Genomic DNA, 56,711 nt, shown 5'->3' with positions numbered 1-56,711 from the left:
GAAAATAATGAATGGTTAAATAACTTAATGTAAGCAGTACTCCGGCAGCTGTAATTGGGAGTCCCGAAAAATATCCATTGTTTTCACTGATGTTAAATCGTGCCAAACGAAACGCACCGCATCCAATATATAAAATGGTGAAAAATGAACCGGGAGCGCCAAATTCGTGCAACAAACTTTGATATATCAATAGTGCTGGAGCCACACCAAATGATATAATATCACTCATTGAGTCCAATTGTTTGCCGAGTTCTGATTCAATATTTAATTTTCTTGCGACTGTTCCATCAAATCGATCGGCTAAGGCAGCTAAAAAGATGAGTAGTAAACTGACATTGAACTGCCCTTTCATCGTAAATAAAACAGAAAAACCGCCTAGGCAAAGGTTGGCTAATGTCAATACGTTTGCTGTATGTGCCTTTAACTTTTTCAGTGTATGATCGAGATAGTCTGATAAAAACATTTCTCCTCACTCCTTTTTCGCACTAAACGCGACAAAAAAATCTACTTCAATTATAATCATTTTATTTATAATATGAAAAGTAGTAAAGATGACTTGAGACATAAATTGGAGGGAACTTGTTTGTTAAAATGGTTGTATCGCTTTATGATTGAATTAACGAATCACTCATTTTCTTCAAAAATGATCGCCTTTTTTACGAAATCGCGGTTAAGTGCCATTCTCATTCCATCTTATGCTAAAATTTATCAAATTAACCAAGAAGAGATGGAAAAAAGTTTACACCATTATGAAACACTGCAGCAATTATTTATTCGCAAACTAAAGGCTGGGGCAAGGCCAATTGATCAAACAGCCAACAGCATTATTAGCCCTGTTGATGCAGTCATTGAAGATATCGGTACAGTTAGCGAAAACAAAGAAATCATCGTGAAAGGAAAAACGTACTCCATTCAAGAAATGCTTGGAAGCGACAGCGCTGCTGAAAAATATTTAAATGGATTGTTTATTATTTTGTATTTAAGCCCAAGTCATTATCACCGAATTCATAGCCCAATATCTGGAGTCGTTACGCGGCAGTGGTCGCTTGGTCATAAATCCTATCCTGTCAATCAGCTTGGGTTAAAGTATGGAAAAAAGCCATTATCTAAAAATTATCGAATGATTACGGAAGTGAATGCCAGAGGAAGGAATATAGCCATCGTGAAAATTGGAGCGATGTTTGTTAACAGCATCGAATTAACCCATCCGAATGACCACCTTGTTAAAGGAGAAGAAATGGCGTATTTTTCGTTTGGTTCTACAGTCGTATTGTTATTTGAAAAAGATAGTATGGAGCTTGATTCAAGAATCACGGCTCCGATGGCTATTAAGGTTGGGGAACGAATCGGCTATTTAAAATAAATAAAAAAAGAGCCCTGTGGCTCGAATTTGTATCTTATGAGGAAAGTCTGATTCTATGTCCTAATGAACGTCGGAGAATTTCTCTTTTAATCAATTCGATAAATTCAGGGCTTAACTTGAGCTCTTTTGCTTTATAGTACGATTCAATTAGCAACTCATCCGATAAATTTTTCATGCCGAGAAACCTCCTTTAACGATGGAATAGAATTTGAAATCAATACATATAATGGTAAGTTACCTTTAATGTAACACGTTTAAACATGTAGAACAATCGTTCTGTTATCCACAGTGCTTAGTGGATAACATGTGGAAAATGTGTTTATAAAACACAGGAAAGTAGATATAGTATGTGTGAATAATGTGGGTAAACTTATCCACAGTTTGTGAAAAAGAAGAAGTTTGTCGAAAAATTTTTTAGTCTTGTATATATTTGTAAAACTTTGTTTTGAAACGATATAAAAAATTATGTATGATGGTTAAAGGCTGAATGTGAAAAAAGAAAGGTGAAGAGGGCGTGCTCAACTATTTTTTACCTAGTCAATATGCGAAGAGCGTTTTTGATATTACTCCAGAAATGCTAAAAGAAAAAGGAGTTAAAGGGATTATTACCGATTTGGATAATACGCTTGTTGAATGGGATCGTCCGTCGGCTACACCGGAGCTTACGCAATGGTTTCAAAGTATGAAAAATGCGGGCATTAAGGTGATTATCGTATCAAATAATAACAAAAACCGCGTCCAATCATTTGCTGAACCGCTCGGTATCCCGTTTATATTTGAAGCAAGAAAACCGCTCACTCGCGGGTTTCAAAAGGCATTATATATGATGGATTTGCGAAAAGAGGAAGTTGTTGTCATTGGAGATCAACTGTTAACTGATGTGCTTGGAGGAAACCGTCTTGGTTTGCATACGATTTTAGTAGTGCCAGTTGCCCAAACTGACGGGCTATGGACGCGGTTGAACCGAAAAGTGGAACGGAAAATTTTAAATATAATGCGACGAAAAGGCATGATTTACTGGGAGGAATGATGGTGGAACAAGAAGTAATTCGCTGTATTGGTTGTGGAGTACAAATTCAAACAGAAGACGAAACAAAAGTGGGATATGCTCCTCCAGCTGCTTTGGAAAAAGAGGAAGTCATTTGTCAACGTTGTTTTCGTTTAAAACATTATAATGAGATTCAAGATGTCTCTTTAACCGATGACGATTTTTTAAAAATTTTACATGGAATCGGTCAAACAGATGCTCTTATTGTCAAAATCGTAGATATTTTTGATTTCAACGGAAGCTGGCTGCCGGGATTGCATCGTTTTGCTGGCAACAATCCGATTTTGCTTGTTGGCAACAAAGTTGACTTGCTTCCTAAATCAGTGAAATATCCGAAATTGATTAATTGGATGAGAAAATCCGCGAAGGATTTGGGATTAAAACCGGTTGATGTTTGTTTAATTAGTGCAGTCAAAGGAATTGGGATGCGTCAAGTGATGGAGATGATTGACCACTACCGCTCGGGCAAAGATGTGTATGTGGTCGGCTGCACGAACGTCGGAAAATCGACGTTTATTAACCGGATCATTCAAGAAGTGACTGGTGAAGGAAACGTGATTACAACGTCGTATTTTCCAGGAACGACGCTTGATGTTATCGAAATTCCGTTAGACGATGGTGCGGCCATTTATGATACACCAGGGATTATTAATCACCATCAAATGGCGCATTTTGTGGATAAAAAAGATTTAAAAGTGATTACTCCAAAGCGAGAAATTCATCCGAAAGTATATCAGCTTAATGAACAACAAACATTATTTTTCGGTGGACTTGCGCGGTTAGACTATATAAAAGGAGGACGCCGCTCGCTCGTTTGTTATTTTTCCAACGAGTTATTGATTCATCGAACAAAGCTAGAAAAGGCCGATGAACTTTATGCCAAACAGCGGGGAGAGCTATTGCAGCCGCCGCGCGCAGACTATATGGATGAGCTTCCGCCGCTAGTTGCCCATTCTTTTACGATTAAAGAAGCAAAAACAGATATTGTCTTTTCTGGACTTGGATGGGTGACTTGTAATGAGCCGGGAGCACAAGTGAAGGCGTATGTTCCAAAAGGAGTTAGTGTATTCATGAGAAAATCGCTTATTTAAAGCAAAGTACGTGTTGGGGGAAGAGGAGAATGAGAAAGCTATACGCGTTAATTGGGTGCCCTGTGCAACATTCGCTCTCACCGCTTATGCATAACGATGCGTTTCACCAGCTAGGAATAGAGGCATACTATCATGCATTCCATGTCGAGAGAGAGCAGTTAGAAGAAGCGGTAAAAGGAATAAAGGCGCTCGGCATTTCGGGAATAAACGTTACCATCCCACATAAAACTGCGGTTATTCCGTTCTTAGATGAGGTAGATGAAACGGCGCGACGTATCGGAGCGGTCAACACGATTGTGAATGAAAATGGCCGACTAATCGGTTATAATACAGACGGTCCCGGTTTTGTGCGCGCATTGCAGGAAGAAGTAAAAGTAGAAGTGGCAGGAAAACGTATTTTGCTCATTGGGGCAGGTGGAGCAGCAAGAGGAATTTATTTTACGCTTGTTCACTGCGGGGCAGAGCGGATTGACATTTGCAATCGTACTGTTTCTAAAGCCCAGGAACTGATTGCTGAATCCGATGTTGCGATTGCTTCCGCCGCTTACTCGTTGCAGGAAGCTGAGGAGCGCTTGGGAGATTATGATATACTCATTAACACAACATCAGTCGGGCTGTATCCGCACGTGGATGAGATGCCGATTTCGCTTGCGAATATGAAGGAAGGGACGGTCGTGAGCGATATTATTTATAATCCATTAGAAACGAAATGGCTTCAAGAAGCGCGCACGAGAAAGGCGATTGTACAAAATGGAGTCGGAATGTTTGTATATCAAGGAGCGTTAGCTTTTGAAAAATGGACAGGGATTTTTCCAAATGTTCAACGGATGAAACAAATTGTTATTCAACACTTGGAGGGAAACAATGTTAACAGGTAAGCAAAAACGTTTTTTACGAGCAAAAGCTCATCACTTGAAGCCGATTTTTCAAGTAGGAAAAGGCGGAGTTAATGAGAACATGATCAAGCAAATTGTTGATGCGTTAGAAGCGCGTGAACTCATTAAAGTGAGTGTGCTGCAAAATTGCGAAGATGATCGAAATGTTGTGGCTGAACAGCTTGCTGCTGGTGCTAGCGCGGAGCTCGTCCAAACGATCGGCAATACGATCGTCTTGTATAAAGAATCAAAGGAGAACAAACAAATCATCTTACCGAAATAAACGAACAGTTGGCTGACAAGGGGAGGGAACAAATGAAGAAAATCGGAATTTTCGGGGGGACGTTTGATCCGCCGCATTACGGTCATTTATTAATGGCAAATGAGGTGTTACACGCCTTGCACTTATCGGAAATTTGGTTTATGCCAAACCATATCCCTCCTCATAAGCAGCATGAACAAGTGACATGCAGCGAAGACCGATTGCATATGCTTCAACTGGCGATTGCTGATCATCCGCAGTTTAAAATCGAAACGATCGAGTTGCAACGGGAAGGACCTTCTTATACGTATGACACGATGCGTCAATTAAAAGCCATTTACCCCAATAACGAGTTTTATTTTATCATCGGTGCAGATATGGTGGAATATTTGCCGAATTGGTATTATATTGATCGACTCGTTGAATTAGTCACGTTTGTTGGAGTGAAACGCCCCGGCTTTTCACTGAAAACATCATATCCGCTTATTGAAGTGGAAATCCCTGAATTTGCTGTTTCATCATCGCTCATTCGTGAGCGAATGAAACATGGAAGAAGCATTCGTTATTTAGTACCGGAACAAGTGAGATTGTATATTGAGGAGAAGAAGCTCTATGGAACGTCATGAAGCGTTAGCTATTGTAAAACAACAATTAACAGAACATCGTTACCAACATACGCTTGGTGTGATGGAAACAGCGATACAGCTAGCCAAACGGTATGGTGCCGATGTAAAAAAAGCGGAATTAGCCGCGATTTTTCACGATTATGCGAAGTTTCGTCCGAAAGAGGAAATGAAACGAATCATTTTAGAGCAAAATATGCCAAACGATTTACTTTATTATAATACAGAGCTTTGGCATGCTCCGGTTGGAGCTTACTTAGTCAAAACGGAAGCCGGTATTCAAGACGAAGAGATTTTAAATGCGATTCGCTACCATACGTCTGGCCGTGCGAATATGACGTTGCTTGAAAAAATTGTGTATGTTGCTGATTATATCGAACCGGGGCGCATTTTTCCGGGGGTAGATGAAGTGCGCGAATTGGCACAACAAGATTTAGATAAAGCGCTTATAAAAGCATTGCAAAACACGATTCAGTTTTTGTTGAAAAAGAATCAATTGATTTACCCGGATACGATCCATACGTACAATTCACTGATCATGACTATAAAGGGGGAACCACGTGAATGACGGAACGAGATATTTTACGTGTCGCTGTTCGAGCTGCAGATGAAAAAAAGGCAGAGGATATCGTTGCGCTGAACATGAAAGGCATCTCGCTTGTGGCGGATTATTTTATGATTTGTCACGGGAATTCAGAAAAGCAAGTACAAGCTATTGCGCGGGAAATTAAAGAGAAAGCAGAAGAAAACGACATTCCTGTCAAACGTTTGGAAGGATTTGACGAGGCGAAGTGGATTTTAGTCGATTTAGGAGACGTAGTCGCTCATGTCTTTCATAAAGATGAGCGCAGCTATTACAACCTAGAGCGTCTGTGGGGAGATGCACCGCTTGAGGATGTAGCGAGTGATTTACAACAATGACCTATGAATCATTTGCCTATTGGTACGATGAGTTAATGAAAGAGGCACCGTATGACTCGTGGCAAGCGTTTGTAAAGAGCAAAATTAAAATGTATGGACGAACAAAAACAAAGCGCTTGCTTGATGTTGGATGTGGAACTGGAGAGTTAGCGATTCGTCTAGCGAAGGACGGATTCGATGTTACTGGTGTAGATCTATCAGAAAACATGCTCGCTGTTGCGCAAGCAAAAGCGGAGAAACAGCATATATCAGTGCAATTTTTTCAGCAAAATATGACGGAATTAGAAGGATTTTCACCGTTTGATTGTGCGATGATTTTTTGTGATTCACTGAACTATTTACAACATGAAATGGAAGTGCAGCAAACCTTTTCGCGCATTTACGAGCTGTTACATGAAGGTGGGTTATTATTATTTGACGTTCACTCCACTTATAAAATGGATCACATTTTTCAAGATGCAACATTTACAAGCAACGATGAGGAGATTAGTTATATTTGGACATGCTATCCTCTTGAAGAGGAACATAGCGTCGAGCATGAATTAACGTTTTTCGTTCGTGAAAAAAACGGAAAATATGAGCGGTACGATGAAGTGCATGTTCAGCGTACATATGACGTTGAACAATATAAACAATGGCTTGTCTCTGCTGGGTTTACAGTGCTTGAAGTAACAGCCGATTTTACGGACGAACCGCCAAGCGATATGGCGGAGAGAATTTTCTTTGTTGCCAAAAAATAAGCTGTCCGAATGTCTGAACGAATCCGTGTCCGCATGACACGGATTCGTTCAAAATCCGGATAACTTTTTTATTTAAGCAGGATTTTTCATTTTTTTAGCGAATTTCATGATTAAATTGCTGTTGGATTTTCGCTACTTCTTCGTGAAATTTTGCGTGCGTTTTTTCAAACACATGTTCAAACAGTTCCCCAAGTTCGGCTTCTAATACCGCAATTCCTTCACCGGTAATTCCGCCTTTCACGCATACTTTTTCCTGTAGTGTCGAAAGCGTATATACGTTCTTTTTCAATAATTCCCCTAAGCCAATAATCATGTCGCTTGCGAGCATTGTTGCTTGCTCCCTTGTAATCGCTGTTTTTTGTACAGCTGCTTCGATAAAACGCTGAAGCAAGTAGCTAAAAAAAGCAGGACCGCAGCTGGCAATATCCGAAGCTATTCGTGTAATTTTATCATCAATATAGGAAGGTGTAGAAATGCGTTGAAATAAACGCTCAATATATGCTCGATAATGAGCCGCACAACGGTTTCCAAATGTAATCATTGAACTCCCGGAAAGTGCTCGGTTGGTAATGCTAGGAATGACACGTGCAACATGACATGGAACGACCGACTCAAGTTGCTGAACGGTAATCGGGCTTGTGATCGAAACGATACAATGCTTTTCGGTCCAATACGAAGATAATCGTTCTAAAAGGGGGTGAATGTCCAATGGCTTCACGCATAGAAACACAATGGTTGCCTGTTGCACTAGCTCCTCAGTGTTCGGAGTGACTTGTATTTTTTGGAATTTACGCTGGATCTCGAGAGCTTTTTCGATTGTACGGTTCGTAATCAAAAGGTCTTCTTCTGCTACTGCTTTCGACTCCAAAAACGCTTCAATTAAAATCCTTCCCATATTTCCCGTACCAATCATTCCGATTTTCACGTTTTGCTCCCCCCTCCTTTATTGTGATGACCGATATCCCTCTCTTAAACGATATGTATGAAGAATTGCCAAGGTTTATGACATATTTTGAAAGGATGGTTGCTGATGTGGCAAACGATAAAAAAATATGACAAACGGTGGTTGCTTGTGATGGCAGTTATGCTTGTTGCGATCGTTATTTTGATGAGGAGCAACGAGCAGAAACAAGATCAAGCATTTTCTCATGTAATAGATGCACCAGAGGAAGCAACATATGAAGAAAATAAAGAAAAACAAAAAGAGACGAGCATCGTATTTGTCGATGTGAAAGGAGCGGTTGTCCGCCCGGGAGTATATGAAGTGACAGGAACTGCTCGTATAAAAGATGTCATTGCGATGGCGGGAGGATTTACAAAAGAAGCCGACCAAGCAAAAGTGAATTTAGCAGCGAAAATTCATGATGAAATGATGATCTATGTTCCAACGCGCGGGGAAGAAAATGTGTCAATGGCGGCAGCAGTGAATGCGTCAGCGTCCTCAGAAACGACGAAAATAGACATTAATACAGCTTCGCTTGAAGAAATTCAACAGCTCCAAGGGATCGGGCCGACAAAAGCGGCAGCGATTATCGCGTACCGTGAAGAGCATGGACCTTTTCGAAAAATCGAAGACTTGTTGAAGGTAACAGGAATTGGTGAGAAATCACTTGAAAAAATGAAAGAGCAAATCATCATTCGGTGACGGCGTTGACGCGCTGAGAGCATGTCATTAAACTAAGGTTGTATACGTAATGATAATGGGGGAGAAGCACGATGGAACGAATTACATGGGATCAATATTTTATGGCACAAAGTCATTTACTCGCATTGCGCAGCACGTGCACGCGATTAGCGGTCGGGGCGACGATCGTCCGCGATAAACGGATTATTGCTGGAGGATATAATGGCTCTATTGCTGGCGGCGCTCATTGTATTGATGAAGGCTGTTATGTCATTGATAATCATTGTGTCCGCACGATTCATGCGGAAATGAATGCGATTATTCAGTGTGCAAAATTCGGAGTGCCGACAGAAGGGGCAGAAATATATGTTACTCATTTTCCATGTTTGCACTGCTGTAAAGCGATTATTCAAAGTGGTATTCGCGCCGTATATTACGCTCAAGATTATAAAAATCATCCGTATGCTCTTGAACTTTTTCAACAAGCGAATGTGCGTGTCGAGCAAGTACCATTTAATGCTGAAATATTATCACTTCTACAAAAATGAAGAAACAAGGGCCCCTACTTGTCTATTTATTGGCAGAAAAGTAGGGGCAATAAAAGGAGATTGAAAAGCGATGAAAGACAATCTCATTTACATGGCTGTGGCTGCCATAGGAGGCATTGCACTGGGATATAGTCAGCCAAGTCTGTTTAGTTTCTTGCTTTTGTCCGTTTATAGTTTTTTTCTTTTTGTTCGGAAGAGACAGCTCTTTTTTCTATGCGCGATAACAACGGTTGGCTTTTATTTATATATGATATATACAGATAGTCACAATCGTACGATTCTTTCCGAAAAAATGAATGATTTTTCTATTCGTCTTATCGCACCGATTACGATTGATGGTGACCGATTAAAAACGATTGTCAAAACGAAGCAGCACGAAAACGTGCAGCTTATTTACGTGATTAAAACTGAACAAGAAAAGAAGCAGCTTTCCATGTTAACGCTTGGCATGGTATGCTCGGTGAAAGGAACGTTGGAACGTCCTCAGCGGTCACGAAATCCGTATGCGTTTGATTATCAGCAATATTTACGATTTCAGCATATTCACTGGTTACTAAAGCCTCACTCGTTTTCTCCTCATCATTGCCGCAATACACCACGCACGTGGTATGAAACATTGCTTTCGATTAGGCAAAAAGGACTTGATGATATCAAACAATATTTTCCCGCGTCAACGGTCGGAATTGTGCAAGCACTTGTGTATGGTGAACGGTCTCAAATGGATGATTCGCTTCTTGAAGGGTATCAACAGCTTGGCTTAGTACATTTATTAGCTATTTCTGGGTCACATGTCACCTTGCTTGTTGGAGCGTGCTTTTATTTCCTCATTCGCTTTACGACAAGGGAAACAGCAACGATTCTTCTCCTTATCCTTCTTCCCGTTTATACAGTTATGACCGGGGCATCACCTTCTGTTATTCGCGCTTCATTCATGGCGATGATTGTCTTATTTGCTGCTTACAAAAAAATAGCGATATCTCCTCTTGATGTGCTCTGTTTGACATGTATGGCCATGCTTATCTTACAACCGTATGCGTTATTTCAAGCAGGATTTCAATTGTCATTCATTGTTTCGTTTGCGTTAATTGTATCTTTGCCCTGCATTTTACAGTTTTCTGCCTCCTTAGCACGTCTTATTGTCACGACCCTCATTGCTCAAGTGAGCGCACTTCCTTTTCTGTTATATCACTTTTTTGAATTTTCCCTTTTCAGTTTTCCGCTCAATATCGCGTTTGTTCCACTTTATTCCTTTATTATCTTACCTCTTTCTCTGTTGTCTTTGGGTGTACATTACGTATACGCGCCAGCTAGTTCGCCGTTTGTATGGGCGTTAGAACGAGTGATTACGATTTCCAACGATTGTGTGACGTTTTTCTCCTCTCATGCCCCGCTCTCGATAGTTCTTGGAAGACCATCTCCGTTTTTGCTTGTTTGCTATGGTATCGCAATTGTATTAGCTTTTATACGTCTGGAAAACAAGCGATATGATGGATTTTTATATGTGTTAATCGCTATTTTCTGTCACGCTGTATCTCCATACATTGATCGTTATGGGGAAGTGGTGATCGTAGACGTTGGACAAGGAGATTGCATATATATAGAGCTGCCGCATCGAAAAGGTGTGTATCTGATCGATACAGGAGGAATGCTTTCATTTTCAAAAGAGCAGTGGCAAATGCGTCAACACGAATGGGAAGTAGGAAAAGATGTCGTCATTCCGTTTTTAAAAGGGAACGGTGTTCGTCATATCGATAAATTGCTCATTACTCACGGAGATTATGACCATATGGGAGCAGCCAAGAGCATAATGAATGATGTACCAGTAAAACAACTGGTCATTGGAAAAGGGGGAACGAGAAATTCACTGCAAGCGGAGCTTGTTGATGTTGCGAAGGAGAAACATATCGCGGTGAAAGAAGTAGAAAGGGGAGATAGTTGGTATGTGAACGACTTCCGATTTTATATATTAAATCCGTCCACACAATCGCAAGAAACCGATGATAATAACAACTCCATTGTTTTATATACAAAACTTGGGGGGCTATCATGGTTGTTCACAGGAGATTTAGAGGAAAAAGGAGAGGAACAACTGATGGAAGCGTTCCCGCAATTGCGCGTCAACGTTTTAAAAGTAGGACATCACGGGAGCGATACTTCAACAAAAGAACCATTGTTACAAGCCATTCAACCGGACATCGCTCTCATCTCTGTTGGAAAACAAAACCGTTATCACCATCCTCATCCGGATGTTATCAAGCGGTTGCAGGCACACGGCATAACGATATGGCGGACCGACCAAAATGGCGCGATTCGGTTTTTATATACGAAAAAAAGAGGAACCTTTACAGTTATGCTGCCATAGCATAATATCAAGAGTGATGAAAAAGAGACTGCGCTTCCGCAATCCCTTTTACTTCGTGCGTATGTAGCCGATTACGAACCGAAAAATTTAACTAATGTAGCGATAATAAACATTGTTGCAAAAAAGCCGAATGAAACCATAAAACCGACCGCAGAGTCAACAGCATCGTTGCGTTTACTTTGCACGTCTTTTTCGAATTCGTTCATTTGTTACCCCTCCTCATGCAATCATTTTTAGTATAAGCGAAAAAGAAAAAAAAATCTATATCACATTGCTCATTTCCTACGTTGACAACAGTTAACACAAATACTTTGTTACGGGCGGGAAAATATAAAAATAACCGTTGACAAATAAGGTCCTAGGACTTATTTGTCAGCGTTTATATAAAGGGGGATCGGTTTCTTTCGTTAACCGATTCCCTTGTAAAAATGCAGAAAACGTTGTATCTTTTCATCATGAACGGTTGAAAAAAAGAAACGGAGCAGAGAAACATGGTGGTTGACTTTTGGGGAAAAATAAACAAACAACATTTATCTTCCCTCTACTTATTATATGGAACAGAGTCGTTTTTATTAAATGAAACATATGAACGAATCATTCGCATCGTTTTAAGTGAGGAAGAACGAGAATTTAATTTATCCATCTATGATTGCGAAGAAACGCCGGTAGAAGCAGCGATAGAAGATGCCGAAACGCTTCCGTTTTTTGGAGAAAAGCGGGTAGTACTAATAAAAAATCCTTATTTTTTAACAGCTGAAAAAGGAAAAGAAAAAATTGAGCATAATCTCAAAAAAATAGAAGCGTACATAGCTTCTCCATCACCTTTTTCTGTCGTGATTTTTGCCGGCTTGTACGAAAAATTAGATGAGAGAAAAAAACTAACAAAGCTGTTGTTGAACAATGCAGAAGTGTTTGTTGCCTCCTCATTGAATGAAAACGAGTTGCGTGAATGGATGAGGGAGCGACTGCAAAATCATGGAGTAGTCATGGATGAAGAAGCTATGGAGACATTGCTGCAACTGGCAGGAACGAATGTGATGTCGCTGGCAAATGAGCTTGACAAACTAGCGTTGTTTGTTGGACAAGGGGGAACAGTGACAAAAGAGACGGTGGAGATACTTGTTTCCCGCACGCTTGAACAAAACGTGTTTGCGTTAGTGGAAAAAGTCATCCAGCGCGATATGGCTGATGCGCTGCGAGTTTTTTACGATTTGCTTGAACTCAACGAAGAACCAATCAAAATTTTAGCGTTGCTTGCAAGCCAGTTTCGCCTTTTATATCAAGTAAAAGATCTCGCCGCAAAAGGGTACGGGCAGCAGCATATCGCTTCTTTGTTAAAAGTTCATCCGTTTCGTGTCAAACTGGCGATGAGTCAAGCCTCTTTATTTTCCGAACAAGAACTCATGCGGATGATTCACGATATTGCTGAGGCGGATTATCAGATGAAAAGCGGGGGAATGGATAAACGTTTAATCATCGAACTATTATTGATCAAATGGGGCAAAGAGCGTAAGTAAAAGCTCTTTGCTTTTTTATGTTGAACCAAAAAGAAAACGACCCTAAAAAAGGTCGTTTGTTTGAAGAAGGTGGTTATACAAGCCACCTCATTTTTCTTGTTACGCCGTGATGCTGTTTAATTTTTTCGCTAGGCGAGATTTTTGACGGCTTGCTGTGTTTTTATGAATAAGCCCTTTGCTTGCCGCTTTGTCTAGCTTTTTCGAAGCGATAATAAATGCTTCTTGTGCTTTTTCAACATCTTTTAGCTCAACAAGCGCTTCGAATTTTTTGATCGCCGTGCGCATTGCAGATTTCATAGAAGCGTTATGAGCGCGGCGTTTGTTGCTTGTTTTCACACGCTTAATCGCTGATTTAATATTTGCCAATGTCTTTCACCTCCGTAAAGCTGTCCATATACATCATTGTCTTGCCATTTCAATGAATAGAGACATATCAAGAACAAATGATATTCTATCAAACAGAGTACAATTATGCAAGACTATTCAAGCAAAAATACTTTACTTAAACGAATGGACAGACGTGAGGAATGAAATGGTAAAAAAACGGTGACAATAGATGATAAATGATTTGGTGTGAAAGGAAGGAGTATATGGATCGTTCAGTCGACTTAAGCATGTATTCAGTACGAACCGATTTGGCAATTGAAGCGCACGAAATAGCCATTGAGGAACGATTGCAACAAAAAAGAGAAGCATCATCCCATATTGAAGGGGTGAGAATTCAGGATCGTGAGCTGGATGGCATTAAGTTATCCTATGTTGAAGTCACAGACGAAGGTTCGAAATCCATCGGCAAAAAAGCAGGAAAATATTTAACGATTGAAGCACAAGGGATTCGCGAACATGATACGGAGTTGCAAAAAAAGGTACAAGATGTGTTTGCAAAAGAATTTCATGCTTTTTTACAAAAATTGAACATTAATAAAGATGCAAGCTGTCTTGTTGTCGGCCTTGGCAATGACAACGTTACCCCGGATGCGCTTGGTCCGCTTGCCGTTGAAAATTTACTCATTACAAGACATTTATTTCATCTTCAACCAGAGAGCGTCGAAGAGGGATTTCGTCCTGTCAGCGCGATAGCTCCCGGTGTCATGGGAACGACGGGGATTGAGACAAGCGACATTATTCGAGGCGTTGTAGAAAAAACAAAGCCGGATTTTGTCATTGTCATAGATGCATTAGCGGCGCGTTCTATTGAGCGTGTCAACGCCACCATTCAAATTTCTGATACGGGCATTCATCCGGGATCCGGAGTGGGAAATAAACGAAAAGAATTGAGCCAAGAAACATTAGGAATCCCGGTCATTTCTATTGGCATACCGACCGTGGTAGATGCCGTCTCTATTACCAGTGATACGATTGATTTTATCTTAAAGCACTTCGGGAGGGAAATGCGCGAAGGTCATCGTCCATCTAGTGCCCTTGCGCCGGCGGGATGGACGTTTGGAAAGAGAAAAACGTTGACTGAGGAGGATATGCCATCAGAAGCGCAGCGCTCTACGTTCTTAGGAATGATTGGGACGCTAAGCGATGAAGAAAAGCGGAAGCTGATTCACGAAGTGCTCGCGCCGCTTGGCCATAATTTAATGGTTACTCCAAAAGAAGTCGATATGTTTATTGAAGATATGGCTAATTTGCTAGCAAGCGGTCTCAATGCTGCGCTGCATGAGCAAATTGACCAAGGTAATACCGGCGCTTATACACATTAGAAAAAAGTTGTTCTATCTTTTCCGGCTTGGCCATACGTTAAATTAGTAGACAAGCTTGGAAAGGGTGAGAACATGAAAAGATTTCGTTCTCAGCAAATGATTGTAACTGTTCATGGGACGAGCTTAAAAAAAATGATGGTATTAGCGGTTTTAGGATGTATGATGATGTTTATTTTGATCGGATTAATGACTTCGTTAAAGCCGGAATACCGAATTTCTTCTTCTTCCGTCAACAATGTAACGAACCATTTTCCAGAAGAAATGTTCGTTCATGTACTTAGTTTTGAAAATCATTATTTTTCACAAGGGTTACCAAAAGAACAGCAAAAAACAAATTATTCATCTGTATTGTTTCGCATGGCAACAAGTATTAATCCAGACGACCCTCGCAGTTTACTCGGAGGGGAATTGCCGGGATTTGCGCTCTATGATAGCAAAATTATTGTCGCTGGGGAGGGAACGGATTATACGAACATGCCGTACGAATCGGCACCGCCGCTTGAAGTAATGCTTGCGGAACGGGAAGCTTCACTTGAAAGCTTACATCAGGCAGATAAAGACAATGAGGAAAAACCAGTGCCGCCACCAAAAATGACAACCGGCGGAAAAAAGGTAGTGTACATTTATCAGACACATACATATGAATCCTATTTGCCTGCTTTGAAGGGAGTAACCGATCCCGATTTAGCATTCCACCGTACCGTTAACGTCACAAAAGTAGGACAAAAGCTAGCGGAAGAAATGGAAAAGCGCGGTATCGGGGCGGAAGAGAGCAATGTCGATATTCAGAAAAAATTAGCGGAAAAAGGAATGAAATATTATCAATCCTATGATATGTCGAGAGAAACGGTAGTCGAAGCAATGGCACATAACCGCGATTTACAATATTTCATCGATATTCATCGTGACTCACGAAGACGAAAATACACGACCGTAACGATTAACGGAGTCGATTATGCCCGCATTGCTTTTATTATTGGTGGGGAAAATGCGAAATACGAGAAAAACTTGCAGTTAGCAACGGAACTCCATCGTTTATTACAGAAAAAGTATCCTGGTCTTAGCCGGGGAGTTATTGAGAAAAAAGGAGCAGGAACGAACGGGAAATTTAATCAAGATTTATCAGAAAATGCGATTCTTGTTGAGATTGGCGGTGTCGACAACACATTTCAGGAATTATTCCGTACCGCCACCGCTTTAGCAGATGTATTCAGCGAATATTATTGGCAAGCAGAAAAAGTTCAAGCACCTGCACCGTCTCAAAAACAGTAAGGAGCGGAATTGTCATGGTGAAATTTACAATTCAGTTTTTCGCTGCTGTTGCTCTTCTGTTTTTTGGTGTTTTACTGGGAATGCAGCAAGCGAGTGAAGGATTACAAAAAATGAAAGGATACAACGATCCGTCGTTGCCGACGGTGTTTCACTTTTCTGAAGGTGGACAAGGAGAATTAGAAGCCTCGATTATGGGGAATAAAGTCAAAGTAGAAACGTTTGATGAAAAAAAAGAAAAACTCAACCATATAAAGACATTAAATGTATTTTCCGAGCTTGGCAAACGATTAGCAGACGCTGTCCACTCCTCTATTGAACAGTTTCTTTCTTTGGTAAATCAGCTGCTTGGAAAATAAGGTCGGGCAAGTCCCGACTTTTTTTGTGATATAAGAATTCATATCTTGCTTCCTTTTGGAGGAGAATGGTTCAGCTCAGCTCGTAACGTATCTGCTGCTTGAATCAACTTCTTCGCTGACATGCGACGAGTCATCGCAGGAACAGTGTCTGAAAAATAACCTTTTTCCGTTGTTTTGTCTAGTTCTCTTGTGCCAAATAATCTTCTCAAGCACTTCCTTCAGGCGAAGAACATTTAGCTTTGAGGGAGCTAGGATGCGACATTTCGCCGCTGCCCACAGGACGCGGGCAGCTTTTAGACGAAATTGGGCCGCCAAACATTTCTCGTCGGAAGAACATTTTCCTTCGCTGTTAAGCGATCGCCTTCGCTTTTCTTCATTCGATGATTGAATCTTATCGATTGTGTTGCTATAATCGAAGCTAGTGTAGTCTCGGCATGACAGTAGGAGTGAAAAAAATGAACCGTGAAGAAAGATTAAAAAGACGAGAAAAAATTCGAAACTTTTCTATTATCGCTCATATCGACCATGGGAAATCGACACTAGCTGACCGCATCCTAGAAAAAACAGGTGCGCTTTCTCAGCGAGAAATGAAAGAGCAAATGCTAGATTCGATGGAACTCGAACGAGAGCGCGGCATTACGATTAAATTAAATGCTGTTCAATTGAAATATAAAGCGAAAAATGGGGAAGAGTACATTTTTCATTTAATTGATACGCCTGGCCATGTCGATTTTACGTACGAGGTATCGCGCAGCCTAGCGGCTTGTGAAGGAGCGATTCTCGTTGTCGACGCCGCTCAGGGAATCGAGGCGCAAACGTTAGCGAACGTCTATTTAGCGTTAGATAATAACTTAGAAATTTTACCTGTTATTAATAAAATCGATTTACCGAGCGCGGAGCCGGAGCGTGTTCGTCAAGAAATTGAAGACGTCATCGGTTTAGATGCGTCGGAAGCGGTGCTAGCTTCGGCAAAGGCAGGAATCGGCATTGACGAAATTTTAGAGCAAATCGTCGAAAAAATTCCGGCGCCAACCGGCGACCCAGATGCGCCACTAAAAGCGCTCATTTTTGACTCATATTACGATTCGTATCGCGGTGTCGTTGCGTACATTCGCGTTGTCGAAGGAACGGTAAAGCCGGGGCAAAAGATTAAAATGATGGCGACGGGAAAAGAATTTGAAGTCATTGAAGTTGGCGTATTTACGCCAAAGCCGAAATTAGTCGATGAGTTAACGGTTGGGGATGTTGGCTTTTTAACGGCTTCGATTAAAAATGTGAGCGACACGCGCGTCGGGGATACGATTACCGATGCGAAAAATCCGGCAACGGAGCCGTTGCCAGGATACCGACGGTTAAATCCAATGGTATTCTGTGGTATGTACCCAATTGATACAGCCCGGTATAACGATTTGCGCGAGGCGCTTGAAAAATTGCAGCTCAACGATGCGGCGTTGCAATTTGAACCAGAAACGTCACAAGCGCTCGGTTTTGGATTCCGATGCGGCTTTTTAGGTCTATTGCACATGGAAATTATTCAAGAGCGCATTGAACGTGAATTTAACATCGACTTAATTACAACAGCGCCAAGCGTTGTGTATAAAGTATATTTAACCGATGGGACTGAAGTCCAAGTCGACAATCCATCCAACATGCCAGACCCGCAAAAAATTGATCGCGTCGAAGAACCATATGTCAAAGCAACAATTATGGTGCCGAACGATTACGTTGGGGCGGTCATGGAATTATGTCAAAGCAAGCGCGGCAATTTTGTTGACATGCAATATTTAGATGAAAAGCGGGTCAGCTTAATTTACGATATCCCTCTATCTGAGATCGTGTACGATTTCTTTGACATTTTAAAATCAAGCACAAAAGGCTATGCGTCATTTGATTATGAATTAATCGGCTACAAACCTTCGAAGCTGGTGAAAATGGACATTCTTCTAAACGGTGAAAAGGTCGATGCGCTCTCCTTTATTGTTCACCGTGACTCTGCGTACGAACGCGGCAAGGTAATCGTGGAAAAGTTAAAAGATTTAATTCCGCGTCAACAATTTGAAGTGCCTGTTCAGGCAGCGATTGGAAATAAAATTATTGCACGCTCGACTATTAAAGCGTTACGCAAAAACGTATTAGCGAAATGTTACGGCGGTGACGTTTCTCGTAAACGTAAGCTTCTTGAAAAGCAAAAAGAAGGGAAAAAGCGCATGAAACAAGTTGGTTCTGTCGAAGTCCCACAAGAAGCGTTTATGGCCGTACTAAAAATGGATGATAAAAAATAAGAAAGTAACAAGGCTGTCTCCTCGTTCGATGAGATAGCCTTGTTTTTATGATACAAAAGGAGCGATATACGTTGATAAAAGCAGTCTATTTTCATATCCCTTTCTGCTCACATATTTGTCATTATTGCGATTTTAATAAAGTGTTTTTCAAAGGACAACCCGTTGACGAATATTTGCAGGCGATGGAAAAAGAAATGAAACATACGATGGAAGCCTTCCCGACGGATCAGCTAGACACGCTGTTTGTCGGTGGGGGGACGCCAACGGTATTAGAGATGAAGCAGCTTGATTTTTTTCTCAACAGTATCCATAAGTATTTTCCATTTACTGTCGGAGAAGTCGAGTTCACGTTTGAAGCTAATCCAAATGAACTTTCGAAAGAAAAACTGCGGATGCTAAAAGAAGCAGGGGTCAACCGTCTCAGCTTCGGTGTGCAAACATTTAATGATGAACTATTACAAACCATCGGACGCACTCATTGTGAGCATGATGTGATCCGAACCATTGAAATGGCAAAGGAAGTCGGTTTTACAAATATTAGTATTGATTTGATGTACGGCCTTCCGGGGCAAACGTTGGAGCAGTTTCGTGATACGCTGGAAAAGGCATTTTCTCTTGATATTCAACATATTTCCGCCTATTCACTGATCGTTGAACCAAAAACGGTATTTTATAATTTAATGAAAAAGGGTAAGCTTCTGCTACCAAGTCAAGAAGAGGAAGCAGAAATGTACGAAGAAGCGATGAAACAGATGGAAATGCACGGCTATCAGCAATACGAAATTAGCAATTATGCGTGTCCTGGTTTTGAAAGTCGCCATAATCTTACGTATTGGAATAATGAAGAATATTACGGAATTGGTGCCGGTGCCCACAGTTATGTGAACGGAACACGCAATGTCAACGCCGGGCCGTTAAAGAAATATATTCAGTTGATTGAACAAACCCATTTCCCGTATATCGAAAGTCATACGTTGACATTGGAGGAAAAAATGGAAGAGGAAATGTTTTTAGGGCTGCGAAAAACGGAAGGGGTGTCCAAACAACAGTTTGCGCAGAAATTTCATCGTTCCCTTCATGATGTATTTGCTGAACCGGTTGCAACGGAAACACAAAAAGGATTATTAGAAGAAACGGAAACTCACGTTCGTCTTACTCATCGCGGCAAATTGCTCGGGAACGAGGTATTTCAAGCGTTTATCGGCATAATCTAAACGTTGACATTCTCCTGTAGATTTGATACTTTAATAATAGATTTAGCACTCAATTTGTCCGAGTGCTAACAGAGGTGATGGTAGTTGTTAACTGATCGCCAATTGCTTATTTTACAAGTAATTATCGATGATTTTATTCGTTCTGGGCAGCCTGTTGGTTCTCGGACGCTATCAAAAAAAGAAGAGATTTCGTTCAGCTCAGCAACAATTCGGAATGAAATGGCAGATTTAGAAGAGTTGGGATATATTGAAAAAACGCATATTTCATCCGGGCGGGTACCATCGGAAAAAGGTTATCGCTATTATGTCGATCACCTATTGTCACCGCAACGATTGACACAAGAAGACATAAAAAAAATCAAATCTATTTTCGCTGAACGAATTTATGAATTGGAAAAAATTGTCCAAAAATCAGCTCGAATTTTATCTGATTTGACAAATTATACGTCAATCGTCCTTGGACCAGCAGTAAAGGACAATAAGCTAAAACGAATCCAAATCATTCCGCTCAATAAGGAAACAGCTGTTGCGATTATTGTGACAGATACCGGACATGTCGAAAATCGCGTTATTACGGTTCCGGCTTCGGTGAACGCTTCCGATTTAGAAAAAATGGTGAACATCTTAAACGAGCGTTTATTAGGGGTTCCGCTTATTGAGCTAAAAGATAAAATTTATAAAGAAGTGGCCAACGTATTGCGCACTCATATTCGCAACTATGATAGCATGCTAAAAACGATTGCTGACACGCTTGACGTGCCTCAAGAAGAGAAAATGTTCTTTGCTGGAAAAACGAACATGTTGATCCAGCCGGAATTTAGCGATATTCAAAAGGTTCGTTCACTGATGATGATGATCGAACAAGAAAAAGATTTTTACCGTTTGTTGCGCAAACATAGCAAAAAAGGCATTCAAGTGACGATTGGACGCGAAAATCAGTTAAGTGGCATGGAGAACTGCAGCCTGATTACTGCGACGTACTCAGTTGGCGAAGAGCAGCTAGGAACGATTGCGATTCTTGGTCCAACACGCATGGAATACTCGCGAGTCATTACGATTTTAAATCGAGTTGCTTCCGACTTATCCACCGTGTTAACGGATTGGTATCAAAACAATTAGCATTGGTCATATTGGATAATGGATGGATGGTGTTGTCCTATCCATCCTTTCCTTGTGACGATTACATACATACAGCCCTACTTATTTAAGGGAGGTGAAACCGATGGAAAAAGAACAACAAGAAATGGTGCAAGAACAAGAACAGGCTACATATGAACAAGAACAACATCCAACAGTGAGTGAGGAAGAAAAAGAACACGGGCAAACGGAAGAACAACAAGAACAAGACCAATTAAAAGCAAAAGATGAATTAGCGGAAGCAAACAAAAAAATTGCCGAGCTTGAAGGAAAACTTCAAGATATGGAGAACCGTTATCTTCGTTTGCACGCGGATTTTGATAACTTCCGACGCCGTACAAGGCTTGAGTTTGAAGCGGCGGAAAAATATCGTGCTCAAAGTTTAATCACCGATCTTTTACCCACTTTAGATAATTTTGAGCGCGCCTTAAAGATCGAAGCGGAGGATGAAAAATCGAAATCTATTCTTCAAGGAATGGAAATGGTATATCGCTCGCTAGTTGAGGCGCTAAAAAAAGAAGGAGTTGAAGCGATCGAGGCGGTCGGAAAACCGTTCGATCCACATTTGCATCAAGCGGTGATGCAAGTGGAAGATAACAACTACGAACCGAATACCGTTGTCGAAGAGTTACAAAAAGGATACAAATTAAAAGATCGTGTGATTCGTCCGGCAATGGTAAAAGTTAGTCAATAAGTACAGGAGGGTGATGTCAATGAGCAAAATTATTGGGATTGACTTAGGTACGACAAACTCTTGCGTTGCCGTATTAGAAGGCGGCGAGCCGAAAGTTATTCCAAACCCAGAAGGTAACCGTACGACTCCGTCTGTCGTGGCGTTTAAAAACGGTGAGCGCCAAGTGGGAGAAGTAGCGAAGCGCCAAGCAATCACAAACCCAAATACCATCATTTCTATTAAACGTCATATGGGGACTGACTACAAAGTCGAAATCGAAGGGAAACAATACACACCGCAAGAAATTTCTGCCATCATTTTACAATACCTAAAATCTTATGCAGAAGATTATTTAGGCGAGCCAGTGACAAGAGCGGTCATTACCGTTCCGGCTTACTTTAACGATGCGCAACGTCAAGCAACAAAAGACGCAGGACGTATCGCCGGATTACAGGTAGAGCGTATTATTAACGAGCCAACAGCCGCAGCGCTTGCTTACGGTCTAGATAAAATGGAAGAGGATCAGACGATTCTTGTCTACGACTTAGGTGGCGGTACATTCGACGTATCGATTCTTGAATTAGGAGACGGTGTATTCGAAGTAAAAGCGACTGCCGGTGATAACCATCTTGGCGGCGATGATTTCGACCAAGTCATTATCGACTACTTAGTCGAAGAATTTAAAAAAGAGCATGGCATTGACTTATCCAAAGACAAAATGGCATTGCAACGTCTAAAAGATGCGGCAGAAAAAGCGAAAAAAGACCTTTCTGGCGTCACACAAACGCAAATTTCCTTGCCGTTTATCAGCGCTAATGAAACTGGTCCGTTACACTTAGAAATGACATTAACGCGCGCTAAATTCGAAGAGTTGTCCGCTCATCTTGTCGAGCGCACGATGGGTCCTGTTCGCCAAGCGTTGCAAGATGCGGGATTAACTCCAGCTGATATCGATAAAGTTATTCTTGTCGGTGGTTCAACGCGCATTCCAGCTGTACAAGAAGCGATTAAGAGAGAAATCGGAAAAGAGCCGCATAAAGGCGTTAATCCTGACGAAGTTGTTGCCATCGGTGCAGCGATTCAAGGCGGTGTCATTGCCGGCGACGTAAAAGATGTCGTTCTTCTTGACGTTACGCCGCTTTCATTAGGTATTGAAACAATGGGTGGCGTCTTCACGAAATTAATTGAACGCAACACAACTATCCCAACAAGTAAATCGCAAATTTTCTCAACGGCAACCGATAACCAAACAGCAGTGGACATTCACGTCTTACAAGGGGAACGTCCAATGGCAGCTGACAACAAAACGCTCGGTCGCTTCCAACTAACGGATATCCCACCTGCTCCGCGCGGTGTGCCGCAAATTGAAGTAACATTTGACATTGACGCAAACGGAATCGTTCACGTTCGTGCAAAAGATTTAGGTACAAATAAAGAGCAATCTATTACGATCAAATCTTCGTCTGGTCTTTCTGAAGAAGAAATTCAGCGCATGATTAAAGAAGCAGAGGAAAACGCTGAAGCGGACAGAAAGCGGAAAGAAGAGGCAGAGCTTCGTAATGAAGCTGATCAGTTAGTGTTCACAACGGAAAAAACATTAAAAGAGCTTGAAGGAAAAGTCGATGAGGCCGAAGTGAAAAAAGCTCAGGAAGCAAAAGATGCACTAAAAGCCGCACTCGAGAAAAACGATATTGAAGACATTCGCACAAAGAAAAATGCTCTCCAAGAAATCGTGCAACAATTATCTATCAAATTATATGAACAAGCGGCAAAACAAGCGCAAGCTCAACAAAATAACGGAGCAGATGGCGCGAACAAAAAGGATGACAATGTCGTTGATGCAGAATTTGAAGAAGTAAAAGACGACAAATAATGGCTTCTTATTTAAAAAAGTCAAAGTCAGGCCTGTCTTGGCTTTGACTTTTTTGAAAGATAAACAATTTAAAGAGAAAATGGTTTAACTTCAGCGCCCAGCCGCTCGGGAGCACGTGAATCCCGGTGAGGTGACAGCCACCTCTCCATGGGGTGAAGAACATTCGCTCATCGCGGCTAAGCAGGGCGCTTACGCTTTTCTTAGTATAAAAATATTGCATGTTAAAAGAAACGAATGGTACAATTAGCTTCATGTGAGCGAATCGGGAGTGGATGCTGATGGCGAAACGAGATTATTATGAAGTTCTCGGAGTTAGCAAGAACGCAACCAAAGAGGAAATTAAAAAAGCATACCGGAAACTTTCCAAACAATATCATCCAGATATTAATAAGGCGCCTGATGCAGCGGAAAAATTTAAAGAAATTAAGGAAGCATATGAAGTACTAAGCGATGATCAAAAACGGGCGCATTACGATCAGTTTGGCCATGCAGAACCAAATCAAGGGTTCGGCGGCTTTAGTAGCGATGATTTTGACTTTGGCGGCTTTAGTGGGTTCGGCGGTTTTGAAGATATCTTCAGCTCATTTTTCGGTGGCGGACGGCGTCGTGATCCGAATGCACCGCGTGCTGGAGCCGATTTACAATATACGATGACATTGACGTTTGAAGAAGCGGCATTCGGAAAAGAAACTGACATTGAAATTCCGCGAGAAGAAACGTGCGACACGTGCCACGGGTCTGGGGCGAAACCGGGGACGAAAAAAGAAACGTGCTCACACTGCCACGGCACAGGTCAAATCAGCATTGAACAAACAACGCCGTTTGGACGCATCGTCAATCGAAGAACGTGTCATTACTGCGGTGGAACGGGACAATTCATTAAAGAAAAGTGTACGACATGCGGTGGAAGCGGTCGCGTCAAAAAGCGCAAAAAAATCCATGTCAAAATCCCGGCTGGAATCGATGATGGTCAACAGCTGCGAGTGGCCGGTCAAGGGGAGCCAGGGATCAACGGCGGTCCTCCAGGCGATTTATACATTGTATTCCGCGTAGAACCTCATGAATTTTTCGAACGTGATGGAGATGATATTTATTGTGAAATCCCACTTACGTTTGCACAAGCTGCACTTGGGGATGAAATTGAAGTGCCGACCCTTCATGGAAAAGTGAAGCTGAAAATTCCTGCTGGTACGCAGACAGGAACAAAATTCCGTCTAAAGGGAAAAGGTGTGCCAAACGTACGCGGGTATGGCCATGGAGATCAACATATTATCGTTCGCGTAGTGACGCCGACAAGATTAACGGAAAAACAAAAGCAATTATTGCGTGAATTTGACGAATTAGGTGGTCAAAGCATGCATCATGGAGAGCAAGATAGTTTTTTTAAAAAGGTCAAAAAAGCGTTTAAAGGGGAATAATCAGAAAGGAGCGAGTTGGTAGATTTTATGAAATGGTCAGAAATTAGTATCCATACGACACATGAAGCGGTAGAAGCGATTTCGAATATTTTGCATGAGGCAGGAGCTGGCGGAGTCGTCATTGAAGATCCGTTTGATTTACTAAAAGAGCGGGACACTTCCTTCGGGGAAATCTACCAACTCAATCCTGACGACTACCCGGAGGAAGGAGTCATCATTAAAGCCTACTTGCCTGTCAACAGCTTTTTAGGCGAAACAGTGGAAGAGATTAAACAAGCGATCAATAATTTAATGCTATATGATATTGATATTGGAAAAAATAAAATTACAATTAGTGAAGTAAACGAAGAAGAATGGGCAACCGCATGGAAAAAATACTACAACCCGGTAAAAATTTCTGAAAAGTTTACGATCGTACCGACATGGGAGACGTATGAGCCTGTCTCGAGTGACGAGCTTATTATCGAATTAGACCCGGGCATGGCATTTGGCACCGGAACACATCCGACAACGGTTATGTGTATTCAAGCGTTAGAAAAATGTGTGAAGCCGGGAGATAATGTCATTGATGTCGGCACAGGCTCTGGCATTTTAAGCATTGCTGCTGCGATGCTGGGCGCCAAATCTGTTCAAGCGCTCGACTTAGATCCGATCGCTGTCGATAGCGCGAGACTCAATGTCAAGTTAAACAAAGTTCAACACATCGTGACAGTTTCGCAAAATAATTTATTGGATCGCGTGGAAACTAGAGCCAACGTCATTGTAGCGAACATTTTAGCCGAGATTATTTTACGTTTTGTTGACGATGCGTATCGCCTCCTGGAACAAGGCGGATGTTTTATTACGTCAGGAATCATCCAAGCGAAGAAACAGGAGGTTAAAGATGGTCTTGTCAAAGCGGGATTTGTCATTGAAGAAACGTTAGTGATGGAAGACTGGGTCGCGTTTATCGCGAGAAAAGTGTGAAAAGAAGGTGTCGCTTTGCAACGGTATTTTGTTTCGGACGAACAGATTGTCAACAGGGAGCACATCGTCATTGACGGAGATGATTATCATCATATCGTGCGCGTCATGCGCATGAACGAAGGGGACGGACTCATTTGCTGTAGTGAACATAGCGAAGTAGCGCTATGTCAAATTGAACAAATTACCAATGAGAACGTCATCGTCCGTATTATACAATGGATAGAAGAACAAACCGAACTACCGATTCAAATTTATATTGCTCAAGGGCTGCCGAAAGGGGATAAACTAGAGCTTGTCATTCAAAAAGGAACAGAGCTTGGCGCTTTCTCGTTTATCCCTTTTACGGCGGCTCGCTCTGTTGTAAAATGGGATGCGAAAAAGGCGGATAAAAAGCTGGAACGATGGAGAAAAATCGCCAAAGAAGCGGCAGAACAATCGCACCGTGCAAGAATTCCCGATATTTATGCGCCGATGTCGATACATGAATTAATCCAATTTGCTGCGACGGTCGATTATAAGCTCGTTGCTTACGAAGAAGAAGCGAAAAAAGGGGAGCATGCGGCTTTAGCAAACATCCTGCGTCAAATGAAACAGGGACAGTCGCTGCTTGCTCTTTTTGGTCCCGAAGGAGGAGTTTCTGAACAAGAAATGGTGTTATTAAAGGAAAATGGTTTTCTTCCTTGCAGTCTTGGACCGAGAATTTTACGAACGGAAACAGCCCCGCTCTATTTACTTGCAGCGGCTTCCTATGAATTTGAACTCATGTGAGGTGAAGCAATCATGCCGACAGTAGCGTTTCATACGTTAGGTTGTAAAGTCAACCATTACGAAACAGAAGCAATTTGGCAATTATTTAAACAAGCCGGCTACGAACGAAAAGAGTTCGAAAGCCGAGCAGACGTTTATGTCATTAACACATGTACAGTCACGAATACAGGTGATAAAAAGAGCCGTCAAGTTATTCGCCGTGCGATTCGAAAAAACCCGGATGCCGTCATTTGCGTCACCGGATGTTATGCACAAACATCTCCAGCTGAAGTGATGGCGATTCCTGGTGTCGATATTGTGATCGGTACGCAAGATCGCGCGAAAATTCTTGACTACATTGAACAATTTAAGAGGGAACGTCAGCCGATTAACGGAGTCAGCAATATTATGAAAGCGCGCGTATACGAAGAATTGGATGTTCCGGCGTTCACGGACAGAACACGCGCTTCTTTAAAAATTCAAGAAGGCTGCAACAATTTTTGCACGTTTTGTATTATTCCATGGGCGCGCGGATTAATGCGTTCACGCGATCCGAAGGAAGTCATTCGTCAAGCACAACAGCTTGTTGATGCAGGGTATAAAGAAATTGTGTTAACCGGCATTCATACGGGCGGTTACGGCACAGATATGAAAGACTATAATTTTGCCGCCTTGCTTCGCGATATTGACGAGCAAGTTGTCGGCTTAAAACGGCTTCGCATCTCATCGATTGAAGCAAGTCAAATTACGGACGAAGTGATTGACGTATTAAAACGTTCCGATAAAATTGTTCGTCATTTGCACATCCCGCTTCAATCTGGCTCTAACGAAGTATTAAAGCGGATGCGCCGCAAATATACAACAGAATTTTTTGCCGAACGCTTAAAGCGGTTGCGTGAAGTATTCCCAGAGTTAGCCGTTACGTCTGATGTCATTGTCGGTTTCCCGGGAGAGACAGAAGAGGAATTTATGGAGACGTACAACTTTATTCGTGAACAACGCTTTTCTGAGCTTCACGTCTTTCCGTATTCGAAGCGGACAGGCACGCCGGCAGCGCGAATGCCAAATCAAGTTGATGAAGAAGTTAAAAATGAACGCGTTCATCGCTTAATTGCCCTTTCTGACCAGCTTGCGAAAGAATACGCGTCACAATTTGAAGGACAAGTGCTCGAGGTGATTCCGGAAGAGCGATATAAAGAAGAGCCGGAGAGCGGTTTATATGTCGGTTATACAGACAACTACTTGAAAGTGAAATTCCCAGCGACAGAAGACATGGTCGGTCAACTTGTGAAAGTAAAAATTACAAAAGCGGGATACCCGTATAACGAAGGTGAATTTGTTCGCGTTGTTGCTGATGATGTGCCTCAACAAATAAAGTTAAGCTCGTAACCCAGCTAGGAAGGCTGGGTTTTTGTTTACATGCAATTTTCCGGATAAACTAAACTAGTTTTTGCAAAAAAATAATGATATGATGATAGAGGTCAGACTTCTGCAAATAAGAAAGGAGAATGTAGTCAACATGGCAAACGATATTGCAAAAATGATTGATCATACATTATTAAAGGCAGATACAACAAAAGAGCAAATCGTTAAATTGTGTGAGGAAGCAAAACAATATAATTTTGCGTCCGTTTGTGTCAATCCAACGTGGGTAGCGACAGCGGCAGAGCTATTAAAGGGAACGGATGTTAAAGTATGTACTGTTATCGGCTTTCCTCTCGGGGCAAACACGCCAGAAACAAAGGCGTTTGAAACGAAAAATGCGATTGAAAACGGTGCAACCGAAGTCGATATGGTCATTAATATTGGCGCGTTAAAAGATGGAAATGACGAGCTTGTTGAGCGCGATATTCGCGCGGTTGTTGATGCGGCAAAAGGAAAAGCGCTTGTTAAAGTGATTATCGAAGCATGCTTGCTTACAGAAGAAGAAAAAGTGCGCGCCTGTGAATTAGCCGTAAAAGCCGGTGCAGACTATGTGAAAACTTCAACTGGCTTTTCTACAGGTGGCGCAACGGTTGAGGACGTTGCGCTTATGCGGAAAACTGTTGGGCCAAGCATCGGCGTAAAAGCGTCTGGAGGCGTTCGCGACCTTCAAAGTGCCGAAGCAATGATTCAAGCGGGAGCAACGCGCATTGGTACAAGTTCAGGTGCCGCTATCGTTCAAGGAAAAACAGCAACAACTGATTATTAATCGTCTTTTTGATGAAGAAACAGCATTGCCTTTTCAATCCAATTAGTAAACGGCAAAGCTACAACAGAACAAATTACATTAAACAGTACACTTACATGGGCCAATTGTACATCAGGTGCAGCAGAGAGCGTTTTAGTAAATGAAGCGAGCGGTTCAATGAAAAAATAAAAAGCGGTGACGCCTATAACATTGAACCATAAATGAGTGTACGCAGTGAGTTTCGCTTCTCTGCTTGAACCGATACTTGCTAAAAGACCTGTGACACATGTACCGATATTGGCGCCGAGAAGAATGGCGATGCCAGCTGGCAGTGTCAACAGTTGTTCGACAAGAAAGCTCATGGCAATCCCGATCGTTGCCGCACTTGACTGAATGATCGACGTAAGAACAGTACCGATTCCAATTCCGAGTAATGCGGAGTCGTTTGTTTTTCGTAACCATTCATTCACCACTGGATAGGTAGATAGCGGTTCGGCCAGTTGACGAAATCCGTCCATCGCAAAAAACAAACAAGCAATCCCGACGATTGTCATTCCTACACTAAGAGTGAAACGATGGCGGACAAAAAAGACGAGAAGCGCGCCAAGCAATAACATCGGAATAATGCTTTTGCCTAAGTCAAGTGTAATGATTTCCGTAGTGATTGTCGAACCGATATTGCTGCCTAAAATAATTCCGATCGATTGCCGAAACGTGAAATAACCGGTTGTCACAAGGCCAACGGTAATGACCATCACCGCAGAACTGCTTTGAAGCAAAGCGGTAACCACTATTCCCGTCAAAAATCCTTGCAACGGGGTTTTTGTAAAGCGTAATAGCCATTGTTTTAACTGTTGCGCCGAAAGGGAGTAAAGACCGGATTTCATCATGAACATACCAAGCAAGAAAATGCCCACATAGACCGTAAACCATATTAATAGTTGCATCACTTGTTCTCTCTCCTTTCACCATATTGTATGGACAAGGAAGAGAGACAATGACAGTTTTTTAGTTGACCTACAATATTGCATATATTATAATTGACAAGTACACATTTGGTAACATAAATGTAAGTGGTGTTGTTCGGAGGGAGGGAAGTAGGATGTCAAAAACAATCGTTCGTAAAAACGAGTCGCTTGAAGACGCTCTTCGTCGCTTCAAACGTGCTGTTTCAAAAACAGGCACATTGCAAGAAGCTAGAAAGCGTGAATTTTATGAAAAGCCAAGCGTAAGACGTAAGAAAAAGTCTGAAGCGGCTAGAAAGCGCAAGCATTAAAAGAGGGTGTATTTATGGGTCTTCTTGAGCGTTTAAATGATGATATGAAACAAGCGATGAAAAACAAGGAAAAAGAAAAACTCTCCGTCATTCGGATGTTGAAAGCAGCATTGCAAAACGAAGCGATTAAGCTTGGCAAAAGTCAACTATCGGAAGACGAAGAGCTGACAGTGCTTTCTCGCGAATTGAAACAGCGTAAAGACTCCCTCCAAGAATTCGAAAACGCTGGTCGTTCAGACCTTGTGGAAAAAACAAAAGCAGAAATTCAAATTGTTGAATTATATATGCCAAAGCAATTGACAGAAGAAGAGCTCACGCAAATCGTGAAAGAGACGATTGCCGAAGTGGGAGCTACTTCGAAAGCGGATATGGGCAAAGTGATGGGAGCGATCATGCCAAAGGTAAAGGGCAAAGCAGATGGTTCTCTCGTCAACAAGCTTGTCCAACAGCATTTGTCTTCATAAAAAGCTGTCTCATTTTAATGAGACAGCTTTTTTTATCATGATGTATTGTAAAAATGTGCTACAACCCCCTTTTCTCTCATATGTATGAGATGAAAGGGGGTTCTTTTTTATGGTCAAGAAGTGGCGACAGCGCATGAGAAGTTGGCTTACAAATAAACTGGAACTACCCGCTGACATTGTCATGGACCTTCCCCGCATTACGATGATTGGACAAATACATATTTATATTGAAAATCATCGCGGCTTGCTCACGTTTAGCGATAAAGAATTGCGGTTGCTATTGAAACAAGGACAGCTTCTCGTTCGCGGAGAGCAGTTTGTGATTAAAACAATTTTGCCCGAAGAAATTTTACTACAAGGGAAAATTAACCAAGTAATTTATATAGATGAATAATGTTTTCGGGAGGAAAAGTGATGAAAAACCAGTGGTTGAGCTTGTTCATAGGCAGTGTAAGGGTCAAAGTACAGGGAAGAGGTGCTGAACGATTCATTAATGCTTGCCTACGCAACGGTATTACTGTTTGGGACGTGAAAAAGCATAGTGAAGATATAACGACATTTTTCATTCTCCTGAAAGATATACCAAACGTGCGCGCTGTTGTGAGAAATAGTGAATGCAAGCTTTATTTTATCGGGAAAAACGGTTTCCCTTTTTTCCTAAAAAAAATGGTTTCCAATATCGGGTTTATGGTAGGAATAAGTTTATTTTTCATTATGGTTTTCCTGCTTTCCAACATGGTATGGAACATTCAAATTAAAGGGGCAAAACCCGAGACGGAATATCGAATTATGAAGGAATTACAGCGAATGGGAGTAGAAAAAGGAGCATTTCAATTTCTTATTGACGATCCCGAAACGATTCAGCGAAAACTAACGAACCGTGTTGAGACGATTACGTGGGTCGGTGTAGAGCTAAAAGGCACAACTTTTTATTTTCAAGTCGTTGAAAAAAAGCAGCCGAAAGAGACGAAACGAATCGGTGTGCAACATTTAGTGGCGAAGAAAAAGGCAGTGATTACGGACATGTTTGTCGAAGAAGGACAACCAGTCATTTCCGTTCATGACCATGTCAAAAAAGGACAAATTCTAGTATCCGGTATTATCGGGAAAGAAGGACAAACCAAACTCGTGCCAGCGCGCGGAAAAATTTTTGGCGAAACATGGTACAAGTCTACCGTTGTCCTTCCATTACAAGCATCATTTCATGTATTGACAGGAAAGTATGTAGAAAAGCATTATATTACTATAAAAAACATTTTGATTCCTGTCTGGGGATTTAAAAAACCGCCATTTTCACATTATAAAATCGACCAGCAAAAAAAAGCGCTGCGCTTTTGGCGCTGGGAACTTCCAATCTTTTATGAGCGCGTCATTTATCGGGAAACTGAAGAGGTAACAAGAAACTATTCGTGGGAAGAAGCGCTTCAAAAAGCAAAAGAAATTGCTCGGAAAGAATTAAAAGCGAAATTGGAGGAAGATGCTTCCATTAAAGGGGAAAAAGTTTTGCATGAAGCGAAAGAGAATGGTAAAGTAAGAGTAGAGATGCATTATCAAGTGATTGAAAATATCGCTATACCACAACCTATTGTTCAAGGAGACTAAAGGATGTCAGAAGAGTTCGTAACAATTAGCCAACAAGTAGAAAATGCAAACGAAGCGATTGCACTTTTTGGCATTCATGATGTCCATCTAAAGCGAATGGAGCAAGAGTTAGGTGTTTCCATTGTGACGAGAGGAGAGCTTGTGAGCGTCTCCGGTAGTCCAGAGCACGTTCAGCTCGTTGAGGACGTATTGCGCCATTTATTAGTCGTCATTCGCAAAGGCATTGCCATTAGCGAACGCGATGTTATGTATGCGATCCAAATGGCGAAAAACGGTACGCTTGAATATTTCATCGAGCTATATGAAGAAGAGATTACGAAAAATGCAAAAGGAAAACCGATTCGTGTTAAAACGCTAGGACAACGTCAATACGTGACAGCGATTAAAAAACATGACCTTGTGTTTGGAATTGGACCGGCGGGAACAGGGAAAACGTATTTGGCTGTGGTCATGGCCGTCAATGCGTTAAAAGGTGGCCATGTCAAGCGCATCATTTTGACACGTCCAGCGGTGGAAGCTGGAGAAAGTCTGGGATTTTTGCCAGGGGATTTAAAAGAAAAAGTCGATCCGTATTTGCGTCCGCTTTACGATGCTCTTCATGATGTGCTAGGAGCAGAGCATACGCAACGCCTAGTGGAACGCGGAACGATTGAAATTGCGCCGCTTGCGTATATGCGTGGGCGAACCTTAGAGGATGCGTTTGTCATTTTAGACGAAGCGCAAAATACAACACCAGCACAAATGAAAATGTTTTTAACACGATTAGGATTCGGTTCCAAAATGGTCATTACCGGCGATATTTCACAGGTCGATTTACCGAAGGGAGTCAAATCAGGGCTAGCGGTAGCCAAAGAAATTCTGCCAGCTATCGGTGATATTTCATTTGTATTTTTGGAACAGACAGATGTTGTTCGTCATCCGCTTGTCGCGAAAATTATCCAAGCCTATGATCAAGCCGGGATATAAAGAAAGAAAAGACCCATCGTGCTTTTGTATGGGTCTATTTCTTTAGCAGGCAAAGTGAGGGAAAATCAATTGGAGAGGATTCGTTTTTTTCTTGAGCATGTGAAACATGTGCGTATCATTCGTTATATTTTATTTACGTTTTTGGCATTGCTTATGGTTACGGTGCTTTATTATCATGTGAAACCGCAACAATACTCGATTCGCCCTTTTGATATTTCCAAGGAAACGATTCGGTCGCCGATTACGATTGAAGATAAAGATACAACCGAAAAACTGAAAAAAGAGGCAGCAGAGAAAGTAACAGACGTTTATACATTAAAAAAGGAATATGCAGAAAATCGTGTTGATTTAATTTCATCGTTATTTACAACGATTTTAGACATTCAGGAAGAGACGGGATCGTTAAAAAACGATTCAGAAATAATAAAGAAGTTAAAGGAGCGTTTGCCGCAAGAATGGTTTACGTATTTATCTGAAGATGAGTGGATAAGATTATTGACTGCCAAAAGTGAAGAAATAAGGGTGGCAAAGGAAGCATCGGTGACAGCTGTTCATTCCATTATGAACGAGCCGATTACACAAGAAGAGCTGCAAAAAGCCAAAATGCGCGTGCAAAATGAGTTGAAATACGTGATGCTTCCCTCGTCTTTAAAAGATATTGTCACGAAGTTGACAAAAGAAGCGATTATTCCAAACGTGATTTATGATCGCGCTGCTACGGAAGAAAAGCGAAGACAAGCAATGGATGAAGTGAAACCGGTAAAAATTTTACAAGGGCAAATTATTGTCGAGGAAGGGCAATTTATTACGAACGAAATTTATCATCAGCTCAAGCTTGTCGGATTGTTGGAAAATGATCACTCCATCCAACCTTTTATCGGGCTTCTTCTTTTAGTAATATTATTAATAGCTCCTATCATTTATGGTTTTACGCGGTGGATCGATGATGGTCAACAAACGAATACGTATTTATTGATTTATGTCACGATTTTTACTATTACTGTTATCATTATGGAGCTGATTCGTTTACTTCCGGAAAGCGACACCTTTTCAACCGGCTATCTCGTCCCTGTTGCGTTCGGAACGATGCTTACCCGCATTTTATTGAGCGAACGGCTTGCCATCATGACGAGCGTTATTTATTCGATCTGCGGGAGTGTGATATTTAACGAAGGAATGAACGGCACCTTTCACGCTTCCATCGCAGTATACTTGTTAACAAGCGCTTTAGCGGGAAGTCTGTTTCTACAAAAAGAGCTGCGCAAAGCAAAAATTTGGCAAGCGGGCTTTTTCGTTTCGTTTATCAATATTGTCGTCATGTTAGCGATGATATTGATGAAAAATGGCCATTATTCGATGATGGAAATGAGCATGTTTTTATTAATGGCGCTTGCTTCAGGATTTTTCTCGGCGATCTTTACTATCGGCTTGCTGCCATTTTTCGAAGCGAGCTTCGGAATTTTATCATCGATGAAGCTCATTGAACTTTCGAACCCTAACCACCCATTGCTGCGAAAAATTTTAACGGAAGCACCAGGTACTTATCACCATAGCATTATGGTAGCCAATTTAGCCGAAGCAGCGTGTGAAGCGATTGGGGCGAACGGCTTGTTAGCTCGAGTGGCTTGTTATTATCATGATATTGGAAAAACAAAACGTCCGCGCTATTTTATTGAAAACCAAATCGGCGGAAATCCACATGACCAATTATCGCCGCAATTAAGCAAAAATATTATTATTGCCCATGTAACAGATGGGGTCTCTATTTTAAAAAAATACCGAATGCCAAAAGAAATTATTGATATTGCTGAGCAGCATCACGGTACAACGCTGTTGAAGTACTTTTATCATAAAGCGACGCAACAAATGGATTATGTATTAGAAGAGGAATTCCGTTATCCGGGACCAAAACCGCAAACGAAGGAAGCAGCGGTGATTAGCATTGCTGACAGCGTCGAAGCAGCGGTCCGGTCGCTAGCAAATCCATCACAAGAGAAAATTGAAAAACTTGTCCGCAGCATTATTGCTGACCGGCTTCAAGATAATCAATTCAATGAATGTGATATTACATTAAGGGAATTAGAGCTTGTCGCTAAATCGCTTTGCGAAACGCTCAACGGCGTCTTTCATTCGCGAATTGAATATCCAGACATTCGAAAGGAAAAGGTGAAATAAGCATGAAATTACACATTGATTTTATTGACGAAACAAACGAAGTAACGGAAGAACAACGAAAGATTATCGAACAGTTGTTGAATTATGCTGCCGAGATCGAACAAGTTTCTGAGGGGGCAGAAGTGAGCATTTCCTTTGTTGATAATGAGCAAATTCGCGTCATCAATCGCGACTATCGCGGCAAAGACCAGCCCACTGATGTTATTTCTTTTGCACTTGAGGAAATGAGTGATGGAGAAGTTGAAATTGTTGGAGCTGATTTGCCGCCTGTGCTTGGTGATATTGTGATTTCCGTCCCGAAAGCTAAAGAGCAAGCGGAAGAATACGGGCATTCGTTCATGCGCGAACTCGGGTTCTTAGCGGTTCATGGCTTTTTGCATTTATTGGGCTATGACCACGAAACCGAGGAAGAAGAAAAAGAAATGTTTGCAAAACAAAAACAAATCCTTGAGCAATACGGGTTAACAAGATAAAACATGAGAAGTTGGAAACGCGAAGCGAAAAGTTTTGCCTATGCGTGGACGGGAATCGTGATGGCGATAAAAGAGGAATCGCATATGAAAGTTCATTTGTTTTTTGCCTTCATCGCCATTGTTACTGCCTTCATTGTCAATATTTCAAAAACGGAATGGCTCATTTTATTGGTAACAATAGGGATGGTCATTAGTTTAGAAATGGTGAATACGGCGCTAGAACGCGTCGTTGATTTAACGACACAAGAACTGCACCCGCTTGCAAAAGCGGCGAAAGATATTGCTGCTGGCGCTGTTTTAGTAGGAGCAATGATCTCTGTCATAATCGGTATCATCATTTTTTTGCCATATATCATATAAGTGATGAAATGAGAAAATTCTAATTTTTCTGTTACATTTTTGTAAAGGGAGATGAAATTTTCATCAATTTATTGTAAAATAAAAAAGAAGGAGTTTTACTCCTTTGCTAATTGAAGAAGCAAAAAAGCATGAGAATATTTACGTTCCTTACTCAAAATGTAAAGTCGGTGCCACTTTATTGACAAGGGAAGGCAAAGTATACCGCGGCTGTAACATTGAAAACGCTGCCTATAGCGTATGCAATTGTACAGAACGAACCGCGTTGTTTAAAGCTTATTCAGAAGGAGAACGAGAATACGTGGCGTTGGCGGTGATTGCCGATTCCGATCGTCTGGTGCTGCCTTGTGAGGCATGTCGCCAAGTCATTTCCGAATTATGTCCACCAGATATGAAGGTGGTTTTGGCAAATTTAAATGGTGATACAACTGAACTAACTGTGAAAGAACTACTATCAGAAGCATTTTTAGCGGAGGATTTGCATGAATAGAGAAGGATATAAATCAGGATTTGTTTCGATTATCGGTAGACCGAATGTTGGAAAATCGACGTTTTTAAATCGCGTCATTGGACAAAAAATCGCCATTATGAGCGATAAACCACAAACGACGCGTAATAAAATTCAAGGTGTATATACAATTGACGATGCACAAATCATTTTTATCGACACACCAGGAATTCATAAACCAAAGCATAAATTGGGCGATTTTATGATGAAAGTCGCGCAAAACGCCCTAAAGGAAGTTGATTTAATCTTGTTTATGATCAATGCCGAAGAGGGGTTCGGTCGCGGAGACGCGTTTATTATTGAGCGTCTTAAAGAAATAAAAACACCTGTCTTTTTAGTCGTCAATAAAATCGACCAAGTTCATCCTGATGAATTGCTGCCGCTTATTGACCACTATAAATCGCTGTATTCGTTTGCTGAAATTGTCCCGATTTCAGCGCTACAAGGAAACAACGTAGAAACATTGATCGAACAAATTAAAAAGTATTTGCCGGAAGGACCGCAATATTATCCGCCTGATCAAGTGACCGACCACCCTGAACGGTTTATTATTGCGGAATTGGTTCGAGAAAAAGCGCTTCATTTAACGCGCGAGGAAGTTCCGCATTCAATCGCTGTTGTCGTTGATACGATCGAACGGCGTGAAGATAGCCAGACCGTGTATGTCGGCGCAACGATTATTGTTGAACGCGATTCGCAAAAAGGGATTATTATTGGAAAACAAGGACGAATGCTAAAGGAAATTGGACAGCGTGCCCGTATGGATATTGAAGCGTTGCTTGGCTCGAAAGTATTTTTAGAACTTTGGGTAAAAGTGCAAAAAGATTGGCGAAATAAGCTGTCGCAGTTGCGCGATTTCGGATTTAGGGAAGATGAATATTAATTTAAATTTAGCAAATTTTACGTAACATAAACGTTTCGTAGCAAGACCAACCTATAAATAGATTGAATAACAAGCTATGCTGTAAGGGCGGAAAGGTGTGGTTCGATGCTAGAATTCACATGGAAGCTGTTTAGCCAAACAGGGAATATCGACACATATCTCCTTTTTAAAGAGCTTGAAAGAGAATATCAACCGAATGGCGATGAACAAGAAAATGAAGTAAGCGAAATGGATCAGCCGATTTTCTAAGCTGCTTTTTCAGCTTGGTGGTGATAATGTTGTTTGAAAAATGTGAAGCCATTGTGCTTCGAACCATTGATTACGGAGAAACCAACAAAATTGTCACGTTGTTTACAAGAGAATGGGGAAAGGTGGCTGCAATGGCACGCGGGGCGAAAAAGCCAAGCAGCCGCCTTTCTGCTGTTACCCAACCGTTTACATACGGCCATTATTTAATTCAAAAAAGTCGTGGAATCGGGGTTTTACACCAGGGGGAAGTGGTTGACACGATGCGAGCGATTCGCGAAAATATTTTTACAACCGCCTATGCCTCTTACATTGTTGAGTTGACCGATAAAGTGACCGAAGAGCAGAGAAGAAATCCTTATTTGTTTGAGTTGCTTCTTCAAACACTAAAGTATATGAACGATGGCCTTGATTTAGAGATTCTAATGTACATTTATGAAATGAAAATGTTAAGCGTCATGGGATTGCCTCCTACATTAGATCGATGTGCTGTTTGCGGGCGAACGGAAGGGAAATTTTCTTTTTCCATTAAGGAAGGAGGATTTCTTTGCCATCGTTGTGAACAGAAAGATCCACACCGTTTGCCTCTTTCCCCAGCTGCGGTGAAACTATTACGGCTATTTTATTACCTCGATCTATCGAGATTAGGGAAAATTTCTGTCAAAGATGAAACAAAAAAAGAGCTGCACCATGTCATTTCCGCCTATTATGAGGAGTATTCGGGACTCATGTTAAAAACGAAGCGTTTTTTAACCCAAATGGAACAACTCAAACATCATTTGCAGTGAGCAAAGCCTGTTTATGCAACAGGCTTGATTTTTTTGAACAAAATGAATTTTCACGATTTCTCCTTTGCAAAACGTTTCATTAAGTTATAATATTTTCATATGAGTATAGCCTATTTGGTAAGGTGGTGAGCGACAATAGAACTAAATAAACGCCAAGAGCAAATTTTGCAAATTGTTAAAGATCATGGTCCCATTACGGGTGAAAGTATTGCCGAAAAATTGAACTTAACAAGAGCGACATTGCGCCCTGATTTGGCAATTTTAACTATGGCTGGCTATTTGGAGGCAAGGCCGAGAGTCGGCTATTTTTATACAGGAAAGACAGGTTCTCAACTTCTTGCTGACAAGATCAAAAAAATTAAAGTCAGCGATTACCAATCGATTCCGGTCGTAGTCAATGAAAATGTCAGCGTATATGATGCGATTGTGACAATGTTTCTTGAAGATGTCGGAACGTTGTTTGTCGTCGATGACGAGTCGCTATTAGTTGGCGTTCTGTCAAGAAAAGATTTGTTGCGGGCAAGTATCGGCAAACAAGAGTTAACAACGATTCCTGTGAATATTATTATGACAAGAATGCCAAATATTACGGTTTGTTATAAAGACGACTTGCTCATTGATGTCGCCGAGAGGCTAATTGAAAAACAAATTGATGCGATGCCGGTCGTGAAAAAAACAGAAAAAGGCTACGAAGTGATTGGGAGAATTACTAAAACAAATATGACGAAAGCTTTCGTTTCTCTAGCGAAAGACGATTTGTTGTAGAGAGGGGATGGAGATGAGCCAACGTTTCGTATACGTCGTTTCTGATTCAGGAGGAGAAACCGCAGAGTTAGTGGTAAAAGCGGCAGCCAGCCAGTTTAATAGTTCACTCATCCAATTAAAGCGAGTGCCATATGTAGAGGATAAAACAACATTAGCGGAAGTTGTCGCCCTTGCAAAAATGAATAAAGGGATTATTGCATTTACGCTTGTTGTGCCAGAAATGCGTCAATTTCTTATTGAAGAAGCTGCGCGTGAAGGTGTGGAGGCGTATGACATCATCGGACCGCTTATTGAAAAAATGCGCGATTTGTTTGGCATGACGCCGCGCTATGAGCCGGGACAAGTACGTGTGTTGGATGAAGACTACTTCAAAAAAATCGAGGCGATTGAGTTTGCTGTGAAATATGACGACGGACGTGACCCTCGCGGCATTTTGCGAGCGGATATTGTGCTAGTCGGTGTCTCACGCACATCGAAGACTCCGCTTTCCCAATACTTAGCTCATAAGCGATTGAAGGTCGCCAACGTTCCGATTGTACCGGAAGTAGAACCGCCGGAACAACTATTTAAAGTATCGCCACAAAAATGTTTCGGCTTGAAAATCAGCCCGGAAAAATTGATTTCCATTCGCCGTGAGCGACTCAAATCGCTTGGATTGAACGATCAAGCCATTTATGCCAATATGGATCGAATTAAAGAAGAGCTTGATTATTTTGATGAAGTCATCAAAAAAATTGGCTGCGATGTCATTGATGTAACGAACAAGGCAGTAGAAGAGACTGCTAACATTATTATGAAAAAAAGAAAATTGTAGCACATTCACGATATCGTGAACTGTGCTTTTTTACTTTTCTATAGCATATTCTGACCATTTGTATTATAATAAAAAATTGTGATAAAAATGAACAAAATAGGTTTAGAGTACATATAGAGCGAGTAAACTATTTATAGCTACTTGTCAAGGGGAACAAAAAAATCTTTTTCGACAAAATTCGTTTTTTATATAGGAGGGAAAAGCAGGATTTTTGTGAACGATGTAGAATATTAGGAGGCATAACGGATTGCAACCAACAATCTTTGTTGATGCAGATGCTTGTCCAGTAAAAAGTGAAATTTTCTGGCTCGCTCGTAAATATAATATACTAAGTGTGTTTGTATCTTCGTATAACCATGTTTCTCGTTCTGAAGAAATGAAATGGGTATACGTGGATACAGAAAAAGAAGCGGTCGATTTATATATTTTGAACCGCGCTGTTAAAGGAGATGTTGTCGTGACCCAAGATATCGGGTTGGCGAGCATGCTGGTAAACCGCGGCATCTATGTGATTTCGCCGCGAGGAAAAGTGTATGAAGAAAGGGAAATGGACAATATTCTTCATCTTCGCTATCTTCAAGCGAAACAGCGAAGGCAAGGGATATACCAGAAGGGGGCAAAACGTTTCTCAAACGAGGAACGTCGTGTATTTCTACAAGGTTTCGAAAAAATTTTGTCGAAACTCGCAGGAAATTCCGTATAGGTCGAGAATAATTAACATGGAGCTGTTGATATGGGATACCGCATTCCCGAAGAAACGATTGAAGCGATTCGTCGTTCTGTAGATATTGTCGATGTCATTAGTGACTATGTACAGCTGAAAAAACAAGGACGTAACTATTTTGGTTTGTGTCCATTCCATGGGGAAAAAACGCCGTCGTTTTCCGTTTCTCCTGAAAAGCAAATTTTTCACTGTTTTGGTTGCGGTGCCGGAGGAAACGTCTTTTCGTTTCTCATGGATATAGAAGGAATATCTTTTATTGATGCAGCCAAGCGATTAGCATCAAGAGCAAATATTGACCTATCTCATTTAGCGTTAGACGATCAACGCGAAAGCTATACGGGCGCGAATGAAGCGAAGAAAATGATAGAAGCTCATGAGCTTCTAAAGAAATTTTATCATCATTTGCTTTTAAATACAAAAGAAGGACAAGCGGCATTTGACTATTTGCAAGCACGCGGATGGACGCGTGAAATTATTGAGCAATTCGAAATCGGTTATTCGCCGAATTCATGGGATTTTGCCGTAAAGTTTTTAACGGGACGCGGTTTTTCTCTTGAACTGATGGAAAAGGCAGGGCTCGTTATTCGCAAAGAGAACGGGGGCTATTTTGATCGGTTTCGCAACCGGATTATGTTTCCGATTCATAACCATCATGGAGAAACGGTCGCTTTTTCTGGAAGAATGTTAGGAGAAGGACAGCCAAAATATTTAAATAGTCCCGAAACGTTAATTTTTCATAAAGGAAAAATTTTATATAACTTTCACCAAGCGCGCTTACATATTCGAAAACGCCAAGAAGCGGTTTTATTTGAGGGATTTGCTGATGTTGTTTCCGCGATAAAAGCTGGAGTGGCGTATGCCGTTGCGACGATGGGAACAGCCTTAACAGAAGATCAAGCGCGCATTCTTCGACGAAATGTCGAATCCGTCATCATTTGCTATGACGGTGATACAGCTGGAATTGAAGCAACGTTTCGCGCAGCGGAACTCCTGTCTGGAACAGGTTGTCATGTGAAGATTGCTACAATTCCTGATGGCCTGGACCCAGATGAATATATAAGAAAGTACGGTTCAGAGCGATTTCAACGTGACGTTATTGAAGCGAGCAACTCCTTTATGGCGTTTAAAATGGCGTATTTGCGCAGAGGGAAAAATTTACAGAATGAAAGTGACCAAATCCGCTACATTGAAGAAGTGCTACAAGAAATTAGCCAATTGACCAATCCGATTGAAAAAGATTACTATTTACGACAATTAGCAAACGAATTTTCCCTTTCATTATCTGCTTTGCAGCAGCAATTGGAGCGTTATAAAAAAACGAAAGACAAACATAACGCCGACGCTCGGGAACGGGTAGCAACGCGACAACCGCTGCCTAAAAAACTTCTTCCTGCTTTTCAAAACGCTGAACGAATATTGCTTGCCCATATGCTTCGGAACCGAGATGTTGCCTTGACTGTTCAGCAAGCGATTCAAGGAGAGTTCAACATTGAAGAACATCGCGCCATTGCTGCGTATGTATATGCGTTTTACGAGGAAGGAAACGAGCCGGATGTTAGCTTGCTGATTGCGCGTGTGCCTGATCATTTAAAGCCGCTTGTAACAGAGCTATCGATGCTTCTTATTAACGAAGAAATCTCTACTCAAGAGTTAAACGATTATATCAAACATGTGTTGAATTACCCAAAATGGTTAATGCTAAAGGAAAAAGAACAGGAAAAAATCGAGGCAGAACGGAAAAAAGACTTTTTGAAAGCTGCCCGCATTGCCAAAGAAATAATTGAAATGAAAAAACAATTATCAATTTCGTGACGTTGTTGTAAAGCTTTAGAAGGGGGTAACAAAATGGCTGAAAAATCAGCTCGCTCAAAACAAGTTGACTCTAATGTCACACTAGAACAAGCGAAAGAACAATTAACAGAACTGGGAAAAAAGCGCGGCATTTTAACGTACGAAGAAATTGCCGAGCGATTGTCTGGATTTGATCTTGATTCTGATCAAATGGATGAATATTATGAATACTTAGCTGAGCAAGGTATCGATGTCATTAGTGAATCTGACTTGGACACCGATCCAGACATAGACGATTTAACAAAAGAAGAAGAATTTGATTTAAACGATTTAACGGTGCCACCCGGGGTCAAAATTAATGATCCGGTTCGTATGTACTTAAAAGAAATCGGGCGCGTTCCGTTACTATCGGCTGAAGAAGAAATTGAACTAGCCAAGCGAATTGAACAAGGCGATGAAGAAGCAAAGCGCCGTTTAACGGAAGCCAACCTTCGCCTTGTTGTCAGCATTGCCAAACGCTATGTTGGTCGCGGCATGTTGTTTCTTGACTTAATTCAAGAAGGAAACATGGGCTTAATCAAAGCGGTTGAAAAATTTGATTACCGTAAAGGCTATAAATTTAGTACGTATGCGACATGGTGGATTCGTCAAGCGATTACGCGCGCCATTGCTGACCAAGCGCGGACCATTCGCATTCCTGTTCACATGGTTGAGACGATCAACAAACTCATTCGCGTGCAAAGACAGCTGCTTCAAGACCTTGGCCGCGAACCGTCTCCAGAAGAAATTGCCGAAGAGATGGATTTAACACCGGAAAAAGTGCGCGAAATTTTAAAGATCGCGCAAGAGCCTGTGTCGCTCGAAACGCCGATTGGTGAAGAAGACGATTCGCATTTAGGCGATTTTATTGAAGACCAAGATGCGACCTCTCCATCTGAACATGCTGCGTATGAACTCTTAAAAGAACAGCTGGAAGATGTATTAGATACGCTCACAGACCGTGAAGAAAACGTGCTTCGTTTACGTTTTGGCTTAGATGATGGGCGCACGCGTACACTTGAGGAAGTAGGAAAAGTGTTTGGTGTTACTCGCGAGCGCATTCGCCAAATCGAAGCAAAGGCGCTTCGGAAATTGCGTCATCCAAGCCGCAGCAAGCGATTAAAAGACTTTTTAGAATAACAATTTAATTTACAATGAATAGTTTACTTCTTACAATAGAAGTAAACTATTTTTTATTTCTAGGAAAGGCCGATGAGTATGAATGAAAAAAGACGCGAAATTATTATAAGAGAAATTGAATATTGGAAGCGCTCTCGTCTTCTTCCAGAACAATATTGCGATTATTTGTTGGCCCTTTATACAGAAGGGCTTGCTAGCAACAGATCCCATATTTCCCGATTCAACCTTATCCATCTTTTATTCATAAGTATGATTTGTCTATTGTTTCCAATAAGTATTCTTGTCATTTATTTTACTGAATTGTCATTCGTTTTGCAAATGCTCCTTTTGTTTCTTTTTTTCATTGTATGTATGGTAGCAGTTTGGTTGTGGGCGAAGGAACGAAAACTCATCCATCTTCCGCTTATTAGCGGGGCATTTCTGTTGCTCCTTGCTTCCGTGCAAGCATGTGATTATTATTTTCCGAAAGAAAAAGCTATCGTAGCTGTGGTGATTTTCTTAAATTGTCTATTATGGATGGTGATCGGGATTCGCTTTCGTTTTTTCTATTTCACGATATCAGGCATTGCTGGACTTGGATTGCTGTGCGCCTCACTATTTTTCTAAGCTGGCTTTTATTCTGTGACGATTTTCCATAAGATGATAATTAGGGCTTTTCCTTCTCGGTAATTTACAGTAAAATAAAATTGTTTGTAGCGTTTACATTTTTTTAAAGAGCTCGTTATACATAAGGGAGGTAAAAAACATGAATCGAAATCCATTGATCCCATTTGCGCTCATTATGGTCTTTGGGATTGGTCTTATGCTTGCCCTTTCGTTTAAAGGTCTCGGCGATATGGACGAGCTTGCGAAAGAGAAAAAAGGTGGAGAAAAAACGGAGCAAGCGGCTGCAGCGAGCCCGGAAGAGTTTTATAAACAAACATGTAGCGCCTGTCATGGTGCCAACTATGAAGGTGGCGTCGGTCCGTCGTTAAAAGGTGTGGGCAAACGGCTTTCGTTAGATCAAATTAAAGATGTCATTCAACATGGACGTGGCAACATGCCTTCAGGTCTTGTGCCGCCGGAAAAAGCTGATGAAATGGCAAAATGGCTTTCGAAATTACAATAACAAAAGGTCCTTTCACCTTAGGTGAAGGGATTTTTTGTTTGTGATAAAATAAACAAAAGAACTAATGAAGTTGTGGTGAAAAAGATGAATGAGTTACGTTTATCAAAACGACTAGAGACGGTTGCTTCTTTTATTCCGACGCAATCGAAGTTAGCCGATATCGGTTCCGATCATGCGTATTTGCCTTGTTATGCTTATTTACAAGGATATATTACAATGGCAGTCGCTGGGGAAGTGGCAGACGGGCCATTTCGATCTGCCAAACAACAAGTTGCTAAAACGGGATTAAGTGATGTCATCTCCGTACGAAAAGGAGATGGTCTGGAAGTTATTGCGCTAGAGGAAGTAGATTGTATTACGATTGCCGGGATGGGAGGGACACTGATAGCTAATATTTTAGAAGCTGGAAAAGAAAAACTAGCCGGAGTGAAGCGATTAATTTTACAGCCAAATATCGGTTCCCACGTCGTTCGTCAGTGGTTGATGGACAACGATTGGGAGCTAATCGCCGAACGCATTTTAGAGGAGGATGGAAGAATTTACGAAGTGTTAGTAGCAGAAAAAGGCGATGGCAAAAAACCGTATGATAACATCGAAGCAGAAATACTATTAGGACCGTTTCTTATGAAAGAGAGAAATGATGTATTTTTGAAAAAATGGGAGCAAGAAGTCGCCCATTGGAAACAGATTGTAGCGCAATTAACGGAAAAAGCAACAACTGCCGAAAGTATGGCGAAAAAACAAGAGTTGGAACGAAAAATTCGCATTGTTGAGGAGGCGTTACGATGAAAAAAATACCAAACGGGCATGAAGTCATTCAGCTATTTGAACAATTTGCTCCGAAGCATTTGGCAATGGAAGGTGATAGAATCGGCTTACAGATCGGCACGCTCAACAAGCCAATTCATACCGTCATGATTACATTAGATGTATTAGAAGAAGTGGTTGATGAAGCGATTGAAAACAAAGTCGATCTCATCATCGCCCATCATCCGCCGCTTTATCGTCCGGTCAAACATATCATTACCGACCAAACGCAAGGGCGCATCATTGCAAAATGCATGAAGCATGATATTGCCATTTATGCCGCTCATACAAATTTAGATATTGCTGAAGGCGGAGTAAATGACTGGCTTTCGGAAGCACTCGGGTTACAAGAAGTCGAGGTACTCGTTCCTACGTACGAGGAAGCGCTAAAGAAATTAGTTGTCTATGTACCGGATACGCATGCCGATGCGGTTCGCGAAGCGCTTGGCAATGCAGGGGCAGGCCATATTGGAAATTACAGTCATTGTACGTTTAATAGCCGCGGCATTGGAACGTTTTTGCCGCAAGAAGGGGCGAATCCGTTTATCGGTGAAAAAGGAACGCTTGAAAAAGTCGAAGAAGTACGCATTGAAACAATTTTCCCGGCTTCGTTGCAAAAAAAGGTAGTTACAGCGATGCTCAAAGCTCATCCATATGAAGAAGTTGCCTATGATGTCTATCCATTAGAAAATAAGGGGCGCACATTTGGATTAGGTCGACTCGGACGGTTACGTGAGGAGATGACGCTTGCTGAGTTTGCCGAGCATGTAAAAAAAGCGCTTGATGTTCCAGCAGTGCGCGTAGTGGGGAACTTGCAGGACAAAGTAAATAAAGTCGCCGTTGTTGGCGGAGATGGCAATAAGTATATTTCGCAAGCGAAGTTCAGCGGTGCCGACGTCTATGTAACAGGAGATGTTTACTATCATGTTGCCCATGATGCGATGATGCTTGGATTAAATATTGTTGATCCGGGACATAACGTCGAAAAGGTGATGAAGCAAGGAGTGGCCCGCTTTTTGGAGCAACAGTTCGCTCAACAAAAATTTGCAACAACTGTCTATGTTTCACAAGTACATACGGATCCGTTTACTTTTTTATAAAAACGAGAAGCCGATATTCTGTCTATCCGAAGAATATCGGCTCTTGCTTTCTTATTTTTCCTGTTTTGTTTTTACTTTTGGCAAGATTTTGTGAAGGGGTACTTTTCGTTCACGTTTCCATGTCTCTGGATTATTTGGATCAAACTGCTCAAGAAATGCAATGACCTCTTTTGTAATTGGCGTCGGCGTCGAAGCACCAGCAGTCACCGCCACTTTTTTGGCGTTTTTTATCCAGTCAATCTCAATTTCTGTTACATCCGCCACGCGGTAAGCTTTTGTTCCTGCAATCTCTTCGGACACTTGAGCAAGACGATTCGAGTTATTGCTTTTAGGATCGCCGACGACGATTGTAACATCCGCTTCTTTTGCTTGTTTTGCGACGGCTTCTTGACGAAGCTGTGTTGCCAAGCAAATTTCTTTATGCATTTCGACGTGCGGATATTTTTCTTTTACTTTTTCCATAATATGAGCAACGTCCCATTGGCTCATCGTTGTCTGATTGGTGACCATAATTTTTTCGCTCTGAATGGCTAATTGCTCGACATCATGGACTGTTTCAACAAGATGAATGCGTGTTGGATCGATGCCGACTGCTCCTTCTGGTTCCGGATGGCCTTTTTTACCGATATAAATAACTTCATAGCCGCTTGCCAGCTTTTCGCGAATTAAGTCGTGCGTTTTTGTTACATCCGGGCATGTAGCATCAATAGTGACAAGCCCTTTTTCTCGAGCGCGTTTTTTTACTTCAGGAGAAACGCCGTGAGCGGTAAAAATGACCGTTCCTTTATTAATTTTTTCAAGAATTTCTAAGCGGTTTTCTCCGTCGAGAGTAATGATGCCTTCCTCCGAAAAAGCATCGGTAACATGTTTATTATGAACGATCATTCCTAAAATATAGATCGGTCTCGGCAATGTTGGGTCTAACGCAGCATTTCTTGCAATGACCATCGCATCGACAACCCCGTAGCAATAGCCACGCGGCGTAATTTTGATGACTTCCATTTTTGTTCCTCCTTCGCTCCGCTATACGGAGAGAGTACTTTGAGTGCCTTCTTTCATTATAGCGGAGAAAGAAGGAGAATACAAAGAAGAACTAAATATACAGTTTTGGCTTAGATGGTTTTGGTTCTTTTGTTGTTTTTTCTCGATCAGTTGCTTTAGCGGTTGGAATATCGCGTTTAACGGATGAGGATGTCTTTTTTTTCTTTTCTTGTTTTTCTTCTTTTTCTTCTTTTTCTTCGTTTTCTTCGTTTTCTTCTTCGTTCGTTGTTTTGAGCTCTTTCCATATTTTCATCATTGCGGGGATATTTTTGACAAGCGGACCGTATTGTTGCACCATCGGAACAACGTTTTGGGCAATGCCCAGCATTCTCTGTACATTTGTTAGTATGCCGCCAAGACCTCCTCCGGTGTTGGCAGCAACGTTAGTAGCAGCGTTTTGAAGGGTTGGCATCATGAACCCATGAGGAACAGGAGGGGCTGGTTGTCCTCGGGAAAACAGTCTTGCTAAAAAGCCACCAAGTCCTGGACGCGGCTGAATAGGCTGGGTCGGAAATGATGCGTTCATTAACGGAAATGAACGAGCCGGTGTAGGGGGAAACATTGGGGGTCTACGAATCATCATTTTTTCCTCCTTTCTAGGCAATGTGCATAAACAATGCTTCTTTACATACATTATGCGAACATCACAAAAAGTGTTTTTCGTTTAGACAAGTGCCTAATGTTGCGGCGAATAGTGAAAATCAGCTATAATGGTAAATCGGGTTATGAAGGGGACAACGTCTATAGAAAGGAGCAGGGCGTGTGAAGGAAACATTATTTGAGAGGTTTTCATTTCAACCTTTTCTCATAGAGGCGATTAAAGAACTCAATTTTTATAAACCGACAGAAATTCAAGAGCGGCTCATTCCGAGTATCCTTCGCGGTGAGAGCGCCATCGGTCAATCGCAGACAGGAACGGGAAAAACGCATGCGTATTTATTGCCGATTATTGAAAAAATCGACCCGCGCCGTTTGGAAGTGCAGGCAGTGATCACCGCTCCGACGCGAGAGCTTGCCACACAAATTTACCATGAAATACTAAAAATTACAAAGTTTTGTCCAAGTGATCATCAAATTGTGGCACGCTGCTTTGTTGGAGGAACAGATAAACAAAAGGCGATGGAAAAGCTGAAAAAGCAGCCGCATATTGTTGTGGGGACGCCGGGAAGAATTAATGATTTTATTCGCGAACAAGTGCTTTTTGTTCATACAGCCTCAATGCTCGTTGTCGATGAGGCAGATATGATGTTAGATATGGGCTTTATTGTTGATGTCGATCAAATTGCTGCAAGAATGCCGAAAGATTTACAAATGTTAGTGTTTTCAGCAACAATTCCGGAAAAATTAAAACCGTTTTTGAGAAAGTATATGGAAAACCCAAAATATGTTCATGTTGCTCCGAAGCAAGTCACAGCAGAAAAGATTGAACATATTCTTGTGCCACTCCGTCACCGCGATAAATTGAATTTGTTGCATGACATGCTTATTTCGTATAATCCGTATTTAGCAATTGTGTTTACAAATACGAAAAAAATGGCTGATGAAATAGTGGACGCGCTAAGCGAAAAAGGATTGAAAGTCGGAGTTTTACACGGTGATTTAACGCCACGAGAGCGGAAAAGAATGATGAAGCAAATTCGTGATCTAGAGTTTCAATATATTGTCGCAACGGATTTAGCTGCGCGAGGCATTGATATTCAAGGAGTGAGCCACGTTATTAACTATGAACTGCCGCACGATTTAGAATTTTATGTGCATCGCGTTGGACGTACAGCACGTGCAGGCTACACAGGAATTGCCATCACCATTTACGAACCATCCGACCAAGATGCGCTAACGAAACTGGAGAAAATGGGAATTGATTTTCTTCATCGTGATCTTGTGCGCAGAGAATGGGTTGAGCTTCCGCCATGGAACCAGCGAAAAAAGCGCGAAAAAACAGATGAAGAGCTCGAGCAACTTGTCAACAAGTTGAAAAAAACGAAAAAGGTAAAACCGGGTTATAAGAAAAAGCTAAAAGAAGAAATTGAAAAACAGAAAAAACGGTTGCGTCGCTTAAAGAAAAAATAAAGCGGAACCGGATAGAAAGGGAGACGGGGAATGTTAAAAATTGGCTCGCATGTATCAATGAGCGGCAAAAAAATGCTGCTGGGTGCCAGTGAAGAAGCAGTATCTTATGGAGCGAATACATTCATGATCTACACAGGGGCTCCGCAAAATACGAGACGAAAAAAAATTGAAGAGCTGAATATCGAAGCTGGACTTGCTCATATGAAAGAACATGGCATTGACGAAATTGTCGTTCATGCTCCTTACATTATCAACATTGGAAATACGACAAATCCGGCTACATTCGAGCTTGGTGTTCAATTTTTACGCTCGGAAATTGAGCGAACAGAGGCCATTGGTGCGAAACAAATCGTTCTTCATCCCGGTGCCCATGTCGGAGCAGGAGTCGAAGCTGGAATCCGCAAAATTGTTGAAGGGTTAAACGAAGTGTTAACGCGTGAACAAAATGTCCAAATTGCCTTAGAAACAATGGCAGGAAAAGGGTCGGAGTGCGGCAGCCGCTTTGAAGAGCTGGCGAAAATTATCGATGGTGTGACGCACAATGATAAGCTCTCGGTTTGTTTTGACACATGTCATACCCACGATGCTGGATACAACATTGTCGAAGACTTTGATGGGGTATTGGAAGAATTTGATAAAATCATTGGGCTTGAACGATTAAAAGTTCTTCATATTAATGACAGTAAAAATCCACGCGGCAGCCGAAAAGACCGGCACGAAAATATCGGTTTTGGTCATATCGGATTTCAAGCGTTAAACTATATCGTCCATCATCCGCAGCTTTCTGATATTCCTAAAATTTTAGAAACGCCGTATGTTGGGGAAGATAAAAACAACAAAAAGCCACCGTATAAGTTTGAAATTGCAATGTTACGTGAACAAACATTTGACGAGGAAGTTCTGACGAAAATCATGAATGAACAATAAAGGGAGAAAAGGGCATTTTCACGCATGGTGAAAGGCCCTTTTTAAAAATAAGTATCTTTTACGATTGAGGAACGATTGTTTTAGCAGTCTATGATGACCTCGCCCTTTTCTGATTACTTTTTCTTTATGAACTTTAAAAACAGCTCATTCGCTTGTCTCGCTGTTTGCGGAGACGTAATTTTCGCAAGCTCCTTTATCCATTTCTTCCGTTCTTGCGGGTCGAACACATTGATTTGCCGATTTTGTGCAATATGAATAATTTTTTTTGCTTCTTCCATTGTTAATGAAATACCGTAATCGCGGCTGTACGATACAAGTTCCTCAGGGGTAATCGTTTTGATTTTTTGATTAATGATTTGTTGGTAAATATTCATGATTCGCTCCCTCCTTACTATGTATCGTATGAGAGGCAAGAAAATGAGGTGCTATGTTATAATAAAGCGATGAGTAAAAATGAAGGATATTTTTTGGATACAGAAATAACATGAAAAGGAAAGTATTAACATCACCTGTATCGCCTTTTGTTCATTGTTATTGGCGCTTCGCTTGCTGTGCTGGCGAGAATCAATTCACCGACGTATTTTAGATTACCATTTGGTCGTTCTTGAATTTCTTGGCATCTTGTTGTGTTATTGATGCTCCATTTATGTACTATAGATATAAACAATTGGAAATTTATTTTGTTTTCCTCTATTTTTAGGATTATTCCATGTGCGGCAGTAGAGCGACTTCTTTCCTCATTTTGAGCCATTCACAAAAGAGCCGGTTTTAAGCGACTTTGTTTGGTGGATTGGCGCTAGGTGCTGGTCTAGTGATTGACCACGGCGTTTTTTTAGATGGAACAGAAATTTTACTGGCAAAAAAGCTGCCGTTTTCTATTGGTGAATTTGTTGTGTTTCTGAATTTTTATTTTTAGTTGGGCAGAGTTTGTATTTGTACTAGAGCAAGGAATGTATTCATGGCGTATTGCATTGCTTTTAAAACGATTGATGGTGGTCCAGGAATTAGATGAAACGAAAGCGACGATTATTGTTTCGATCATTATAAAGAAATAGCAGATGTAATTTTGCAATCTTTGAGCCGGGGAGCGTGGGAAGGGCAGCTGCACCACGATTAGAGGTCACAAAATGTTACCCATGAAAGCATGGATTACGATCATGAGTACGTATGAAGCAAGAGGCGCAAAATGTAAATCTGCTATTCACTGAGCGGTGTCGTTTACAAATGACTTCGTTTCAGCTATACTACATTTGTAAATAAATCGTAATCATTCTTATATTTCATAAAAAACAGGTGGGAACGCTATGAAAGGCGAAGATATATTGAAGATTGAACACGTATCGTTCCGTTACGAAAAGGAAAACGTGTTAGAGGATATTACGTTTTCCGTTCCAAAAGGAGCGTTTGTCGGATTAGTCGGTCCGAATGGTTCCGGGAAATCAACGTTATTAAAGTGTATTTTAGGACTATTAAAGCCGCAAAAAGGCCATATCTACTTGTTCGGCACGCGGGTTTCTTCGTTTAAGGATTGGCATCGCATTGGATTTGTGTCGCAAAAAGCGAACAGTTTTAACACAGGATTTCCAGCAACCGTTTATGAAGTTGTAGCTAGCGGGTTAACGGCGAAGCTTGGCTTATTTCGCTTTTTCACGAGCAAAGAAAAACAGGCGGTGCTTGAAGCGATTGAAGCGGTTGGAATGAGCAAATTCCGTCATCAAAATATCGGGGAGCTGTCCGGCGGTCAACAACAACGCGTTTTTATTGCTCGGGCGATTGTGAGCAAGCCGGAGTTGCTGATTTTAGATGAGCCAACGGTCGGTGTCGATGTTCATCATGTGCAAAATTTTTATGCCATGCTTGATGAGTTAAACCGTCACCTCGGTATTACTCTTTTATTAGTGACGCATGATATCGGTACGATTACTGAAAAAGTGACCCATGTTGCCTGTTTAAATAAACATTTATATTTTCATGGGAAAGCGGAAGAATTTGCTGAACTGCAGGAGAAGGAGCTGTCGCATTTTTACGGCCACCCTCTTTATGTGCTTTCCCATCAGCATTGATGAAGGAGCAACGACAATGATTCAAGCGATGTTTCATTATGAGTTTTTGCGAAATGCATTTTTTGCAGGGATATTAATTGGCATTGTTGCCCCGTTATTAGGAGTATTTATCGTCGTTCGCCGTTTATCACTGATTGCTGATGCGCTTAGCCACGTGACGCTCGCAGGAATTGCTGCGAGTTTATTGCTGCAAAAAAAAGTCGGGACATTTGTCAGTGTGAGCCCACTTTACATGGGAATGACCTTTTCCGTTGTCGGTTCCTTATTAGTCGAAAAATTGCGGACCGTCTACAAACATTATCAGGAGCTAGCGATTCCGATTATTTTATCAGGAGGGATTGGGCTCAGTGTCATTTTCATTTCGCTTGCAGACGGGTTTAATACCGATTTATTTTCCTATTTGTTTGGCAGCGTGAGCGCGGTCAGCCGCCAAGATGTATGGATTATTTTGGCGATTACAGCTGTAGTCATTGTGACAATTTCACTATTATATAAAGAGTTGTTTTTGCTTTCGTTCGATGAAGAATATGCGGTAGCTTCCGGAATTCGAGCAAAGCTGATTCATTTTGTATTTATTATTCTCGTCGCACTAGTTATTGCAGCATCAATGAGAATCGTCGGCATTTTGCTTGTTTCTTCTCTAATGACGTTACCGGTTGCCGCCAGCATTCGTATCGCAAAAGGGTTTAAACAAGCGATTGGTTATTCCATTTTATTTGGAGAACTTTCGGTTATTGCTGGATTGCTGTTATCGTATCAATTAGACTTAGCACCAGGCGGAACGATTGTGATGCTTGCCGTACTCATTTTACTTATGACGATGATATGGAAAAAGTGGAAAAGGGGATAAGAAAATGAATGTGGCGGAAGCGATTCAATTGATGAAAGAAAAAGGGTTTAAGCATACGGGCAAACGAGAAGATATGTTGCAGCTATTTGCGAATACGAACAAATATTTGACCGCAAAAGATGTATTAGACACGTTAAAAGATGATTACCCGGGATTAAGTTTTGATACGATTTATCGCAATTTATCGTTATTTGTCGAACTTGGAATTTTAGAAATGACAGAATTATCCGGGGAAAAGCATTTTCGTTTTAAATGTAGTACCGTCTATCATCATCACCATTTTATTTGCATGGAATGCGGGAAGACGAAAGAAATTGCCACTTGCCCAATGGATGAGTTAATGGAAAGCTTACAAGGATATGAAGTATCTGGTCACAAGTTTGAGATATATGGAAAATGTCCAGAATGTCAAAGGGATATCTCGTAACGAAGAGATATCCCTTTGATGTTGATTATAAAAGAGCGTCAATATGCTGCTTTGCTTCAATCCAATTCTTCACTCTGATTACTTGTTTCGGAAGAGGACCTTGATTATACGGGGTATCAAATAAAATAACAGGAATATTGCACTGTTCTCCGATATCGCAGGCGTTATCATATTTGTCCTCAAAAAAAGCAGCGATGTTGTATGTTTTCACCGCTTCGATTTTATCGTGAGAGCCGACCAACTCAATATGATGATAATGAACGCCGTTATTTTTAAACCATTTTTCGGTAATATCAAATAAATGCTTTCCTCGCGCGCTGATGTAAAATAATTCATACCGATCCTTCCAGCTGTTAATGACGTCTAACGCATGTTCAGCAAGCGGAGCGCGCTCGTAAATCCTTGCTTCATGTTCTTCCATCCATTTGTCCATTTCTTCCTCTGTCGTATCATATAAGGGAGCTAAGTTATATTGTGTAATATCATGAAGCGTCAGCTTTTTTCGAAAGGATTGATTTAAATAAGGGATAAATGTACTTGGACATGTGACTGTTCCGTCGATATCGATTCCGAGTCGTTTTTTCATGCTTCTTTATGCACTCCTTTGATGATGTCCTTCTTCTATATTGTAGCATATTCATCGTGTTTTTCCTTGTCATGAAAACATTCGCATTTATAATTTTCGAATGACTCTCCATACTAATAAATGCTCCTTACTTAAGGAAAGCGAGGGAACAACATGGTAGATGATCGCAATCGCACGTACAATGAAAGTTACGTGCCATCTGTAGGAAGAGTAGATCAAGAACATGATTTCATGGAAGAAACAGCGACAGAAGTAGCAGATCCGATTCGTGATTACAATCGGAGAGAAGAAAGAGATGATGTCGAAGGAGCAAACGGAAGAGGCATTGGTTGGGTAGCGCTTGTTATTTCTATCCTTTCCCTGTTTATGATGCCGATTATTTTAGGAGCAACAGGGATTATTGTCGGCTTTATCGCACGTCGACGCGGTGCCGAAACGTTAGGAGCTTGGGCAATCGGTATCGGGATTGTATCGATTATTGTTAAATTGTTTATTTTACCGTTTTATTATTAGATAAGAAAAGCAGAAGCGGTCCGTTCAGGAGCAGTGAGCAAACGTTTTTTCTTCGTTCTGTAAAAAAGCTTACACTCCGAAGAGGAAGAACGATAGGCCCTCGACTGTTGAAACAAATGACGTTTCAGTCATATCCTTAGGGCTGTTTGTACAGAGCTCATGCCAAGACATTGATTGGTTGACCGCCGAAGCTGGATAATGCAAAAAGCTTGACGCATCATGCGTCAAGCTTTTTTTGATTCCTTTTCTTTTTGTTTGGCAAAATATTCTTCTGCGAGCTTATCGACTTCTTTTTTCAATTCTTCAACCATCGTTTCTTCTGGAACTTTGCGAACGATTTTACCATGGCGGAACAATAACCCCTCTCCACGTGCTCCAGCGATGCCGATATCGGCTTCGCGTGCTTCTCCCGGACCATTTACCGCACAACCAAGCACTGCCACTTTAATCGGTGCTTTAATTTTAGCGATGTATTCCTCGATTTCATTGGCGATGCTGATTAAGTCAATTTCGATGCGTCCGCACGTTGGGCAAGAAATGAGTGTTGCTGCATTCGAAGCAAGCCCGAAGGTTTTTAACAGCTCTCTTGCCACCTTTACTTCTTCAACTGGATCTGCACTTAATGAAACACGAATTGTATTTCCGATCCCCTTGCTTAAAATCGCTCCGAGTCCAGCGGCACTTTTCACCGTTCCGGCAAACAATGTACCCGATTCAGTGATGCCGAGATGAAGCGGATAGTCAAATGTCCGAGCCGCTTTTTCATACGCTTCGATCGCCAATCGGACATCGGACGCTTTTAACGAAACGATAATATCATGGAAATCAAGCTCCTCTAAAATTCTAATATGGTGTAGGGCGCTTTCGACCATTCCATCAGCAGTAGGATAACCATATTTTTCTAAAATCCGCTTTTCTAATGAACCAGCATTGACGCCGATACGAATCGGAATCCCGCGCTCTTTTGCCGCTTTAACCACTGCCTCAACTTTTTCGCGGCGGCCGATATTTCCAGGATTGATGCGAATCTTATCAGCTCCGCCTTCAATCGCCTTCAGCGCCAATTTGTAATCAAAATGAATATCGACAACAAGTGGGATGTTAATCCGTTTTTTTATTTCTGGAATAGCGTTAGCTGCTCGTTCATCCGGGCAGGCGACGCGAACGATTTGGCAGCCCGCTTCTTCTAGCCGTTTTATTTCAGCAACCGTCGCCTCGACATCGTGTGTTTTCGTTGTTGTCATGCTTTGAATAATGACCTCATTGCTTCCACCGATAGTCAAATTGCCGACGCGAACGGGACGAGTTTTTGAACGATGAATAATTTCATTCACGAAACATTCGCTCCTTTAAGAAACTAGTTCATGTCACCTTCTGAACTATTTTAACAATGTTTGCAGACGATTGACAAGAAATT

65 protein-coding genes (1 of these 65 running past the window's edge) are annotated in these 56,711 nt (G+C 41.4%); 53 read left to right on the top strand and 12 right to left on the bottom strand.

Annotation, left to right across the window (positions count from 1 at the left end; translation table 11 throughout):
- Window positions 1–463 carry the 5' portion of a CDP-diacylglycerol--serine O-phosphatidyltransferase gene (gene pssA, locus HNR31_RS01540; RefSeq protein WP_181554485.1) on the bottom strand. 77 nt of this gene lie to the left of the window's left edge, so 463 of the gene's 540 nt are visible here — the first part of the coding sequence; its start codon is at window positions 461–463; its stop codon lies beyond the left edge, outside the window.
- 120 nt (window positions 464–583) lie between these two features.
- On the opposite strand from pssA, the gene HNR31_RS01535 reads away from it, so the two are divergent.
- The gene (locus HNR31_RS01535) at window positions 584–1,363 is read left to right on the top strand and encodes a phosphatidylserine decarboxylase (RefSeq protein ID WP_181554484.1); all 780 of its coding nucleotides are present in this window, start codon (window positions 584–586) and stop codon (window positions 1,361–1,363) included.
- Between the two features lie 34 nt (window positions 1,364–1,397).
- On the opposite strand, the gene HNR31_RS01530 is transcribed toward HNR31_RS01535, so the two are convergent.
- Window positions 1,398–1,538, bottom strand: a complete 141-nt coding sequence (locus tag HNR31_RS01530) for a sporulation histidine kinase inhibitor Sda (protein WP_181554483.1) — start codon at window positions 1,536–1,538, stop codon at window positions 1,398–1,400.
- Between the two features lie 339 nt (window positions 1,539–1,877).
- Here HNR31_RS01530 and HNR31_RS01525 point away from each other — a divergent pair, with 339 nt between their 5' ends.
- Genes HNR31_RS01525 through HNR31_RS01490 form a run of 8 tightly spaced genes read left to right on the top strand, consistent with a single transcriptional unit; the run spans window position 1,878 to window position 6,923 of the window.
- Window positions 1,878–2,393, top strand: coding sequence for a YqeG family HAD IIIA-type phosphatase (locus HNR31_RS01525; RefSeq protein ID WP_181554482.1), 516 nt, complete (start codon window positions 1,878–1,880; stop codon window positions 2,391–2,393).
- A complete protein-coding gene (yqeH, locus tag HNR31_RS01520; protein WP_220129351.1) occupies window positions 2,393–3,502 on the top strand; it encodes a ribosome biogenesis GTPase YqeH in 1,110 nt (369 codons plus the stop codon). The genes HNR31_RS01525 and yqeH overlap by 1 nt, the downstream gene beginning before the upstream one ends.
- A 29-nt stretch (window positions 3,503–3,531) precedes the next feature.
- Window positions 3,532–4,380, top strand: coding sequence for a shikimate dehydrogenase (gene aroE / locus HNR31_RS01515; protein ID WP_181554480.1), 849 nt, complete (start codon window positions 3,532–3,534; stop codon window positions 4,378–4,380).
- Complete coding sequence (yhbY, locus tag HNR31_RS01510; RefSeq protein ID WP_181554479.1) at window positions 4,367–4,660, top strand: ribosome assembly RNA-binding protein YhbY; 294 nt, start codon at window positions 4,367–4,369, stop codon at window positions 4,658–4,660. The genes aroE and yhbY overlap by 14 nt, the downstream gene beginning before the upstream one ends.
- A gap of 32 nt (window positions 4,661–4,692) precedes the next feature.
- Complete coding sequence (locus HNR31_RS01505; protein ID WP_181554478.1) at window positions 4,693–5,265, top strand: nicotinate-nucleotide adenylyltransferase; 573 nt, start codon at window positions 4,693–4,695, stop codon at window positions 5,263–5,265.
- On the top strand, window positions 5,252–5,830 hold the full coding sequence (yqeK, locus tag HNR31_RS01500; RefSeq protein WP_181554477.1) for a bis(5'-nucleosyl)-tetraphosphatase (symmetrical) YqeK: 579 nt from the start codon (window positions 5,252–5,254) through the stop codon (window positions 5,828–5,830). The genes HNR31_RS01505 and yqeK overlap by 14 nt, the downstream gene beginning before the upstream one ends.
- Entirely contained in the window at window positions 5,827–6,183 is a 357-nt protein-coding gene (gene rsfS / locus HNR31_RS01495) for a ribosome silencing factor (protein WP_181554476.1), read from the top strand. The genes yqeK and rsfS overlap by 4 nt, the downstream gene beginning before the upstream one ends.
- Complete coding sequence (locus HNR31_RS01490; protein ID WP_181554475.1) at window positions 6,180–6,923, top strand: class I SAM-dependent DNA methyltransferase; 744 nt, start codon at window positions 6,180–6,182, stop codon at window positions 6,921–6,923. The genes rsfS and HNR31_RS01490 overlap by 4 nt, the downstream gene beginning before the upstream one ends.
- A gap of 94 nt (window positions 6,924–7,017) precedes the next feature.
- On the opposite strand, the gene comER is transcribed toward HNR31_RS01490, so the two are convergent.
- Window positions 7,018–7,848 carry a late competence protein ComER gene (comER, locus tag HNR31_RS01485; RefSeq protein ID WP_181554474.1) on the bottom strand — a complete coding sequence of 277 codons (831 nt, stop codon included), beginning with the start codon at window positions 7,846–7,848 and terminating at the stop codon, window positions 7,018–7,020.
- A 105-nt stretch (window positions 7,849–7,953) separates the two neighbouring features.
- Between comER and HNR31_RS01480 the strand changes: the two genes are divergently transcribed.
- The 3 genes from HNR31_RS01480 (at window position 7,954) to HNR31_RS01470 (ending at window position 11,457) form a co-directional block, all read left to right on the top strand.
- Window positions 7,954–8,568: a helix-hairpin-helix domain-containing protein gene (locus tag HNR31_RS01480; RefSeq protein ID WP_181554473.1), complete on the top strand. Its 615-nt coding sequence runs from the start codon at window positions 7,954–7,956 to the stop codon at window positions 8,566–8,568.
- A 71-nt stretch (window positions 8,569–8,639) separates the two neighbouring features.
- The gene (locus tag HNR31_RS01475) at window positions 8,640–9,095 is read left to right on the top strand and encodes a ComE operon protein 2 (RefSeq protein WP_181554472.1); all 456 of its coding nucleotides are present in this window, start codon (window positions 8,640–8,642) and stop codon (window positions 9,093–9,095) included.
- A gap of 70 nt (window positions 9,096–9,165) precedes the next feature.
- A complete protein-coding gene (locus HNR31_RS01470) occupies window positions 9,166–11,457 on the top strand; it encodes a DNA internalization-related competence protein ComEC/Rec2 (protein WP_181554471.1) in 2,292 nt (763 codons plus the stop codon).
- A gap of 71 nt (window positions 11,458–11,528) precedes the next feature.
- Here HNR31_RS01470 and HNR31_RS01465 read toward each other — a convergent pair whose 3' ends face one another.
- The gene (locus HNR31_RS01465) at window positions 11,529–11,663 is read right to left on the bottom strand and encodes a YqzM family protein (RefSeq protein ID WP_181554470.1); all 135 of its coding nucleotides are present in this window, start codon (window positions 11,661–11,663) and stop codon (window positions 11,529–11,531) included.
- Between the two features lie 285 nt (window positions 11,664–11,948).
- On the opposite strand from HNR31_RS01465, the gene holA reads away from it, so the two are divergent.
- Window positions 11,949–12,974, top strand: coding sequence for a DNA polymerase III subunit delta (gene holA, locus HNR31_RS01460; protein WP_181554469.1), 1,026 nt, complete (start codon window positions 11,949–11,951; stop codon window positions 12,972–12,974).
- 99 nt (window positions 12,975–13,073) lie between these two features.
- On the opposite strand, the gene rpsT is transcribed toward holA, so the two are convergent.
- Entirely contained in the window at window positions 13,074–13,340 is a 267-nt protein-coding gene (gene rpsT, locus HNR31_RS01455; RefSeq protein WP_181554468.1) for a 30S ribosomal protein S20, read from the bottom strand.
- A gap of 224 nt (window positions 13,341–13,564) precedes the next feature.
- Here rpsT and gpr point away from each other — a divergent pair, with 224 nt between their 5' ends.
- From gpr to HNR31_RS01440, 3 genes are all read left to right on the top strand, one after another.
- Window positions 13,565–14,683 carry a GPR endopeptidase gene (gene gpr / locus HNR31_RS01450; RefSeq protein ID WP_181554467.1) on the top strand — a complete coding sequence of 373 codons (1,119 nt, stop codon included), beginning with the start codon at window positions 13,565–13,567 and terminating at the stop codon, window positions 14,681–14,683.
- A gap of 72 nt (window positions 14,684–14,755) precedes the next feature.
- Window positions 14,756–15,955, top strand: coding sequence for a stage II sporulation protein P (gene spoIIP, locus HNR31_RS01445; protein WP_181554466.1), 1,200 nt, complete (start codon window positions 14,756–14,758; stop codon window positions 15,953–15,955).
- A gap of 14 nt (window positions 15,956–15,969) precedes the next feature.
- A complete protein-coding gene (locus HNR31_RS01440; protein ID WP_181554465.1) occupies window positions 15,970–16,311 on the top strand; it encodes a YqxA family protein in 342 nt (113 codons plus the stop codon).
- Window positions 16,312–16,349: 38 nt separating this feature from the next.
- Here HNR31_RS01440 and HNR31_RS01435 read toward each other — a convergent pair whose 3' ends face one another.
- Window positions 16,350–16,520 (bottom strand): hypothetical protein, encoded by a 171-nt coding sequence (locus tag HNR31_RS01435; protein WP_181554464.1) that lies wholly within the window; start codon window positions 16,518–16,520, stop codon window positions 16,350–16,352.
- Between the two features lie 246 nt (window positions 16,521–16,766).
- On the opposite strand from HNR31_RS01435, the gene lepA reads away from it, so the two are divergent.
- The 10 genes from lepA (at window position 16,767) to deoC (ending at window position 28,812) form a co-directional block, all read left to right on the top strand.
- Window positions 16,767–18,593, top strand: coding sequence for a translation elongation factor 4 (gene lepA / locus HNR31_RS01430; RefSeq protein WP_181554463.1), 1,827 nt, complete (start codon window positions 16,767–16,769; stop codon window positions 18,591–18,593).
- Between the two features lie 71 nt (window positions 18,594–18,664).
- Window positions 18,665–19,807, top strand: a complete 1,143-nt coding sequence (gene hemW, locus HNR31_RS01425) for a radical SAM family heme chaperone HemW (RefSeq protein WP_181554462.1) — start codon at window positions 18,665–18,667, stop codon at window positions 19,805–19,807.
- Window positions 19,808–19,891: 84 nt separating this feature from the next.
- A complete protein-coding gene (hrcA, locus tag HNR31_RS01420) occupies window positions 19,892–20,926 on the top strand; it encodes a heat-inducible transcriptional repressor HrcA (protein ID WP_181554461.1) in 1,035 nt (344 codons plus the stop codon).
- Window positions 20,927–21,029: 103 nt separating this feature from the next.
- Window positions 21,030–21,638, top strand: coding sequence for a nucleotide exchange factor GrpE (grpE, locus tag HNR31_RS01415; protein ID WP_181554460.1), 609 nt, complete (start codon window positions 21,030–21,032; stop codon window positions 21,636–21,638).
- A 19-nt stretch (window positions 21,639–21,657) separates the two neighbouring features.
- Window positions 21,658–23,490, top strand: coding sequence for a molecular chaperone DnaK (dnaK, locus tag HNR31_RS01410; RefSeq protein WP_181554459.1), 1,833 nt, complete (start codon window positions 21,658–21,660; stop codon window positions 23,488–23,490).
- 278 nt (window positions 23,491–23,768) lie between these two features.
- Entirely contained in the window at window positions 23,769–24,908 is a 1,140-nt protein-coding gene (dnaJ, locus tag HNR31_RS01405; protein ID WP_181554458.1) for a molecular chaperone DnaJ, read from the top strand.
- Window positions 24,909–24,935: 27 nt separating this feature from the next.
- Window positions 24,936–25,874 (top strand): 50S ribosomal protein L11 methyltransferase, encoded by a 939-nt coding sequence (prmA, locus tag HNR31_RS01400; RefSeq protein ID WP_181554457.1) that lies wholly within the window; start codon window positions 24,936–24,938, stop codon window positions 25,872–25,874.
- Window positions 25,875–25,889: 15 nt separating this feature from the next.
- Window positions 25,890–26,642 carry a 16S rRNA (uracil(1498)-N(3))-methyltransferase gene (locus HNR31_RS01395; RefSeq protein WP_181554456.1) on the top strand — a complete coding sequence of 251 codons (753 nt, stop codon included), beginning with the start codon at window positions 25,890–25,892 and terminating at the stop codon, window positions 26,640–26,642.
- A 12-nt stretch (window positions 26,643–26,654) separates the two neighbouring features.
- Window positions 26,655–28,010, top strand: coding sequence for a tRNA (N(6)-L-threonylcarbamoyladenosine(37)-C(2))-methylthiotransferase MtaB (gene mtaB / locus HNR31_RS01390; RefSeq protein ID WP_181554455.1), 1,356 nt, complete (start codon window positions 26,655–26,657; stop codon window positions 28,008–28,010).
- A 130-nt stretch (window positions 28,011–28,140) separates the two neighbouring features.
- Complete coding sequence (deoC, locus tag HNR31_RS01385; protein WP_181554454.1) at window positions 28,141–28,812, top strand: deoxyribose-phosphate aldolase; 672 nt, start codon at window positions 28,141–28,143, stop codon at window positions 28,810–28,812.
- Here deoC and HNR31_RS01380 read toward each other — a convergent pair.
- Window positions 28,809–29,738 carry a Na/Pi symporter gene (locus HNR31_RS01380; protein WP_181554856.1) on the bottom strand — a complete coding sequence of 310 codons (930 nt, stop codon included), beginning with the start codon at window positions 29,736–29,738 and terminating at the stop codon, window positions 28,809–28,811. The genes deoC and HNR31_RS01380 overlap by 4 nt on opposite strands.
- 155 nt (window positions 29,739–29,893) lie before the next feature.
- Between HNR31_RS01380 and rpsU the strand changes: the two genes are divergently transcribed.
- From rpsU to HNR31_RS01275, 21 genes are all read left to right on the top strand, one after another.
- On the top strand, window positions 29,894–30,067 hold the full coding sequence (rpsU, locus tag HNR31_RS01375) for a 30S ribosomal protein S21 (RefSeq protein ID WP_027407847.1): 174 nt from the start codon (window positions 29,894–29,896) through the stop codon (window positions 30,065–30,067).
- A 14-nt stretch (window positions 30,068–30,081) separates the two neighbouring features.
- Window positions 30,082–30,531, top strand: a complete 450-nt coding sequence (locus HNR31_RS01370; protein ID WP_181554453.1) for a GatB/YqeY domain-containing protein — start codon at window positions 30,082–30,084, stop codon at window positions 30,529–30,531.
- A 109-nt stretch (window positions 30,532–30,640) separates the two neighbouring features.
- On the top strand, window positions 30,641–30,925 hold the full coding sequence (gene yqfC, locus HNR31_RS01365) for a sporulation protein YqfC (protein ID WP_181554452.1): 285 nt from the start codon (window positions 30,641–30,643) through the stop codon (window positions 30,923–30,925).
- Between the two features lie 20 nt (window positions 30,926–30,945).
- Complete coding sequence (yqfD, locus tag HNR31_RS01360) at window positions 30,946–32,133, top strand: sporulation protein YqfD (RefSeq protein WP_181554451.1); 1,188 nt, start codon at window positions 30,946–30,948, stop codon at window positions 32,131–32,133.
- Between the two features lie 3 nt (window positions 32,134–32,136).
- Window positions 32,137–33,099: a PhoH family protein gene (locus tag HNR31_RS01355; RefSeq protein ID WP_181554450.1), complete on the top strand. Its 963-nt coding sequence runs from the start codon at window positions 32,137–32,139 to the stop codon at window positions 33,097–33,099.
- 69 nt (window positions 33,100–33,168) lie between these two features.
- A complete protein-coding gene (locus HNR31_RS01350) occupies window positions 33,169–35,274 on the top strand; it encodes an HD family phosphohydrolase (RefSeq protein ID WP_258560989.1) in 2,106 nt (701 codons plus the stop codon).
- Window positions 35,275–35,276: 2 nt separating this feature from the next.
- On the top strand, window positions 35,277–35,747 hold the full coding sequence (ybeY, locus tag HNR31_RS01345) for an rRNA maturation RNase YbeY (protein ID WP_181554449.1): 471 nt from the start codon (window positions 35,277–35,279) through the stop codon (window positions 35,745–35,747).
- Window positions 35,748–35,750: 3 nt separating this feature from the next.
- Entirely contained in the window at window positions 35,751–36,107 is a 357-nt protein-coding gene (locus HNR31_RS01340; protein ID WP_181554448.1) for a diacylglycerol kinase family protein, read from the top strand.
- 103 nt (window positions 36,108–36,210) lie between these two features.
- On the top strand, window positions 36,211–36,594 hold the full coding sequence (locus HNR31_RS01335; RefSeq protein WP_181554447.1) for a cytidine deaminase: 384 nt from the start codon (window positions 36,211–36,213) through the stop codon (window positions 36,592–36,594).
- Window positions 36,587–37,495, top strand: coding sequence for a GTPase Era (gene era / locus HNR31_RS01330; protein WP_181554446.1), 909 nt, complete (start codon window positions 36,587–36,589; stop codon window positions 37,493–37,495). Before HNR31_RS01335 ends, era begins: the two co-directional genes overlap by 8 nt.
- 105 nt (window positions 37,496–37,600) lie before the next feature.
- Entirely contained in the window at window positions 37,601–37,744 is a 144-nt protein-coding gene (locus HNR31_RS01325) for a YqzL family protein (RefSeq protein WP_181554445.1), read from the top strand.
- 29 nt (window positions 37,745–37,773) lie between these two features.
- Window positions 37,774–38,529, top strand: coding sequence for a DNA repair protein RecO (recO, locus tag HNR31_RS01320; RefSeq protein WP_181554444.1), 756 nt, complete (start codon window positions 37,774–37,776; stop codon window positions 38,527–38,529).
- A gap of 135 nt (window positions 38,530–38,664) precedes the next feature.
- Window positions 38,665–39,294 carry a helix-turn-helix transcriptional regulator gene (locus HNR31_RS01315; RefSeq protein ID WP_267240215.1) on the top strand — a complete coding sequence of 210 codons (630 nt, stop codon included), beginning with the start codon at window positions 38,665–38,667 and terminating at the stop codon, window positions 39,292–39,294.
- Between the two features lie 13 nt (window positions 39,295–39,307).
- Window positions 39,308–40,108, top strand: a complete 801-nt coding sequence (locus HNR31_RS01310) for a pyruvate, water dikinase regulatory protein (protein ID WP_181554442.1) — start codon at window positions 39,308–39,310, stop codon at window positions 40,106–40,108.
- Between the two features lie 247 nt (window positions 40,109–40,355).
- A complete protein-coding gene (locus HNR31_RS01305; protein WP_181554441.1) occupies window positions 40,356–40,811 on the top strand; it encodes a YaiI/YqxD family protein in 456 nt (151 codons plus the stop codon).
- A gap of 30 nt (window positions 40,812–40,841) precedes the next feature.
- The gene (dnaG, locus tag HNR31_RS01300; protein WP_181554440.1) at window positions 40,842–42,644 is read left to right on the top strand and encodes a DNA primase; all 1,803 of its coding nucleotides are present in this window, start codon (window positions 40,842–40,844) and stop codon (window positions 42,642–42,644) included.
- Window positions 42,645–42,677: 33 nt separating this feature from the next.
- Window positions 42,678–43,802: an RNA polymerase sigma factor RpoD gene (rpoD, locus tag HNR31_RS01295; RefSeq protein WP_181554439.1), complete on the top strand. Its 1,125-nt coding sequence runs from the start codon at window positions 42,678–42,680 to the stop codon at window positions 43,800–43,802.
- A gap of 78 nt (window positions 43,803–43,880) precedes the next feature.
- On the top strand, window positions 43,881–44,408 hold the full coding sequence (locus HNR31_RS01290; protein WP_181554438.1) for a hypothetical protein: 528 nt from the start codon (window positions 43,881–43,883) through the stop codon (window positions 44,406–44,408).
- A gap of 139 nt (window positions 44,409–44,547) precedes the next feature.
- The gene (gene cccA / locus HNR31_RS01285) at window positions 44,548–44,910 is read left to right on the top strand and encodes a cytochrome c550 (RefSeq protein ID WP_181554437.1); all 363 of its coding nucleotides are present in this window, start codon (window positions 44,548–44,550) and stop codon (window positions 44,908–44,910) included.
- A gap of 84 nt (window positions 44,911–44,994) precedes the next feature.
- On the top strand, window positions 44,995–45,699 hold the full coding sequence (locus HNR31_RS01280) for a tRNA (adenine(22)-N(1))-methyltransferase (protein ID WP_181554436.1): 705 nt from the start codon (window positions 44,995–44,997) through the stop codon (window positions 45,697–45,699).
- Window positions 45,696–46,817 carry a Nif3-like dinuclear metal center hexameric protein gene (locus HNR31_RS01275; RefSeq protein ID WP_181554435.1) on the top strand — a complete coding sequence of 374 codons (1,122 nt, stop codon included), beginning with the start codon at window positions 45,696–45,698 and terminating at the stop codon, window positions 46,815–46,817. Before HNR31_RS01280 ends, HNR31_RS01275 begins: the two co-directional genes overlap by 4 nt.
- Window positions 46,818–46,868: 51 nt before the next feature.
- Here the strand turns inward: HNR31_RS01275 and HNR31_RS01270 are convergent, their stop codons facing one another.
- Both HNR31_RS01270 and HNR31_RS01265 read right to left on the bottom strand, forming a co-directional pair.
- Window positions 46,869–47,819: a 4-hydroxy-3-methylbut-2-enyl diphosphate reductase gene (locus tag HNR31_RS01270; RefSeq protein WP_181554434.1), complete on the bottom strand. Its 951-nt coding sequence runs from the start codon at window positions 47,817–47,819 to the stop codon at window positions 46,869–46,871.
- A 91-nt stretch (window positions 47,820–47,910) separates the two neighbouring features.
- Window positions 47,911–48,438 (bottom strand): YqfQ family protein, encoded by a 528-nt coding sequence (locus HNR31_RS01265; RefSeq protein ID WP_258560988.1) that lies wholly within the window; start codon window positions 48,436–48,438, stop codon window positions 47,911–47,913.
- Window positions 48,439–48,620: 182 nt separating this feature from the next.
- Here HNR31_RS01265 and HNR31_RS01260 point away from each other — a divergent pair, with 182 nt between their 5' ends.
- Entirely contained in the window at window positions 48,621–49,928 is a 1,308-nt protein-coding gene (locus HNR31_RS01260) for a DEAD/DEAH box helicase (RefSeq protein WP_181554432.1), read from the top strand.
- A 30-nt stretch (window positions 49,929–49,958) separates the two neighbouring features.
- Complete coding sequence (locus HNR31_RS01255; RefSeq protein WP_181554431.1) at window positions 49,959–50,855, top strand: deoxyribonuclease IV; 897 nt, start codon at window positions 49,959–49,961, stop codon at window positions 50,853–50,855.
- A 113-nt stretch (window positions 50,856–50,968) separates the two neighbouring features.
- On the opposite strand, the gene HNR31_RS01250 is transcribed toward HNR31_RS01255, so the two are convergent.
- On the bottom strand, window positions 50,969–51,229 hold the full coding sequence (locus HNR31_RS01250; RefSeq protein WP_181554430.1) for a DUF2624 domain-containing protein: 261 nt from the start codon (window positions 51,227–51,229) through the stop codon (window positions 50,969–50,971).
- 930 nt (window positions 51,230–52,159) lie between these two features.
- On the opposite strand from HNR31_RS01250, the gene HNR31_RS01240 reads away from it, so the two are divergent.
- Genes HNR31_RS01240 through HNR31_RS01230 form a run of 3 tightly spaced genes read left to right on the top strand, consistent with a single transcriptional unit; the run spans window position 52,160 to window position 54,195 of the window.
- Window positions 52,160–52,918, top strand: coding sequence for a metal ABC transporter ATP-binding protein (locus HNR31_RS01240; RefSeq protein WP_181554429.1), 759 nt, complete (start codon window positions 52,160–52,162; stop codon window positions 52,916–52,918).
- Between the two features lie 16 nt (window positions 52,919–52,934).
- The gene (locus HNR31_RS01235) at window positions 52,935–53,768 is read left to right on the top strand and encodes a metal ABC transporter permease (RefSeq protein WP_181554428.1); all 834 of its coding nucleotides are present in this window, start codon (window positions 52,935–52,937) and stop codon (window positions 53,766–53,768) included.
- A 4-nt stretch (window positions 53,769–53,772) separates the two neighbouring features.
- Complete coding sequence (locus tag HNR31_RS01230) at window positions 53,773–54,195, top strand: Fur family transcriptional regulator (protein WP_181554427.1); 423 nt, start codon at window positions 53,773–53,775, stop codon at window positions 54,193–54,195.
- 25 nt (window positions 54,196–54,220) lie between these two features.
- On the opposite strand, the gene HNR31_RS01225 is transcribed toward HNR31_RS01230, so the two are convergent.
- The gene (locus tag HNR31_RS01225) at window positions 54,221–54,781 is read right to left on the bottom strand and encodes a hypothetical protein (RefSeq protein WP_181554426.1); all 561 of its coding nucleotides are present in this window, start codon (window positions 54,779–54,781) and stop codon (window positions 54,221–54,223) included.
- Between the two features lie 153 nt (window positions 54,782–54,934).
- Between HNR31_RS01225 and HNR31_RS01220 the strand changes: the two genes are divergently transcribed.
- Window positions 54,935–55,294 (top strand): DUF4190 domain-containing protein, encoded by a 360-nt coding sequence (locus tag HNR31_RS01220; protein ID WP_181554425.1) that lies wholly within the window; start codon window positions 54,935–54,937, stop codon window positions 55,292–55,294.
- 224 nt (window positions 55,295–55,518) lie between these two features.
- On the opposite strand, the gene ispG is transcribed toward HNR31_RS01220, so the two are convergent.
- Window positions 55,519–56,628: a flavodoxin-dependent (E)-4-hydroxy-3-methylbut-2-enyl-diphosphate synthase gene (ispG, locus tag HNR31_RS01215; protein WP_181554424.1), complete on the bottom strand. Its 1,110-nt coding sequence runs from the start codon at window positions 56,626–56,628 to the stop codon at window positions 55,519–55,521.
- Window positions 56,629–56,711 lie beyond the last annotated feature (83 nt).

It is taken from the genome of Thermaerobacillus caldiproteolyticus, assembly GCF_013761245.1.
Lineage (GTDB): Bacteria > Bacillota > Bacilli > Bacillales > Anoxybacillaceae > Thermaerobacillus > Thermaerobacillus caldiproteolyticus.
The sequence above is the reverse complement of the archived record's forward strand: the minus strand, read 5'-3'. Positions and strand labels throughout refer to the sequence as shown.

Coding starts and splice junctions, on each gene's coding strand:
- prmA (WP_181554457.1), top strand. CDS start 24,936: ATGAAATGGTCAGAAATTAGTATCCATACGACACATGAAGCGGTAGAA.
- lepA (WP_181554463.1), top strand. CDS start 16,767: ATGAACCGTGAAGAAAGATTAAAAAGACGAGAAAAAATTCGAAACTTT.
- HNR31_RS01220 (WP_181554425.1), top strand. CDS start 54,935: ATGGTAGATGATCGCAATCGCACGTACAATGAAAGTTACGTGCCATCT.
- HNR31_RS01470 (WP_181554471.1), top strand. CDS start 9,166: ATGAAAGACAATCTCATTTACATGGCTGTGGCTGCCATAGGAGGCATT.
- yqfD (WP_181554451.1), top strand. CDS start 30,946: ATGAAAAACCAGTGGTTGAGCTTGTTCATAGGCAGTGTAAGGGTCAAA.
- HNR31_RS01240 (WP_181554429.1), top strand. CDS start 52,160: ATGAAAGGCGAAGATATATTGAAGATTGAACACGTATCGTTCCGTTAC.
- ybeY (WP_181554449.1), top strand. CDS start 35,277: ATGAAATTACACATTGATTTTATTGACGAAACAAACGAAGTAACGGAA.
- HNR31_RS01475 (WP_181554472.1), top strand. CDS start 8,640: ATGGAACGAATTACATGGGATCAATATTTTATGGCACAAAGTCATTTA.
- gpr (WP_181554467.1), top strand. CDS start 13,565: ATGGATCGTTCAGTCGACTTAAGCATGTATTCAGTACGAACCGATTTG.
- spoIIP (WP_181554466.1), top strand. CDS start 14,756: ATGAAAAGATTTCGTTCTCAGCAAATGATTGTAACTGTTCATGGGACG.
- rpoD (WP_181554439.1), top strand. CDS start 42,678: ATGGCTGAAAAATCAGCTCGCTCAAAACAAGTTGACTCTAATGTCACA.
- yqeK (WP_181554477.1), top strand. CDS start 5,252: ATGGAACGTCATGAAGCGTTAGCTATTGTAAAACAACAATTAACAGAA.
- HNR31_RS01340 (WP_181554448.1), top strand. CDS start 35,751: ATGAGAAGTTGGAAACGCGAAGCGAAAAGTTTTGCCTATGCGTGGACG.
- yqeH (WP_220129351.1), top strand. CDS start 2,393: ATGGTGGAACAAGAAGTAATTCGCTGTATTGGTTGTGGAGTACAAATT.
- HNR31_RS01225 (WP_181554426.1), bottom strand. CDS start 54,781: ATGAAAAAACGACTCGGAATCGATATCGACGGAACAGTCACATGTCCA.
- HNR31_RS01380 (WP_181554856.1), bottom strand. CDS start 29,738: ATGCAACTATTAATATGGTTTACGGTCTATGTGGGCATTTTCTTGCTT.
- yhbY (WP_181554479.1), top strand. CDS start 4,367: ATGTTAACAGGTAAGCAAAAACGTTTTTTACGAGCAAAAGCTCATCAC.
- HNR31_RS01280 (WP_181554436.1), top strand. CDS start 44,995: ATGAATGAGTTACGTTTATCAAAACGACTAGAGACGGTTGCTTCTTTT.
- HNR31_RS01290 (WP_181554438.1), top strand. CDS start 43,881: ATGAATGAAAAAAGACGCGAAATTATTATAAGAGAAATTGAATATTGG.
- HNR31_RS01255 (WP_181554431.1), top strand. CDS start 49,959: ATGTTAAAAATTGGCTCGCATGTATCAATGAGCGGCAAAAAAATGCTG.
- rsfS (WP_181554476.1), top strand. CDS start 5,827: ATGACGGAACGAGATATTTTACGTGTCGCTGTTCGAGCTGCAGATGAA.
- mtaB (WP_181554455.1), top strand. CDS start 26,655: ATGCCGACAGTAGCGTTTCATACGTTAGGTTGTAAAGTCAACCATTAC.
- HNR31_RS01275 (WP_181554435.1), top strand. CDS start 45,696: ATGAAAAAAATACCAAACGGGCATGAAGTCATTCAGCTATTTGAACAA.
- yqfC (WP_181554452.1), top strand. CDS start 30,641: ATGGTCAAGAAGTGGCGACAGCGCATGAGAAGTTGGCTTACAAATAAA.
- era (WP_181554446.1), top strand. CDS start 36,587: ATGAATAGAGAAGGATATAAATCAGGATTTGTTTCGATTATCGGTAGA.
- HNR31_RS01490 (WP_181554475.1), top strand. CDS start 6,180: ATGACCTATGAATCATTTGCCTATTGGTACGATGAGTTAATGAAAGAG.
- holA (WP_181554469.1), top strand. CDS start 11,949: ATGGTGGTTGACTTTTGGGGAAAAATAAACAAACAACATTTATCTTCC.
- HNR31_RS01480 (WP_181554473.1), top strand. CDS start 7,954: ATGTGGCAAACGATAAAAAAATATGACAAACGGTGGTTGCTTGTGATG.
- HNR31_RS01325 (WP_181554445.1), top strand. CDS start 37,601: ATGCTAGAATTCACATGGAAGCTGTTTAGCCAAACAGGGAATATCGAC.
- HNR31_RS01270 (WP_181554434.1), bottom strand. CDS start 47,819: ATGGAAGTCATCAAAATTACGCCGCGTGGCTATTGCTACGGGGTTGTC.
- HNR31_RS01465 (WP_181554470.1), bottom strand. CDS start 11,663: ATGAACGAATTCGAAAAAGACGTGCAAAGTAAACGCAACGATGCTGTT.
- HNR31_RS01505 (WP_181554478.1), top strand. CDS start 4,693: ATGAAGAAAATCGGAATTTTCGGGGGGACGTTTGATCCGCCGCATTAC.
- deoC (WP_181554454.1), top strand. CDS start 28,141: ATGGCAAACGATATTGCAAAAATGATTGATCATACATTATTAAAGGCA.
- HNR31_RS01440 (WP_181554465.1), top strand. CDS start 15,970: ATGGTGAAATTTACAATTCAGTTTTTCGCTGCTGTTGCTCTTCTGTTT.
- dnaK (WP_181554459.1), top strand. CDS start 21,658: ATGAGCAAAATTATTGGGATTGACTTAGGTACGACAAACTCTTGCGTT.
- HNR31_RS01250 (WP_181554430.1), bottom strand. CDS start 51,229: ATGAATATTTACCAACAAATCATTAATCAAAAAATCAAAACGATTACC.
- HNR31_RS01530 (WP_181554483.1), bottom strand. CDS start 1,538: ATGAAAAATTTATCGGATGAGTTGCTAATTGAATCGTACTATAAAGCA.
- HNR31_RS01235 (WP_181554428.1), top strand. CDS start 52,935: ATGATTCAAGCGATGTTTCATTATGAGTTTTTGCGAAATGCATTTTTT.
- HNR31_RS01265 (WP_258560988.1), bottom strand. CDS start 48,438: ATGATTCGTAGACCCCCAATGTTTCCCCCTACACCGGCTCGTTCATTT.
- aroE (WP_181554480.1), top strand. CDS start 3,532: ATGAGAAAGCTATACGCGTTAATTGGGTGCCCTGTGCAACATTCGCTC.
- HNR31_RS01310 (WP_181554442.1), top strand. CDS start 39,308: ATGAGCCAACGTTTCGTATACGTCGTTTCTGATTCAGGAGGAGAAACC.
- cccA (WP_181554437.1), top strand. CDS start 44,548: ATGAATCGAAATCCATTGATCCCATTTGCGCTCATTATGGTCTTTGGG.
- HNR31_RS01230 (WP_181554427.1), top strand. CDS start 53,773: ATGAATGTGGCGGAAGCGATTCAATTGATGAAAGAAAAAGGGTTTAAG.
- grpE (WP_181554460.1), top strand. CDS start 21,030: ATGGAAAAAGAACAACAAGAAATGGTGCAAGAACAAGAACAGGCTACA.
- dnaG (WP_181554440.1), top strand. CDS start 40,842: ATGGGATACCGCATTCCCGAAGAAACGATTGAAGCGATTCGTCGTTCT.
- HNR31_RS01355 (WP_181554450.1), top strand. CDS start 32,137: ATGTCAGAAGAGTTCGTAACAATTAGCCAACAAGTAGAAAATGCAAAC.
- rpsU (WP_027407847.1), top strand. CDS start 29,894: ATGTCAAAAACAATCGTTCGTAAAAACGAGTCGCTTGAAGACGCTCTT.
- dnaJ (WP_181554458.1), top strand. CDS start 23,769: ATGGCGAAACGAGATTATTATGAAGTTCTCGGAGTTAGCAAGAACGCA.
- HNR31_RS01370 (WP_181554453.1), top strand. CDS start 30,082: ATGGGTCTTCTTGAGCGTTTAAATGATGATATGAAACAAGCGATGAAA.